This is a genomic window from Vibrio sp. 1727, assembly GCF_033344415.1.
In the GTDB taxonomy this organism is placed as follows: Bacteria; Pseudomonadota; Gammaproteobacteria; order Enterobacterales; family Vibrionaceae; genus Vibrio; species Vibrio alginolyticus.
Genome location: NZ_JAWPOT010000012.1, coordinates 1 through 57,671, shown reverse-complemented (window position 1 = coordinate 57,671; position 57,671 = coordinate 1). Strand labels below are relative to the sequence as shown.

General features: G+C 47.4%; 43 protein-coding genes and 1 pseudogene (1 of these 44 running past the window's edge). 25 read left to right on the top strand and 19 right to left on the bottom strand.

Annotated elements, in window-relative coordinates:
• Positions 1–995: the 5' portion of a maltoporin gene (locus R8O10_RS12825; protein ID WP_005374784.1), read on the bottom strand. Its footprint begins 277 nt before the window's first position; only the first 995 of its 1,272 coding nucleotides appear in the window; it begins with the start codon at positions 993–995; its stop codon lies beyond the left edge, outside the window.
• 446 nt (positions 996–1,441) lie between these two features.
• Here R8O10_RS12825 and glgX point away from each other — a divergent pair, with 446 nt between their 5' ends.
• A complete protein-coding gene (glgX, locus tag R8O10_RS12820; protein WP_318191455.1) occupies positions 1,442–3,433 on the top strand; it encodes a glycogen debranching protein GlgX in 1,992 nt (663 codons plus the stop codon).
• 77 nt (positions 3,434–3,510) lie between these two features.
• On the opposite strand, the gene R8O10_RS12815 is transcribed toward glgX, so the two are convergent.
• Entirely contained in the window at positions 3,511–4,881 is a 1,371-nt protein-coding gene (locus tag R8O10_RS12815) for an L-serine ammonia-lyase (RefSeq protein WP_041056177.1), read from the bottom strand.
• 11 nt (positions 4,882–4,892) lie between these two features.
• Positions 4,893–6,434: a sodium:solute symporter gene (locus R8O10_RS12810; RefSeq protein WP_039840591.1), complete on the bottom strand. Its 1,542-nt coding sequence runs from the start codon at positions 6,432–6,434 to the stop codon at positions 4,893–4,895.
• A 338-nt stretch (positions 6,435–6,772) separates the two neighbouring features.
• On the opposite strand from R8O10_RS12810, the gene R8O10_RS12805 reads away from it, so the two are divergent.
• From R8O10_RS12805 to R8O10_RS12795, 3 genes are all read left to right on the top strand, one after another.
• Entirely contained in the window at positions 6,773–8,068 is a 1,296-nt protein-coding gene (locus R8O10_RS12805; protein ID WP_039840592.1) for an MFS transporter, read from the top strand.
• Between the two features lie 101 nt (positions 8,069–8,169).
• Positions 8,170–9,186: a nuclear transport factor 2 family protein gene (locus R8O10_RS12800; RefSeq protein WP_005374772.1), complete on the top strand. Its 1,017-nt coding sequence runs from the start codon at positions 8,170–8,172 to the stop codon at positions 9,184–9,186.
• A gap of 178 nt (positions 9,187–9,364) precedes the next feature.
• Positions 9,365–10,450 carry a porin gene (locus tag R8O10_RS12795; RefSeq protein ID WP_318191469.1) on the top strand — a complete coding sequence of 362 codons (1,086 nt, stop codon included), beginning with the start codon at positions 9,365–9,367 and terminating at the stop codon, positions 10,448–10,450.
• Between the two features lie 69 nt (positions 10,451–10,519).
• Here the strand turns inward: R8O10_RS12795 and R8O10_RS12790 are convergent, their stop codons facing one another.
• The 4 genes from R8O10_RS12790 to hisD form a co-directional block, all read right to left on the bottom strand.
• The gene (locus R8O10_RS12790; RefSeq protein WP_205391332.1) at positions 10,520–11,233 is read right to left on the bottom strand and encodes an alpha/beta fold hydrolase; all 714 of its coding nucleotides are present in this window, start codon (positions 11,231–11,233) and stop codon (positions 10,520–10,522) included.
• 1 nt (position 11,234) lies between these two features.
• A complete protein-coding gene (locus R8O10_RS12785; protein ID WP_205391331.1) occupies positions 11,235–12,239 on the bottom strand; it encodes a cupin domain-containing protein in 1,005 nt (334 codons plus the stop codon).
• Between the two features lie 65 nt (positions 12,240–12,304).
• A complete protein-coding gene (locus R8O10_RS12780; RefSeq protein ID WP_047102420.1) occupies positions 12,305–13,039 on the bottom strand; it encodes an SDR family NAD(P)-dependent oxidoreductase in 735 nt (244 codons plus the stop codon).
• 1 nt (position 13,040) lies between these two features.
• Positions 13,041–14,333, bottom strand: coding sequence for a histidinol dehydrogenase (gene hisD, locus R8O10_RS12775; RefSeq protein ID WP_005374756.1), 1,293 nt, complete (start codon positions 14,331–14,333; stop codon positions 13,041–13,043).
• 289 nt (positions 14,334–14,622) lie between these two features.
• Here hisD and R8O10_RS12770 point away from each other — a divergent pair, with 289 nt between their 5' ends.
• The 12 genes from R8O10_RS12770 to R8O10_RS12715 all read left to right on the top strand — a co-directional run bounded on the left by R8O10_RS12770 (position 14,623) and on the right by R8O10_RS12715 (position 27,829).
• Positions 14,623–15,372: an HpcH/HpaI aldolase family protein gene (locus tag R8O10_RS12770; RefSeq protein WP_025768660.1), complete on the top strand. Its 750-nt coding sequence runs from the start codon at positions 14,623–14,625 to the stop codon at positions 15,370–15,372.
• Between the two features lie 150 nt (positions 15,373–15,522).
• On the top strand, positions 15,523–16,479 hold the full coding sequence (locus R8O10_RS12765) for a LacI family DNA-binding transcriptional regulator (protein ID WP_025768661.1): 957 nt from the start codon (positions 15,523–15,525) through the stop codon (positions 16,477–16,479).
• Positions 16,480–16,746: 267 nt separating this feature from the next.
• Complete coding sequence (locus R8O10_RS12760; protein ID WP_213867924.1) at positions 16,747–17,742, top strand: TRAP transporter substrate-binding protein; 996 nt, start codon at positions 16,747–16,749, stop codon at positions 17,740–17,742.
• Positions 17,743–17,800: 58 nt separating this feature from the next.
• Positions 17,801–18,364 carry a TRAP transporter small permease gene (locus R8O10_RS12755; RefSeq protein ID WP_025768663.1) on the top strand — a complete coding sequence of 188 codons (564 nt, stop codon included), beginning with the start codon at positions 17,801–17,803 and terminating at the stop codon, positions 18,362–18,364.
• Complete coding sequence (locus R8O10_RS12750; protein ID WP_318191454.1) at positions 18,361–19,641, top strand: TRAP transporter large permease; 1,281 nt, start codon at positions 18,361–18,363, stop codon at positions 19,639–19,641. Before R8O10_RS12755 ends, R8O10_RS12750 begins: the two co-directional genes overlap by 4 nt.
• Positions 19,642–20,165: 524 nt before the next feature.
• Positions 20,166–21,140 carry an ester cyclase gene (locus R8O10_RS12745; RefSeq protein WP_053307979.1) on the top strand — a complete coding sequence of 325 codons (975 nt, stop codon included), beginning with the start codon at positions 20,166–20,168 and terminating at the stop codon, positions 21,138–21,140.
• Between the two features lie 49 nt (positions 21,141–21,189).
• The gene (locus R8O10_RS12740; protein ID WP_206970576.1) at positions 21,190–22,185 is read left to right on the top strand and encodes an ester cyclase; all 996 of its coding nucleotides are present in this window, start codon (positions 21,190–21,192) and stop codon (positions 22,183–22,185) included.
• Complete coding sequence (locus tag R8O10_RS12735; protein ID WP_085569427.1) at positions 22,178–23,911, top strand: sodium:solute symporter family transporter; 1,734 nt, start codon at positions 22,178–22,180, stop codon at positions 23,909–23,911. The genes R8O10_RS12740 and R8O10_RS12735 overlap by 8 nt, the downstream gene beginning before the upstream one ends.
• Positions 23,912–24,128: 217 nt before the next feature.
• Positions 24,129–25,136: a LacI family DNA-binding transcriptional regulator gene (locus tag R8O10_RS12730; RefSeq protein ID WP_005374731.1), complete on the top strand. Its 1,008-nt coding sequence runs from the start codon at positions 24,129–24,131 to the stop codon at positions 25,134–25,136.
• A 145-nt stretch (positions 25,137–25,281) separates the two neighbouring features.
• The gene (locus tag R8O10_RS12725; RefSeq protein WP_053350170.1) at positions 25,282–25,926 is read left to right on the top strand and encodes a recombinase family protein; all 645 of its coding nucleotides are present in this window, start codon (positions 25,282–25,284) and stop codon (positions 25,924–25,926) included.
• The gene (locus R8O10_RS12720) at positions 25,923–27,107 is read left to right on the top strand and encodes a multidrug effflux MFS transporter (RefSeq protein WP_318191453.1); all 1,185 of its coding nucleotides are present in this window, start codon (positions 25,923–25,925) and stop codon (positions 27,105–27,107) included. Before R8O10_RS12725 ends, R8O10_RS12720 begins: the two co-directional genes overlap by 4 nt.
• A 77-nt stretch (positions 27,108–27,184) precedes the next feature.
• The gene (locus R8O10_RS12715; protein ID WP_318191452.1) at positions 27,185–27,829 is read left to right on the top strand and encodes an START domain-containing protein; all 645 of its coding nucleotides are present in this window, start codon (positions 27,185–27,187) and stop codon (positions 27,827–27,829) included.
• An 83-nt stretch (positions 27,830–27,912) separates the two neighbouring features.
• Here the strand turns inward: R8O10_RS12715 and R8O10_RS12710 are convergent, their stop codons facing one another.
• On the bottom strand, positions 27,913–29,667 hold the full coding sequence (locus tag R8O10_RS12710) for a hypothetical protein (RefSeq protein ID WP_213895979.1): 1,755 nt from the start codon (positions 29,665–29,667) through the stop codon (positions 27,913–27,915).
• A 427-nt stretch (positions 29,668–30,094) separates the two neighbouring features.
• On the opposite strand from R8O10_RS12710, the gene R8O10_RS12705 reads away from it, so the two are divergent.
• Positions 30,095–31,048: a M23 family metallopeptidase gene (locus tag R8O10_RS12705; protein ID WP_053307982.1), complete on the top strand. Its 954-nt coding sequence runs from the start codon at positions 30,095–30,097 to the stop codon at positions 31,046–31,048.
• Positions 30,952–31,404 carry a bactofilin family protein gene (locus R8O10_RS12700; protein ID WP_213895980.1) on the top strand — a complete coding sequence of 151 codons (453 nt, stop codon included), beginning with the start codon at positions 30,952–30,954 and terminating at the stop codon, positions 31,402–31,404. Before R8O10_RS12705 ends, R8O10_RS12700 begins: the two co-directional genes overlap by 97 nt.
• Before the next feature lie 88 nt (positions 31,405–31,492).
• On the opposite strand, the gene R8O10_RS12695 is transcribed toward R8O10_RS12700, so the two are convergent.
• Positions 31,493–34,243, bottom strand: a complete 2,751-nt coding sequence (locus R8O10_RS12695; RefSeq protein ID WP_213895981.1) for a M16 family metallopeptidase — start codon at positions 34,241–34,243, stop codon at positions 31,493–31,495.
• Positions 34,244–34,607: 364 nt separating this feature from the next.
• Here R8O10_RS12695 and R8O10_RS12690 point away from each other — a divergent pair, with 364 nt between their 5' ends.
• Positions 34,608–36,494 (top strand): methyl-accepting chemotaxis protein, encoded by a 1,887-nt coding sequence (locus R8O10_RS12690; protein ID WP_213895982.1) that lies wholly within the window; start codon positions 34,608–34,610, stop codon positions 36,492–36,494.
• 117 nt (positions 36,495–36,611) lie between these two features.
• Here R8O10_RS12690 and fecE read toward each other — a convergent pair whose 3' ends face one another.
• The 6 genes from fecE to R8O10_RS12660 form a co-directional block, all read right to left on the bottom strand.
• Positions 36,612–37,376: a Fe(3+) dicitrate ABC transporter ATP-binding protein FecE gene (gene fecE / locus R8O10_RS12685; protein ID WP_005383457.1), complete on the bottom strand. Its 765-nt coding sequence runs from the start codon at positions 37,374–37,376 to the stop codon at positions 36,612–36,614.
• Between the two features lie 2 nt (positions 37,377–37,378).
• Positions 37,379–38,350 carry a FecCD family ABC transporter permease gene (locus tag R8O10_RS12680; protein WP_213895983.1) on the bottom strand — a complete coding sequence of 324 codons (972 nt, stop codon included), beginning with the start codon at positions 38,348–38,350 and terminating at the stop codon, positions 37,379–37,381.
• On the bottom strand, positions 38,347–39,306 hold the full coding sequence (locus R8O10_RS12675) for a FecCD family ABC transporter permease (protein WP_257976837.1): 960 nt from the start codon (positions 39,304–39,306) through the stop codon (positions 38,347–38,349). The genes R8O10_RS12680 and R8O10_RS12675 overlap by 4 nt, the downstream gene beginning before the upstream one ends.
• A gap of 74 nt (positions 39,307–39,380) precedes the next feature.
• The gene (locus R8O10_RS12670; RefSeq protein WP_318191451.1) at positions 39,381–40,304 is read right to left on the bottom strand and encodes a Fe(3+) dicitrate ABC transporter substrate-binding protein FecB; all 924 of its coding nucleotides are present in this window, start codon (positions 40,302–40,304) and stop codon (positions 39,381–39,383) included.
• Positions 40,305–40,405: 101 nt separating this feature from the next.
• A complete protein-coding gene (gene pvuA, locus R8O10_RS12665; protein WP_053303931.1) occupies positions 40,406–42,544 on the bottom strand; it encodes a TonB-dependent siderophore vibrioferrin receptor PvuA in 2,139 nt (712 codons plus the stop codon).
• A 120-nt stretch (positions 42,545–42,664) separates the two neighbouring features.
• Entirely contained in the window at positions 42,665–44,701 is a 2,037-nt protein-coding gene (locus tag R8O10_RS12660; RefSeq protein ID WP_005383467.1) for a TonB-dependent receptor, read from the bottom strand.
• Between the two features lie 250 nt (positions 44,702–44,951).
• On the opposite strand from R8O10_RS12660, the gene R8O10_RS12655 reads away from it, so the two are divergent.
• Genes R8O10_RS12655 through R8O10_RS12635 form a run of 5 tightly spaced genes read left to right on the top strand, consistent with a single transcriptional unit; the run spans position 44,952 to position 52,199 of the window.
• Positions 44,952–46,163 carry an ATP-grasp domain-containing protein gene (locus tag R8O10_RS12655; RefSeq protein WP_104980230.1) on the top strand — a complete coding sequence of 404 codons (1,212 nt, stop codon included), beginning with the start codon at positions 44,952–44,954 and terminating at the stop codon, positions 46,161–46,163.
• A complete protein-coding gene (locus tag R8O10_RS12650) occupies positions 46,160–47,992 on the top strand; it encodes an IucA/IucC family protein (RefSeq protein ID WP_213895985.1) in 1,833 nt (610 codons plus the stop codon). Before R8O10_RS12655 ends, R8O10_RS12650 begins: the two co-directional genes overlap by 4 nt.
• A 5-nt stretch (positions 47,993–47,997) precedes the next feature.
• Positions 47,998–49,203, top strand: coding sequence for an MFS transporter (locus R8O10_RS12645; RefSeq protein WP_213895986.1), 1,206 nt, complete (start codon positions 47,998–48,000; stop codon positions 49,201–49,203).
• Positions 49,175–51,004, top strand: a complete 1,830-nt coding sequence (locus R8O10_RS12640) for an IucA/IucC family protein (RefSeq protein ID WP_213895987.1) — start codon at positions 49,175–49,177, stop codon at positions 51,002–51,004. The genes R8O10_RS12645 and R8O10_RS12640 overlap by 29 nt, the downstream gene beginning before the upstream one ends.
• Positions 50,997–52,199, top strand: a complete 1,203-nt coding sequence (locus R8O10_RS12635) for a type III PLP-dependent enzyme (RefSeq protein ID WP_318191450.1) — start codon at positions 50,997–50,999, stop codon at positions 52,197–52,199. The genes R8O10_RS12640 and R8O10_RS12635 overlap by 8 nt, the downstream gene beginning before the upstream one ends.
• 73 nt (positions 52,200–52,272) lie before the next feature.
• Here the strand turns inward: R8O10_RS12635 and R8O10_RS12630 are convergent, their stop codons facing one another.
• Genes R8O10_RS12630 through R8O10_RS12620 form a run of 3 tightly spaced genes read right to left on the bottom strand, consistent with a single transcriptional unit; the run spans position 52,273 to position 55,647 of the window.
• Complete coding sequence (locus R8O10_RS12630) at positions 52,273–53,517, bottom strand: ABC transporter substrate-binding protein (protein ID WP_318191449.1); 1,245 nt, start codon at positions 53,515–53,517, stop codon at positions 52,273–52,275.
• Between the two features lie 2 nt (positions 53,518–53,519).
• Complete coding sequence (locus R8O10_RS12625) at positions 53,520–54,950, bottom strand: ATP-binding protein (RefSeq protein ID WP_318191448.1); 1,431 nt, start codon at positions 54,948–54,950, stop codon at positions 53,520–53,522.
• A complete protein-coding gene (locus R8O10_RS12620; RefSeq protein WP_140152553.1) occupies positions 54,940–55,647 on the bottom strand; it encodes a response regulator in 708 nt (235 codons plus the stop codon). Before R8O10_RS12620 ends, R8O10_RS12625 begins: the two co-directional genes overlap by 11 nt.
• A 253-nt stretch (positions 55,648–55,900) precedes the next feature.
• Between R8O10_RS12620 and ptsG the strand changes: the two genes are divergently transcribed.
• On the top strand, positions 55,901–57,343 hold the full coding sequence (gene ptsG, locus R8O10_RS12615) for a glucose-specific PTS transporter subunit IIBC (RefSeq protein ID WP_080955967.1): 1,443 nt from the start codon (positions 55,901–55,903) through the stop codon (positions 57,341–57,343).
• 95 nt (positions 57,344–57,438) lie between these two features.
• Here the strand turns inward: ptsG and R8O10_RS12610 are convergent.
• A pseudogene (locus tag R8O10_RS12610) lies at positions 57,439–57,600 on the bottom strand (DUF302 domain-containing protein); the annotation flags it as partial.
• Positions 57,601–57,671 lie beyond the last annotated feature (71 nt).

The window sequence follows — 57,671 nt, the reverse complement described above, 5'->3', positions numbered from 1 at the left end:
GACATTGTTTCCCACTTGTCTTGGCCAGCCCACATGTCTTCACCAACACCGTACACTAGCTGGTGACCCATTTCCCAGCTGTCGCCCATGCCGATTACACCCCAGTTGATTAGGCGGTAACCAGATGCACCGTTGTCAGCTTCTGCGCCGTACCAGCTACCGTCGCCGTAGAATGCCATTGTTTTTGAGTAACCTTCAGTACCGTACTGAAGCACTGTTTTGTTGAAACCAGCGTCTAGACCTTGAGTCAATTCTGCTGTGAACATTACGCCGTTTTTCGCATCTTTAGTGCCGTTTGGCGCAGCGTCAGTTTCGTTAAGAATTGCGTAGTTCAAGCCCATTTCTAGAGAGCCGTTGTCCCATAGAGGAAGACCTGCGTAACGTACGTCTAGAGTGTTTACGTTTGTTGCGCCGCCATCGTTGCCTGGGTCTGCGATATCGCCGCGGTCGTTACGAACCCAAGCGAAAGAAACTTTACCAGGACCAGCTTCGATACCTTCAACACCAGCGCCCGCGCCAGAGATGTTCCAGTAGTAGAAGTCAGAGATATGAATGTCGTGACGTTGGTAGTAGCGTTTACCTGCCCAAAGCGTTGCTTCAGGAGCAAAGTTTAGTAGGCCTTTAGCTTGAACGTTGAACTGACGTAGTGCGAATTGTGCATCGTCTACACATTTCACTTCGCCGTTATCCAAACCACAGTTAGCAGAAGTGCTTTCCCAGTCGTTTGAACCGTTAGAAGTCATTGCAACCATAGAGTCTACGTAGAACGTTTTGCCGTTGTTGTTGTAAACTTCTTTACCTAGTTGAATCTCGCCGTAGATATCGCTTTCATTACCTAGACGACCGATCTTGTTCTTTTCGAATGTTAATTGTTGACCACCGTCAGCGTTCACGCCAACGCCAGCACGCATGTAACCGTGGAAATCCACTGCGAATGCAGAACCAGCAGCTAAAGTTGCAGCTACAGCAGCAGCAATTGCACTTACTTTTTTCATTCTTAACTCCATTAAGGGTATTTATAATTCTGTCTTCCCTGCTCACTCTTTTAGGTGAATATAGGCAGTAAAAACACACCTAAAGAAAGAGAGGTAAGATGGGAACGAATCCCCGTTTGTTTCAACAGTTGTGAGATTACCCGAGGCGTACAAGGATGACTTCCTCCGCCCTAAACTAATTTAAGGGGGATGAGAAGGGAGTAGAAAATTTACCGAATGGTGTTTTTTCGAGTCAGATCACCAATCTAGGGAGGAATTAGTAAGTTTGTTCGGTTTTGAGCCGCTACAAAGTGATAGCCATTTCATATTTTTGACTCTAAGCCGTCACATAAAGTAATTAAATTACACGAATATTTTTATATTTAGGGTGGTTGACCTTAGTAAGACAAAGTTTTTAACTTATAGTTTCCTAAAGGTAGCAATAAATATTAAATAAAGTATCTCCGATGACACGACTTCTCTCTCGCCCCTACCCCCTGGGCGCAACATTGAATAAAGAAGGCTGTAACTTCTCTATTCATGCTCCGGGCGTAAAAGACATTCAACTGGCATTGTTTGCAGACGATGGCAGCTACGAGCTTCACGGTTTACCGAATGAATACGCTGGCATACGTCATACTTTTATTCCAGATATTAAGCCAGGGCAAAAATACGGTTATCTTGTCTCCCACAAGGACGAGCCACTGTTAATTTCTGATCCGTACGCAAAATCAATAGATAAAGCCCTCCACTATCATCCTCCCTACTCTCCAGCCAAAAGTTTCGATATGCCGAAGTGCGTCGTTATCGAAGATGATTTTGACTGGCAAAACACGGATCACCCGCGTATACCCAGAGAAGAGATGGTGTTGTTTGAGACGCACGTCAAAGGGCTTACCCAACGCCACCCTGAGGTTGAGGACAAGCTGAAGGGGCGCTATTTAGGTCTTGCATCACCTGAAATGCTGGCCTTTTACAAACAGCAAAACATCAACACGCTGCAATTGCTACCTGTCGCAGCATGCATGCATGAGCCTCACCTACTAGAGATAGAAAAGGTCAATTATTGGGGATACAACCCTTATCTCTTTATGGTGCCCGATCCGCGCTACGCAGAACAAGACGCCGTTACGGAATTAAAAACAACAATTCGCGAATTGCATAAAAACGGCATCGAAGTGATTCTCGACGTGGTTTACAACCACACTGCTGAAGGTGGTGAAGGGCCTACAATTTTCAACCTGAAAGCCCTCGACTCCTGTTTTTACATCAAACATGGCAACCACTTCGCCAATTACACTGGCTGCGGAAATACAGTGGATCTCACCTACCAACCAGCCTTAAACCTTGTGATGGATACATTGCGCTACTGGGTTAGCGAATTTAAAGTCGATGGCTTCCGTTTTGACTTGGCTGCAACGTTAGGTCGACAGGGCGATGATTACAACCCAGAAGCAGCTTTCTTTAAAGCCGTTGCGCAAGACCCAATTTTGCGTGAAACCAAATTGATTGCCGAGCCTTGGGATATTGGTCCAAATGGCTACCAAGTGGGTAACTTTCCATTTGGTTGGAACGAATGTAATGACAAACTGCGTGATATTTCCCGCAGTTTTTGGCGCGGTGATCAAGGCTATTTAAAAGAGTTTGCCACTCGATTAATGGGCTCTCGTGACATTTATAGTGCAGCGAACTGGCCATACAAACTCACCGTAAATTACATCACGTATCACGATGGCTTCACACTGCAAGATTTAGTGTCTTACAAGCACAAACATAACGAAGCCAATGGCGAAGAAAATCGCGACGGTCACGGTGACAATCGTTCAGAAAACTACGGTGTTGAAGGCGAGACGGAAAATCTGATGATTATCGCCACGCGTGAAAAGCAAAAACGCAACCTTATTGCTAGCTTGCTGTTTGCCTTCGGTATCCCACACATTCTCACTGCTGATGTTCTGTCTCACACCCAAGGCGGTAACAATAATGCCTATTGCCAAGATAACGAAACCAGTTGGCTGAACTGGGAAGAGACAGAACGTAAGCAACATTTCAAAGCATGGATGTCACAAATGGTCGCCAACCGAAATCAATACATGGTGCCATTTATCCGAGCTTTCAGTGGCGAAAACCGCAATAACAACCGTATTTTCTGGCGCCGTACAGACGGTCGCTTAATGGAGCACGATGATTGGAACCGTTTAAGCTCTGTCGCACTTCACCTTGGTATCGGTAAAGAAGGGCAAGAGCTGGTCTACCTCATCAACCAAACTAACGCCACAGCGCGCTTTAAACTCCCCAATGAGCGAAAGCAAGAATGGGTGACGATCTGTGATACAAACGTACGTAACCTCAACCCAGGACATGCTGAAGGCGAAGTCTTGCTGTCACCCACCTCAATGGTGATTTTGCACTATCAACCAAACCAAAGCACACCAAAAGGTGAGCAAACGCATAGCTAAGTTATAAACGCTCCAAAAAAGGAAAGCCGATGCATCTCAGTGCTTCGGCTTTTTGTTGGTTAGATTTGCCTAACTCATTATTCGCAAGGCGGCGCTAGGTGGATCAAAGCCAATCCACCCAGTGACGTCTCGCGGTATTTCTTGTTCATGTCTTTGCCCGTTTGATACATGGTTTCAATCACCTTATCCAACGAGATCAAACATTTACTATTACGCTTTAATGCCATGCGAGATGCATTGATCGCTTTCATTGCCCCCATTGCATTACGCTCAATACACGGTACTTGCACTAAGCCACCAATTGGGTCACAAGTCATGCCTAGTGAGTGCTCCATGGCAATCTCAGCAGCAATGCAAATTTGTTCATTGCTGCCACCACGTAGCGCGGTCAAGCCAGCTGCCGCCATAGAAGAAGAAACACCGACTTCGCCCTGACAACCCACTTCGGCACCCGAGATAGACGCATTAGTTTTGTACAAAATGCCAATCGCACCGGATACAGCAAGGAAGTCTTTAAGCTGTTTAGTATCGAGCTCTTTGATGAAGCGATGGTAGTACATCAATACCGCTGGAATCACACCCGCCGCACCATTAGTTGGCGACGTTACGACTTGTCCACCAGCGGCGTTTTCTTCACTCACAGCAAAAGCAAACAGGTTAATCCAATCCATGATTTCCATTGGATCGTTTTCAATCGCTGCATTTGCTTCAAGCTTCTTCAGCAAGTTAGGCGCACGGCGGGTCACATTCAAACCGCCGTCCAAGATACCTTCTGTCTCGAAACCACGCTCCATGCAACGCGTCATCACACGCCAGATCTGTTCTGCGCGTTGATTAATAGCTTCCATATCCTGAAACGCTTGTTCGTTTTTCAGAATCATGCCGCCGAGGCTCATGCCGTTCTTCTCAGCCTGTGCCAACATTTCGTCTGCACTGGAGAATGGGAACTCAACTTCTACGGGTGTAGTCGCACTGCCATTTTGCAATTCATCCGCCGTTGCGATGAAACCACCACCGATAGAGTAGTAAGTTTCAAACCCAACCTGATTGCCATGCGCATCTAGCGCAGTAATCGTCATGCCATTTTCATGCAGAGGAAGGTTCTCTTCATGGAACAACATGTCCGTTTTGTAGTTGAATTCGATTTCATGACGGCCATCGACAGACATCATGCCCTCTTCAATCGCCTTGCGCATCGCTTTGTTCGCAGAAGCGATTTTGATGGTATCTGGTTTGTTACCCAACAGACCCAAAATCGTTGCACGGTCAGTATGGTGACCAATCCCCGTTAACGAGAGTGAACCGTATAAATCGACTTGAATACGAACCACTTTTGCCAAGTTCGATTCAATCAAACGAGTGAAGTGGTAACCCGCGATCATTGGACCATTGGTGTGAGAGCTAGAAGGGCCCACACCAATCTTGTAAATATCAAAGATGGACAGCATAAACTTACCTATTACGACAATGCAGCATAAAGCCAATCAGGGAGAACCATACAAGCGGCGATGGTCGCCACAGCGAACACCAACAGCCCGTAATGGCTTGCGGTTGGCTTTGCAAAAAGATGTTTTTGATTATTGATAAAGATTTGTTGCTCGGCAGTCACAGCGCCCCAACGACGGCTCACTAACACACCAAACAAAAGGAAGACGAACGTACCAATTGGCGCGAACCACGGCCAAGCCACGTCGAGATACATGGCAGTAAACACCGCAATCACACTCATGATACTGCCAACGATCACGCCTTTCTCATTGGCTTTCGCCCAGAATAAACCAAGCACGAATGAACCCAAACGGATACCAACAAAGATAGAAGTCAGACTAGCGATGGTTTTGAGTACCGATTCATTCGATACCGCCAGAAGAGCTGGCACTACCACCATGGCCGCAGCGAGCAAACTCATCTTTCTTGCGACTTTTTCGTAGTGCTCATCATCGGCACTTTTGCGAACGAAACGCTTGTAGATATCGAACGTCGCGACAGTCGCCATTGAGTTGTAGGTCGAGTCCAAGGTCGACATTGCGGCCGCCGCCAATGCGGAAATGATCAAACCAACGACTATTGGGTTAGTGTGGTTGAAGACGAAATCCAAAATCACTTCGTTGCTGTTTTCAAATGATTGATCTTGATAGAAAACACTCAAAAGAACACCGAGTACCGCGAAGAACAAGTACACGAAAAACGCACCGTAACCACACAACAGCATCGACTTCTGTGCCGTCTTTTCACATCTCGTCGCTAACGTGCGTTGGATGATCAATTGGTTGGTGCCGTACACACTCAAATGCAAAAAGCTCACGGCAACCACGCCAGCCCAGAGTGTGGTATCTACGCCTAGATCAAAGTCTAAATTGATGATATTCAGGTGATCACGAGAAAGGTAATCTGCCGCATTAATCTCTGTCATTAGAATGGCAAAGATAGCGATGCTGCCCGCAACCAATACTGCAGATTGCAACATATCGGTCCAGATAACCGTGGAAATCCCACCCGCATAGGTATAGCAAGCGGTGAAAATACTGATGTAGATAATGGCTTCAGAAATACTGATAGGCAGAACTTGCACTAAGATCAGCGCCACGGCATACAAAATCACACCCGCAGAGATACATTGAACCACAATAAACACAATCGAGTTGATGGTTCTTGCATACACCCCAAAGCGGTGCTCAAGGTATTCATAAATCGAAGTCAGGCCCAGCTTATAGAAGACAGGCACAAAGAAAATGACGGTGAAAAAGATAACGATGGGATAGTTAAGGTGAATACTCATCGCTTCCATGCCAGAGCTATAAACCCAACCAGGCATCCCTACAAACGTCATCGCACTAATGTAAGTCGCAAGTATCGAAACACCTGCCGTAAACCAGCCAAATTGCTTTCCACCCGTGGAAAAGTCGCCACCATTGCTGTAGCGCTTATTCACTAAATAGCTGATTAGTATGGTAATTGCTACATATAACGCAATTACCACAAAACTTGAGTACGTAACCATTTTAAGGTTTTCCTAATTCTGGGTAGCTAATTATTATGCCCAGATATTACTGTAAAAAGGCATTTTTAAACGACAATCCCACTGTAAGTGTGATTATTATCACCAATATAGGCGAAAATGTATTCAAAATCGCCAAAAACGCCGATTAGTGAGATCCTTGTCACTAAAACCCACAAAATGGGTACGCATTCATTTTAAAATTGATTTTGATCACGGATCTAATAACCTTAAAAAAACTATGATTCACCCCGACACGAAATCGAAGATGATCCAAATAAGATCGTGTTCATTAAGTTTGAATAGCAACAAATCCTAAGTGAAATAGAGGTTTATCGGTCATGAATGCCAAAAGACACATGAGCGAAGTTCCTATGATTCAAAGGGTAGCTGCCTATCTAGCGATACTGGTTGGTTACTTTTTCTATTGTTATAACTTTGTAATTATTGACTACGTACGCCCATACATCGTTGAAGCGTATGATGGTATTAGCCTGTCAGACACTGCCCAGTTCTATACATGGCAGTCGGTTGGTGCACTTATCGGTGCATTGAGCTGTGCTTGGTTCGCAACAAAATTTGGTAAGAAATCCACTCTTATTACCATCACAGCCCTAAACGGTGGCGCAACGATCATCAATATGATGTTCACCGACTACACAACATGGGCAGCAATGCGTTTCATCATTGGTTTGTCACTGGGTGGTTACTTCACCGTGGCAGTAAGCCTAATGATCGGCCTATTTACGCCAACGGTACGTGGTAAGTTGACGGCATTCGCGTCTTCTATGTTCTCTGTAGCACTGATGGTAATGGGTGCGTATGCAGCATTTATTGCAAGCATTGATGCACCATGGGAAAGCCTAATGCTTGTAGGTGGTATCCCACCATTGGCAGCCGCTGTGGTCATGATCTTTGTACTACCTAGCGACAGCAAAGTGATCGCTTACGGTGAAGAAGAGCAAGCAAAAGTAGAAGAATCAAATGCACCAGCGAAAAAAGGCTCTTGGGGCGAAATGCTAAGCAAGCCTTACCGTAAGATCACACTAACGTGTCTATTACTGGCTGGCCTTAACTTCTACGGTTTCCAATTCTTTGGTGGCTTCGTAACCACATACCTACGTGATGTACGTATGTTCGACGGTGCAACCATCGGTCTCATCTTCTCTATCTCAGCATTTGGTTCACTGTTTGGTGCGTGGTTCTGGGGTTGGGTAGCTGACAAATTCGGTCGTAAGGTGAACGCGTTTGGCTTCATCCTAGCGGGCATCATGGTTTCAATCTTCTTTGTTGCACCCGGCGACATGGTGATTGGCGGCCTAAACATGCTGGCTCTACTTGGTTTGATTTACAACTTCGGCCTGTCTTCTTCAGCGGTATGGGGTGGTTACTTCTCAGAACTGTTCCCAGCACACCTACGTAGCTACGGCGCGGCGCTATTCCACGGCGGTCGTATCCTCGGTATGTGGGCACCAATGGTACTTATCTTCATCCAAGAGCGTACCGACCTACAAACCGCAATGTGGGGTTCACCAATCGTATGGATCCTTGCTGGTCTTCTATGGCTATCACTGCCAGAGACACTAAAAGGCGGCGTGTTCGATAAGAGCAAAAAAGCCGAAGCAGCAAAAGCGTAACTGAATTTCAAAAACTCCGGCTGGCTCCCCGGCCGGATGAAAAAACTTAATTTCGAGTCCTGTTCCCAAAGCCGACTCGACAGCAAATAAGAGAGTTTATTATGTCTAAATATCAAGAAGCGAAACGCGTTGTACGTGAATACTTCAGCGCAATGGAAAACGCAACTCACGAGAACGTGGCAGAAGTACTAAAGGCACACACTTCAGAAGATTACCTATGGCGTGGTGTTTACCCATTCCGTGAGCAACAAGGCGCTCAAGCAGCGGCTGACGTTTTCTGGGCTCCTTTGATGAAATCAATGACTCGCATGCAGCGTCGTCAAGACATCTTCATCGGTGGTGAGAACGAAGTAACATCAGGTGAAATCTGGGTAATGAGCATGGGTCACTTCATGGGTCTATTCGACGCTGAATACCTAGGCATGCGCCCAACTGGCAAAATCATGAACATCCGCTACGCAGAATTTAACTGTGTTGAAAACGGCAAGATCACTAAGACTGGCCTATTCCTAGACCTTCTAGGCGCGATGGACCAAGCGGGTTGTTACCCACTACCACCATCAACAGGTAAGCACTTCGTATACCCTGGTCCTCGTAACCACGACGGTCTACTGTTCGAAGACGCAGCACCAGAAGAAGGCGTAGCAACACTAGCACTAGTGAACAAGATGGTTGATGACCTATCTGCACTGAACGACAGCGGCGCTATGGGTTGCCCACCAGAAGTTCTTGAGAAGAGCTGGTCTAAAGACATGATCTGGTACGGTCCATGTGGTATCGGTGCGTCTTACACAATTCCTCGTTACCAACAGCAGCACCAATTGCCGTTCCGTAATAACCTGAAAGACAAGAAGTTTAACGGCCACGTATGTCGTTTCGCAGAAGGTAACTTCTCTTGTTTCTTCGGCTGGCCAAACCTATCTAACACGCCAATCGGTGGTTTCCTAGGTATGACAGGCGGTGAAGTACGTGCAGACATGCAAGTGGTTGACGTTTACTACCGTGACGGCGACAAGCTATCTGAGAACTGGGTACTGATCGACCTTCCTTACTGGCTAAAACAGCAAGGTCTAGACGTGTTCGAGCGTACTCAACAGATCCTAAACCCTTCTCTATAAGAAGTCCTAGGGGCGGATTTGTCAACCCGCCTTTATGTTGCCTGAATCCCCTCTCGGTTCAGGCGACATGCTCCCAACTCGTGCCTCAAGGATGGGGCACAACCTCAAGATAGAACCCTTATTCAAAACGGGCATGAACGCACGGTGGCTTTCTGCGCCCTGAATAATGAGATTGATGATGAAAAAGTCGACCCTTTCTGCAGTGATTTTAGCAGCGCTTACTTCTAGCTCAGCCTTTGCTGCACACACTTTTGTTAATGACGCTGGCGACAGCCTAACCATCGATGGCCGTTTCGATCTTCGCTACCAAGACCGTGGCGGTGATGACAACGGCGAATGGAACAGCGGCAGCTCACGTTTCGGTTTGAAAGGCCAAATGGGTCTGGATAACGGCTGGACTGGTTTCGGTCACGCGGAATGGGGCTACAACTCTGGCGCGAACGGCGACAACATTTACGACCGCTTGCTATACGCAGGTGTTGATCACGAAAAATACGGCAAGATTGCTGCAGGTACTAAGCAGTGGTCTACCTTCTACGACGTAGCATGGTACACCGATTTAGGTCGTGTATTCGGTACTCGTGGCTCAGGTGTTTACAACCTAGCTGACTGGGGTATCGCATCCGGTGCTGGTCGTGCAGAAAACTCAATTACGTACCGTAATTCAATCAATGAAAAAATGAGCTACGGCTTTACTTACCAAACCACGCGTGAAGATGTTGCTCTAGCAGGCAATGCGACAGCCTCACTGAAAAACGGCATGGGTGCGTCGATCACTTACAAACCGGTTGATGGCGTAACACTTGGTGCGGCTTACCATCAGAATGAAGTTGCGGATCTAGACGCAAGCGTGGTTGGCGTAGAAAACGGCGACAACATGCGCATCATGCTATTGGGCGCAAACTACAGCAACGGTGGCTTCTACGCGGGTGCGACTTTCCACGTTGGCGAAAACTGGGAAGCAGTGAGCCAAGGCGGTACGGACGTAATGTTCGATACCCTAGGTGGCGAAATCTACACTTACTACCACTTCGATAACGGCCTACGCCCAACGTTGAACTACAACTACATGAAAGATCGCGGTGACGAGACACAAGGTTACGAGCGTAACTTGCTGATCCCTGGTCTTGAATACCACTTCCAGAAGAACAAATTCCTAGTTTGGACTGAATACCAGTTCGACCTAGGTAAAGATCAGTACGATGGCAGCAAATTCGAAAACCGTGATGATCAATTCGCGGCAGGTATTCGCTACTACTTCTGATAATACTCATCGCTCACCACCTATACCCAAGTAGCCTTAAGGTGGTGAGTGATGAAGTTCTTATCAACACTAAGCAAAGTTATCTTGAAGCCAAGTAGTCATCACTTCACTAATAATTAAAGGCTGCTCAAGCGTAGATAGATGCCCACACTCAGGGATAACATGAAGCGTGACGTTTGGGATGCATCTCTCCATGAGCAGATGATTGTCTAGCGGACAAAGCTTATCTTCTTTACCTGTTATCACCAACGTAGGAGCTTGAATGTCCGCCAATAAAGGTCGAGCATCCGGGCGAGTTGCTAACGCTTTAGCATGTGCTTCAAATGCCTCCAAACCTACATTGACCGCCATGCCTTCTATACGCTCACTTAACGCTTTGTCTTGCAAACGGCTTGGATGAATCAGCACAGGCATCAGAGTGTCAGGCGTAATGCGTTCAAACTCACCACTTAACGCACGGCTAACCAGTGCATCACGCTTTTGTGTCACCTCTGGCTTTTCATCTGCTGCATTGGTATCCATGAGGATCAAGCCTTTGACTCTGTTTGGCGCTTGACGGTACACCTCAAAGGCAAGAATCCCACCCATTGATAAGCCACCCAAGACAAACTCCTGCGGTGCGTCTTGCAACACTTTCTGCGCCAGCTGTTCCATTGACGGCAATGAGGCCAGCGTCGGGCATGAAGGCTCAACCCAACTTGGCAACGCTCGGTTGACTTCCTCAAACAATGTGCCATCACAAAGTAGTCCGGGTAGCCAAACTAACGAGGTGGGTTGCGTCATTTTATTCTCCTGCAAGCGGCTTTGGTTGATCAGACCCAAGAATGCAATACGTCAAACTATTACCACGCAAGTTCGTCAGTGAATAAGACGCACCTTCTGGAACATTCAGCACATCACCGCGCGTTAAAACAACACTCGCTTGTTCGCCTTGATGCGTGAGGACGACTTCAGTATCGCCATCAAAGTTGATAAGCACTTGTTTTTCTTCTCGGCAGTGTTGAGGAATCGAGCCACCTTCAGAAAGCTCATAAGCCATGATGCTCACTTCATCGTCACTCTTTACTTGGAAGTCATAACTCGCCAAAGGATGACCCGTTAAGGCGTATTGTTTCACGTTGCTTCCGCCGAAATCGCCTTTGATTTCACGATAATCTTTTTGCAGAGCGACAAATGGCATCATCTCTTCTGCGGTGTAGGTATCGAAGGTCGCGAGTTCTTCTTCGGTAAGCAGCGGCATCAATTCTGATTCTTGTGGCACCGGGTCGCCATTAATAGTGTCCACAAGTGTGCCATCGGCTTTGAGGTATAAACCATAACCTTGACTGTCTTTGATAACGTTTGGATGCCAAATAACGCCGCCACCTGAATCGTCGCCGCCAAGTACCGAGAACATAAAGCCGTAATCGCGGCCAACCACTTCAAATCCACGGAAGAGATTGGTTGGAATCGAGATGACGTCACCGTGAGACAACACCGCCTCGTGTTCACCATCGTTCCCCCAATAAAAGCGGAACTGACCTTTGAACACCAAGAAAAGCTCAGCGGTGCGATGAGAATGTAACGAATTTTTGATGCCCGGCGGTTGGCCTGCGGCACCAATATTAAAGCCCGCCGTATCGCGAATATGAACATGCTGACGACTGCTCTCTGCCACCCCTGCACCGATAATACAAAAGTTATCTTTGAGATCACTGCCTGGCGTGCGCGCATCAATAAACGCACTCGTACCCGGAATCAGCTCCATGTAGCGGACCAGATTATTATTCATTTTAGATTGTAGAGTCATTGTAAATCCTTGTTGTCCTTGTTTGGACCTAGCCTTTGAATTGTTAGTTACAAGCCTAAAGTTAGTTACAGACCTAAAGGTCGCCCACCATCAACCGCGATGGTATTGCCTGTCGAGAAGGTCAAAACTTCTGCTGCGGCGTACACGGCTTGAGCGACTTCTTCATCATTGGCTAAACGCTTAAGCGGTGTGGATTGTTCTTGTTGATTACGCCATGCGTCATCCAAGCCTTTGACAAACTCAGTGTCGACAAGCCCTGGAGCAACAGCCAGAACTCGAACCTCGGGAGACAGAGCGCGAGCTAAAGAACGGGTCATGTTCTCCGCGGCAGATTTACTTGCACAGTAAGCAATGTTGCTCCCCATCGCAGTCTGTGCCGCGATAGAAGTAATGTTCACCACACAACCATTGGCTTGCTTAAGCCAAGGCTCAAACGCTCGAACCATGGCAAAAGGCGCACGGACGTTCACTTGGAAAATTTGGTCAAACAGCTGGTCATCTAAACTTTGCAAATCAGAGTGCGCGACGAATTTCGTCATCCCCGCACAGTTGACCAACAAATCCAGCTTGTCGCTTATTTCACTGACTTGATGTTTAAGCTGTTCAATCGCACTAGAATCTGCCACGTTCAATTTGAATGCTAGATGCTCGTTACGTGGCAGCGAGGAAAGCACATCCTCGGCCGCTTTCTGATTACTGTTGTAAGTCAGAATTACGCGATATCCCGATTCAGCTAGCTTGCGACAAATGGCGGCACCCAGTCCGCCACTGCCGCCTGTGACTAAGGCAAGTTTCGACATATTACGCCTCTTCCACTTTGCCTTTGTAACGGCGCACACGAATATCCGCTTGCTCTTTGTGGCCAGCAAAACCTTCGAGTGCACACAAGCGAGAGCAGTACTCACCGACTTTTAGCGACGCAGCTTCCGTTACACGCTGGTAAGTACAGGTCTTGATAAATTTACCTACCCAAAGACCACCGGTGTATCGCGCCGCTTTCTTCGTTGGCAGTGTATGGTTGGTACCAATACATTTGTCGCCGTAAGAAACGTTGGTTTCACGACCTAGGAACAAGGCACCGTAGTTGGTCATGTTATCTAGGAAGTATTTAGGATCTTCCGTCATCACTTGCACGTGTTCAGAAGCGATATCGTCTGCCACTTCCACCATTTCTTCGTAGCTATCACACACAATCACTTGTCCGTAATCTGCCCACGCTTTACCCGCAACTTCAGCCGTTGGGAGAATGGTTAACTGACGTTCGATCTCTTTGATGGTTTCTTGCGCAAATGTTTCGCTATTGGTCAACAATACAGCGGGAGAGTTGTAACCATGCTCAGCCTGACCAAGCAAGTCTGCCGCTGCCAATTCCGGGTCACAGCCTTTCTCATCGGCAATGACTAGGGTTTCCGTTGGGCCTGCAAACAAATCGATACCGACGCGACCAAACAACTGACGTTTTGCCTCTGCTACAAATGCGTTACCCGGCCCTACAATCATATCGACCGGTGCAATAGTCTCCGTCCCCAGAGCCATTGCACCTACCGCCTGAACACCACCGAAGCAATAGATTTCATCCGCACCCGCCATTGCCATCGCAGCGACAATCGCCACATTCGGCTGGCCATTAAACGGTGGCGCACAAGCAATAACACGTTTTACGCCCGCGACTTTCGCCGTCAGTACACTCATGTGAGCGGATGCAACCAATGGGTATTTACCGCCAGGGATGTAACAACCCACGCTGTTGACTGGAATATTTTTATGCCCCAGTACCACACCAGGCATGGTTTCTACTTCGACGTCTTTCATTGAGTCACGTTGAATTTGAGCAAAGTTTCGAACTTGTTGCTGAGCGAACTCGATATCATGACGAGTCGATTCATCAAGCGCATCCACACAGGCTTGGATTTGCTCTTCTGACAGGCGGAATTGCTCCGGCGACCAGTTATCAAACTTTTCAGACAACTCACGTACAGCGCTATCACCTTTCGATTCAATATCAGCAAGAATGTTTTCAACAATCTGACGCACTTTTGCGTCGTTTGATGCTGATGCTTCTTCAGTGATTCCGTTTTTTAAAATGCGTGCCATTGGGTTTCTCCTTGAACATTGAGGCTGACGAACGGTTATTTTTATTCTTTTGGATACGAATGCAAAATCAGATTAAACACTTAATTAACATTTGACAAGTTAAGTCAACAAACCAAAAAAACCACCCTTAAGCCTTTGTATTGATTAATTTAAACAAATAAAAGTAAGTAATAAGGACCTTGATTGAGTTTAATTTTTAATCAAAAATGAGTTTTAGATCACATCATTTTTACTCATCATTTACATTTCACCGTGTTAGTTTTTGCATACCTTTGCAAAGGAGAGAATTATGAGCAATTTTAAGCAACGTCTGACTAAAGAAACGCTATTAGGTACATTTGTTAAAACCCCTCATCCTCACATTATCGAGGTATTGGCACTGGCAGAGTTGCCTTTTGTGGTACTGGATGCAGAGCACGCACCTTTCGATCGTTCCTCGCTTGATCTGTGCATCATGGCGGCCAGAGCGAATGACCTCGCGTGCGTGGTACGAGTACAAGACAGCGCTCCTTCAACCATTTTGAACGCGCTTGACTGTGGCGCGGCGGGTGTACAAATTCCCCATGTTTGTACTGCTGAGCAAGCGACGCAACTGGCGAAAATCTGCCATTACGGCGAAGGTGGCCGAGGGTATGCTGGTTCCAGTCGAGCAGCGCAATACGCCACTAAGCCCATGGTTGAACACTTAAAAGACAGCCGTGCGAATACGATTGTCATTGCACAAATTGAAGACCCTCAAGGGGTTGAAAATGTTGAAGCGATTGCCAATGTTGAAGGAATTGATGCGCTCTTCATTGGCCAAGTTGATCTCACTGTCGCTTATGGTGCTGATAGCGTTCATGATGAGAAAGTCGCACAAGCAAGTATGCGAGTAATCGAAGCGGCCAGAGCCGCCAATAAACCTGTTGGCATGTTTGTCTCGACGGCTCAACAAGCTCGGGAATGGCGTGAACTCGGCGTTAGCTTCTTTTGTGTTGGGTCTGAACACAAAATGATCATTGATGGCTTCAAGCAAGAGAGAAATGTGATGAATTCTTGAGTTTTCTCTGATATTTACGCCTTATCAATGTAATGCTCTAGACACAGAAATCCCCTAGCCCATACACTCAGCACGTATGAGAAGGTTCAATGGCCTTAAATAAGGAGTATCACCATTAAAGCGAAAGTAACTTCGATCGACGTCGCGAAGATGCTCGGCGTCTCTCAATCGACGGTATCTAGAGCATTCAGCCCGACTGCGAGTATTAGCGAGAAGAAACGCAAAATGGTGATGGATGCCGCAGCTAAGCTCGGATACACACCGAATGCCATCGCCCGAGGTCTGATTTCGAATCGTTCAGGCTTAGTGGCGATTGCGTTAGATAGCGAATCAAACCCAATGTACGACATGCAATCTCGTGCTTTGGCTGTCGAAATTCAAAAGCGAGGCGGACAAGTTGTGCTTTGCCCTATCGACAAGGACGACCTCGATCTCGCCATTTCACGCGCCATTGAATACCAAGTGGACGGACTCGTTATCGCCACCAGCCGTTTAACCTCACGCGCGTTTGCCCAATGCGAAAAGTTTGGCGTTCATTTAAGCTTGATTAACCGCTACGCCGAGGGTATTAATGCCAATAGCTCTGGTATTGATAACCGATTGGCGGGCCAACAAGCAGCCGAGTATTTAACGCAGAAAGGCGCAAAACAGTGTGCTTATATCAGTGGCGATGCTGGCTCCATGACCAGTGAAGAGCGTTGGCTGGGTTTCTCTTCAAAATTGCAAGAACTCGGCTCCCCGTCACCAACCTTTATCCAAGCCAAGTACAGCTTTGAAGCAGGCTTAGAAGCGGCGAAAGCGATCTTGTCGCACACTAGCAAACCCGATGCAATTTTTTGTGCAAACGACATCCTCGCCATGGGTGTGATGGATGGCTTGCGACAAGCCGGAGCAAAGATCCCCCAAGACTTCTCTGTGATGGGTGTAGATAACATTCCGATGTCTGCATGGCCGAGCTATGATTTGACCACCATTGCTCAACCAGTCGACAAAATTGTTAAACGAGCGGTTGAAGATTTGATGAATCGAATCAACGGCAACCTGGATGCAACTGGCGAATACCTTTTCGAGCAAGGCACCTTGATCGAACGTAGTAGCACCATTTAATAAATCCATTTTTATTCATTCTTCATAAACAAAATGCCTTGCTTTCGAGTAAGGCATTTTCTGTGATCACGATTAAATTTTCACCAATCGTTATTTAATTCCTCATCAATTCATCAATCTTGTTATTGACTTGTTACTTTAATGTTTTATTTTGGATTCGTATGCAAAATGGATATGAATTGCTCAACTAATTTATAAAAACATAAAAAGTTGTGTGACTTGCCGACGAATACCAATGGCAGGTCATACCAGAAACAAGGAAGAACGATGAAGAAAGTAATCCTTACTTCACTTACCGCACTGGGGCTTGCATTTAGCAGTATGAATACGTTTGCAACCAGTGTTATTCGTCTTGCTCATGACAGTCAAGAAACCTCTCCCGTACACAAAGCAATGCTCTATTTCGAACAAGAAGTGGAAGCTCGCTCAAACGGTGAGATAGAAGTTGAAATCTATCCGGCGAGACAACTAGGCGATGTGCGTGAGACGACTGAACTCGTACAGCAAGGCAACTTACAAATGACGTTTGGTGCGTCAGTTTTACTCTCTCCCTACGTCCCAGAGTTTAACGTGCTCGACGTGTTCTACCTTTTTGATAGCGAAGAGCAAGCACACAAAGCGCTCGACAGTGAGAAGATCGGACAACCATTGTTGAATGCTATGGAATCAAAAGGCTTTCATGGACTTGGCTTTATGGAGGTCGGCTTTCGTAGCGTGACCAACAACAAACAGCCAATTGATAGTATTGAGGACCTGAAAGGGCTAAAGATTCGCTCGGCATCTAACCCCACTCAAATAAGCGCGTGGAAATCTATTGGTACTGCGCCAACACCTCTGTCTTGGGGAGAAATTTTCACCTCGTTACAACAAGGCCTGATTAACGCTCAAGAAAGTGCTATCTACTCTATTTATGCCGAACGTTTTTACGAGGCACAAAAGTACCTCTCTTTAACTAACCATATATACACCAACTACGTGTTGTTCATGAACAAATCGTTTTGGGATTCACTGCCGGCCGCACAACAAGCGCTGATCAGTGAAGTAAGCAAAGAAACCATCGCAAAACAGCGTGAGCTCGCCGCTAAGCAAAACCAAGAAGTAATCAAAGAGCTCGAAGCAAAAGGCATGACGGTTAACATCGTCCCAGACGAGGTACGCAGCATCATGAAAGAAAAAATGAATGCAGCCGTGTACCAAGATCTGCGTAGCAAGACAGGTGAAGACTTGTTTGACAACGTGATTGCCGAGATAGAACGCCTATAACTCCCACTCTTTTGCACGATCTGGCAACAGGTCGTGCTTTCTCGTTTTGGAGGTGAACATGAAGTGGTTTCGCTTACTAGACAAATACCTAGAACCTACCCTTATCGTTATCGCGATCTCGACGATGACAACTTTACTGTGCTTGCAAATCGCACTACGCCTATTTGACGCAACGATCGCGTGGGCTGAAGAGCTGGCACGTTATTTATTCGTATGGGCGATGTACCTGAGCATCAGCTATTGTATCCGAGATGATCGACACATCCGCATTCGTGTGTTCATCGATAAACTTCCGGGCAATTGGACGCAATTCAGTTTGATTGTCTCTGATCTTATCTACCTTGCCTTTAGTGCCACTGTCGCCTGGTTTGGATTTAAGGTTATAAACCGCAGCCTGCAACTCGGTCAGATTGCACCCGCAATGGAAATTCCTATTGCGTGTTTGTATGCCTCTGTTTTAGTTTGCGCACTATTAAGCTGCGCGCGCCTAGTGACAAGCATTTATCAACGTGTGAACGCGTGCTCCACCAGCAATGAACGAGTTCGCTTTTCTCGCCAACGCTATCGCCATATCAAAGCAAAGTATCGTACTTCTAACCGACTATTGGAGTTTAACGCATGACGTCTGCACTTTTGTTTGGCAGCTTTGGTCTGCTTCTGCTCATTGGCGTTCCGGTCGGTATTGCTCTGGCGGCAGCCAGTATGGTCGCGATATTAAGCCTGCCATTCCTTAACATCGAGTTTTTAGTACAAGGCTTGGTGACAGGGCTCGACTCCTTCCCTCTCCTCGCCGTCGTTCTTTTTACCTTAGCAGGTAACCTTATGAGCCAAGGAGGGATCTCAAAACGATTATTGCATGTGGCGGAGGTCTTCTTTGGCCACTTTACTGGCGGGCTTGGTATCGTGGCCATTGTGGCGTGTATGTTCTTCGCATCCATCTCTGGAACAGGGTCTGCCACTGTTGCCGCTATCGGCCTGACGATGATTCCTTCGATGGTGAAGAAAGGCTACGACCGCAGCTTTGCAGGTGCTTTAATCGCTTCCTCCGGCGGAATTGGCGTCATTATTCCACCCTCTGTGGTGATGATCGTCTACGCGATCACTGCTGAAGTCTCCGTCACTAAGATGTTCATGGCGGGCATCATTCCTGGCTTGGTCGTCGGTATGGTTTTGATCGGCTATTGTCTGATTGTCTCAAAAATGCGGGGCTACACAGGTAACGAACGCAAAGCCACTTGGTCAGAGCGTCTTGCTGCGCTAAAAGAAGCCAGCTGGGCAATGCTACTCCCCGTGATCATTCTCGGTGGTATCTATTCTGGTATCTTCACGCCTACCGAATCAGCCGCCATCGGAGTTCTCTATGGCTTATTCTTTGGCATGTTTGTTTATAAAGAACTCAAACCAACGCAAGTGGTGAAAATCATTCTAGAATCGTCACTGTTAGTTGGCGCTGTGCTCGTCATTGTGGGTGCGTCCGTGACGTTTGGCCGCATATTGACCCTAGAGCGTCTGCCGACTGAGATCGCTCAGTTCATTCTATCGATTACCGAAAACAAACTTCTGATACTGCTTTGCATCAATGTCCTGTTGTTGCTCGTCGGTACCTTTATGGAAACGCTGGCAGCGATTGTTATTCTCACACCAATTCTGTTACCCATTACGTCAGCACTCGGCATGGACCCCGTTCATTTTGGTATCGTGATGATCGTGAACTTAGCCATTGGCTTTGTTACGCCTCCTCTGGGTGCCAACCTGTTTATGGCAAGTCAGGTAGGCAAAGTACCGATAGAGTCGCTCTCTAAAGCCATCATGGGCTGGATTGGAGCAATGATAGTGGCCTTGATGTTGATTACCTTCATCCCTGCCATCTCGCTATCATTACCTGCGCTTTTATCCTGATCGTTGCACTCATAGAGCGCTTATGACTGTTATAGCCACTAGATAAATACCTTTCTAGTGGCTTATTCGTTATCTACTTCCGATTTAATAAAAAAGCCTTTAAGCATTCGTATGCAAAAGGAGAATTTGAAAGATATAAGGATAATTGACACCAAAATAGCTGAATATTAGCGATAAAGTCTATTTGGGTGCCTTGATCTGCATGATTATCAGTTTTGGCTTAATCATTTGTTTCCATTCAAACAGATCAAAATAAATTAAGCGATTAAAAAACAATAAGATATTAGAAAATTCATACAAAAAACTTTGACTTCCTTTCTTATTAACACGTCTCGATAAGAGATAGCTTCCATCTCTCCTGTACTTTTTTAGTTTGTTTTCCGCTCAATTGTTAAAAATCTGATCATCAGCACGCTATTTAAACAATCGAAAAACAATCGAAAAACAATCCGTTGACAAAATGGCAACATGATATATTTTGAATACGCAATCAAAACATAATTATTCAATTACGGAGGTGATTTATGGCCATGGTTGGCTTCGATGAAAAGTGGCGTGATTTTCCCGACTACATTCTTGGTATCACAAAAGAGATTTGGGAAGACCGAGGTTTAAACACCTTAGAACACTACTACTCTCCCGACATTGTTGTGCGTACTCCACTCTCTATCGTTCAAGGAAACGAAGGGGTGATCAGTGCAACAATGGCGACACTGGCCGAGTTTCCCGATCGCACGCTATATGGCGAAGACGTCATTTGGTCAGGCACCCCGGAACAAGGCATGCTTTCTTCTCATCGAATCATCTCTACTGCAACACACAGTGGCAACGGCTTCTACGGGCAAGCCTCGAACCGCAAAATTCGTTTCCGTATTATCGCAGATTGCCACGCTATCAATAACCAAATCAATGACGAATGGTTGGTTCGCGATCAAGCCGATATCGCGAAACAACTGGGTATGACGTCAGAAGAGTTTGCACGCCAACAAATCGAATTTGAAGGTGGCGTGGAATCAAGCCCATTTCCGTTCACACCTGAAGTCGACATTCCTGGACCTTATTTGGGCGTAGGCAACGACAACGAATATGGTCAGCGATACGAAGCAATTCTCAGAAGCCTTATGAATGCCGAGTTCTCTATAGTACCGAAAGAGTACGACCGCGCTTGCATCGGCGAATACAGTGGCGGTCAAACTGCCCTATCACACTCGGAAGTCGATCATTTTTGGATGGCACTTCGTGCGTCTTTCCCAAATGCTCAATTTACCGTTCACCATCGTATTGGCCGAGATGACGACATGATGTCACCACGCGCGGCAATTCGATGGTCTTTGCACGGTAAGCATGAGGGATACGGGATGTTTGGTAAGCCTTCAGGAAAAGAGGTTTACATCATGGGGATCAGCCACGCTGAGTTTGGCCCTTGGGGTCTTCGTCGCGAATTCACTTTGTTTGACGAGACCGCAATCTGGAAGCAAATCCTGCTACAACAAGGCTAACGGCTGACTAAACACTATTTATTAAAATCACAGACAGTAAGGAAGCAACATGTCACTCAACATCATCGAACAGTTCTACCAGAACTACTTCAAAGCCGCAGACATCGAGCAAAAACAGGCCGCTCTGCAAACTTTGAACCCTGACGTAAAATGGTGCGTGGCGCACCCTGTGAACGATCTTAATGGCCCAGATGCAACCCACGAATCTTTCCTCTCACCACTTGTGAATGCTTTGCCTGACGCCGAGCGCCGACCAATAATTGTGATGCACGGCGAATACGAAGGCCGCACTTGGTACAACTCTACCGGCTACTTTATCGGTACATTTGAACAACCACTATTTGGCATCCCAGCAACAGGGAAAACACTCTACTTGCGTTACACCGAAATGGTGTGTGTGGAGAACGACCAAATCACCGAATCTTACATGATCCCAGACTTCATCGACGCGATGAATCAAGCAGGCTGCAACCCTCTTCGTAAAAGCTTAGGTCACGATGGCTTGGTTCCTTCTCCTGCGACTTCTGACGGTATTCAACAATCTGTTGTGTCTTTGGGAGAAAGTGAAAAGAGCGCCCAGCTGGTTGAAGATATGCTGTCTTGCTTGGGTCGTTTTGATGGTCAAGATCTTTTCTCGATGGATTTAGAAAACTACTGGCACAATGACTTCATGTGGTACGGCCCTGCAGGTATTGGTACTACGCGCGGTATCAAAGGTTTCCGTAACCACCACCAAGCACCATTCGTGTTCGCCTTCCCTGATCGAAGTGTCGATATTGAGGTCAATTTTTTGGCCAAAAATGACTACGTATCCACAGGTGGTTGGCCACATATGCATGGTACTCACACTGGTCACAGTGGCTGGCTCGGTCTCGCCCCGACAGGAAAACACATCGAACTTCGCGTTATGGACATTTGGCGACGCGAAGGCGATTTACTGAAGGAAAACTGGGTGGCGATCGACATCGTTCATATCCTGCTGCAGCTTGGCTATGACGTGTTTGCACAAATGAAAGAACAGTTAGAAGGACCTAATTATGCATGAGTTTGGCGCACTTAACTGGAGCATCCTTGGGGGATACATCGCCCTAACGCTAGTACTGGGTGCAGTAATCGGAAAGCGAGTCACTTCAGCTAGTCAATTCGCCTTGGGTGATAAGAGCATCCCTTGGTGGGCGATCGGTATTTCTGTCGTTTGTACTTACGTGAGTGCCATGTCTTTCCTTGGTGGGCCAGCTTGGTCTTACAAAGAAGGCCTGTCGGTTATCGCGATTCACCTCAATTATCCGCTGGTGATCTTCTTCATCGTGGCTGTGTTTATGCCGTTTTTCTACAACAACGGTTTAACCTCCATCTACGAGTATCAAGAACGACGCTTCGGTAAGGCTTCACGACTGACTTTGTCGTTTATCTTCCTTATCAAACAAGCATTGAGCTCGGCAGCCGTACTCTACGCGACAGCAATGATTTTAGAGTTCATTACTGGTATCGACGTGATGTACTGCATCATGATCGTCACTGCAATTGCCCTTATCTACACTGTAATGGGCGGTATCGCGGCTGTCATTTGGACCGATGTGATTCAAGCAGTAATCTTATTTATTGGCGCATTCATCATCATTGAAGCCGTTTGGAATGGCATGCCTGCTCCAATGACGGAGGTCATGGCAGAACTCAAAGCAAAAGGAATGACCGATGCCCTACAGACAAGTTTTAACCTAAGCCAAGTAACGACGGTATGGGCTGGCGTTATCGCAATGACGATGTTCCACACCACCGTGTATGGCGGTAACCAGATGATGGTACAACGTTGTATGGCCGCTAAAAGCATGGGCGATGCGAAAAAGGCAATGTTGATGATGGGCTACGTGGCCTTCTTTATTTACTTTGTCTTTATCTTGCTTGGCGTACTGTTCAACGCTTATTACGACGGTAAAGAGTTTGAAAACGGCAACACCATCATTCTTCATTATGCGAGTGAATATGGAATGCCAGGCTTGATGGGCATCATTGCCGCTGCGATTCTGGCGGCAAGTATGTCGAGTCTCGATTCCGCCTTTAACTCAATGGCGACCGTTTCTGTGGCTGACTTTTACAAACGCTTCTACAAGCAAAACGAGTCGGAAGAGCACTACTTAAAGGTATCGCGTTTCTTCACGGTGGCGTGGGCGATTTTGGTCATCATTCCAGCGATCATGTTTGCCACCAGCACAGGCTCGGTACTGGAAGTGCTGAGTAAGGCAGGCTCTTACTTTGTCGGTGCGAGCTTCTGTATGTTCGTCCTTGGTTTCTACTCAAAACACATTACGGAAAAAGGCTTGTTAATTGGCGTTGCTGCTAGCTTCTTGGTGATTTGGTATGTAGCCGTTGCGACCGATATTGCGTGGCCTTGGTATTGCGTGATTGGCGTCCTTGTGAATGCCGTTGTCGCTTACATTGCTAGCCTTCTCCTGACGGGTAAACAAGATGAAATGCATCTTTACACAGTGAAAGGCCAGCAAGCGGAATATGCTCGTCTAAATAAACCAATCAAGGAAGATGGTTGGTATGTCGTTCCCGGCAAAATCGATGCTCCATGTTATGGCTTACTAGTGATGTTTGTATTCTCTCTCGTGATGCTTTGGGGGATCAACGCGTTTACCGACAACGCTCCTATGCTGATTAACTTTATGCGTGGCTGCTCTATTCTTGTCGCTACCGCTTGCATCGGATACATGGGGTATTCACTCCTCTCCCCAAAACGTAAAGTTGCAGTCAAACAAGCAAATTAATGTTCTTTACGTAGATACTGTACGTCCAACAAACGGACAGTATCTACGCTCTAGATCTAGTGCTAGCTCAAAGCAAACCAAATGGGTTAACCCACATTTTACTTTTTAACACTCCAAAGCCATTATTCTACTTAGGATACCCTGTCAGAACATTTATGAATACGTACCTATTTATGCTAGTCTTATGACCTCAATTACTGGCAACTAAGTTTTATTCATGAAATCAATTAAACACGTAGTCACATCAAAAGATGTGGCAAAGATGGCAGGCGTCTCTCAATCTACTGTATCGCGCGTGTTTGTTCCGGGTAGCTCAGTATCCGAAAAGACCAAGCAAAAAGTCTTTGAAGCGGCTAAAGCCCTTAACTACCGCCCTAACGCCTTTGCACGTAGCCTGACCACAAACGAATCGAAATTGATAGGTTTGGTGTTTCCTGATGCGGATTACCCTATCCATATGAAAACACTGCAATTAATTTCCAGTGAGTTACAGAAAAAAGGTTATTCTGCCGTATTGATTCCATGGCAAGTGGATGAAGAAGAGGGTCACTCAATCCCAAATATCTTCCAGTATCGCGTCGATGGTGTCATTGCCGCTTCCGCAACCTTCAATAAGTCCCTTTATGAAGAATGTGAAGAGTTTAATATCCCAATTGTTCAATACGCACGAGTTGTTGAAGGTACTAGGAGTAGCTACGTTATCAGTGACAACTACGAAGCAGGCCAACAAGCCGCGCAACTTCTGCACAAAAGTGGCGTGAAGAACGCGGTTTATTTGACGGGAGAAGTGCCAACCTTTACGAATGACGAACGCCAAAGCGGCTTCTGCTCTGAATTTGAAGACCTAACCGGCAAGACGCCACGCATCATTGAAGCCAGTTATGACTACGCGAGCTCACTTGATAAAGTCCGTGCCATACTGGCAGACAAAAATCGGCCTGAAGCGGTGTTCTGTGCAACCGATAACCTTGCGATGGCGGTCATGGATATCGCTCGTATAGAATGCGGGTTGAGCATTCCTCAGGACTTACAAGTCATTGGCTTTGATAATATTCCTCAGACAGAATGGTTAAGCTATCAATTAACCACATTCCGCCAGGATTTCCGTCGCCTCGCTCGCGAATGCGTGAAGATCATTGTTGATCAAATTAATACGAAAAACGGAAGCCTAGTAAAAATGATGGTGCCAGTGAAGTTAATCGAGCGACAGACAACAAAAGCTTAAATAGCTATAGCCAGCCATTCGGTTGGCTTTTTTATGTGCCTCTGACTCCCAAACGGCTCATTTAGTGTTGTCAGTATTAATGAACCCATGTATATTTGTGAGCCATTACACTATATGAACCAAACAAAAAAGGCTCATAATCCTTATGACCACGTATCTTTACACTCGCTATTCGCCAAAAAATCGAGCTTACCAAGAGCACCTTAATACTCTAAAAGCTTTTGCGCCCGAAGCTCAGCATTTTGAGGATAAGGTTCGTGGTTGCATGCCTCCAACCGAGAGAGAGGCATTCTTACGACTGCTCGATTCCGTCAGAGCTGGGGATACGATTGTGCTCTGGTGGCTGACCGCATTTGGTCGCGACTTTAGTCAAGCATTGAACACGATAAAAATGCTACTCGATAAAGGGGTAACATTGAAAACCGTATGTGAATCACTAACTTTTGAGCCAGGTTCTGTTCAAACTCAAACACTACTCACAGTGTTATCTGGATATGGGAAAGTGCAGACTGAACATCGCCTGTTTGCCGCAGAGCAAGGGCGACAGGCCATTAAAGAGCAGCCAGAATTATGGAAACAGAAGTTTCGCGGCCGCCCCGCAAACAAAACCAAACACCAACAGATCGCAACGTTACTGCTAGAAGGCTACACATTGCAAAACGTAGCAGAGAAATGCGAAGTCAGTCTATCGACTGTGAAGCGGGTCAAAGCAAAGCTAAATGAAGTGGATGACGAAGGCGGCTTAAGATCACGACGCCAAAAAGGTTGTTTGAATGGAGACCAGTCATGAGTCGCCCAATCAACTTTCATACTATACTACTCGCCTGTCTTATTATTAGCGTTGGCCAGTTGAGCATGGGGCTAGTCATGCCCTCTTTGCCATGGATAGCAAAAGACTTTTCCATCTCCCTCGACCAAGCTCAACTACTTGTGAGTATTTATTTGCTCGGCTTTGGCCCCTCTCAATTTATCTACGGGCCAGTGTCAGATGCTTTAGGACGAAAAAGAGTATTACTTACCGGTTTACTCATCGCGATGTCTGGTCTGCTGATGATTATTTTCTTCAGTGACACATTTACAGGGATGGTGATGGGGCGCTTTTTACAAGGGTTAGGTACAGGATGCTGCGCGGTACTCGCGAGGGCGTCGACTCGAGATAGGTTTAGCGGGGATGCACTCCCAGTGGCAATGTCTTACATCGCCATGGCGGCTTCAATCACGCCACTTATTGCACCTGTGATTGGCGGCTTTATCAACTTCCACTTCGGTTGGAGTATGGTGTTTATTTCTCTGTTGGGCTATGTCTCGCTGGCCTGGGTAATCATCGTCTTTAAGTTCACAGAAACCATCGCAAAACGTTCTGTCATTCCGTCACCCCGAAAAATGTTGCTCCAATACAAGAGCTTACTTACGTCTCGTTACTTTATGAGTTTCGCCAGTATCAGTTGGTTAAACTTCAGCTTAATGATTACGACAGTCTCTGTGATGCCATTTATCATGCAAGATCAAATTGGCATGACCTCCGCTCAATACGCGATGTGGGCGCTCATTCCCGCTTTGGGTATGTTATGTGGTACCACGATTTGTAACCGAGTAAGGCCAATTATTGGCAATAAAAAAATGCTGCTTTGCACCCCATTTCTTCACCTCGCTGCCGCAATATGGTTATTTTTCTGCCCTGTTGAGCCTCTATTTCTGATGCTAGGACAGCTATTAATGATCTTGGGTAATGGTATTGCCCTACCTTGTGCACAAGCGATGGTAATGCAACCTTATAAAAAGCAAGCAGGTGCCGCAGCGGCAATGTCTGGTGGTGGACAAATGGTCGTCTCCTCATTGGTCAGCTTAACTCTGGTGCAGCTTGGATTGAGTCAAGCATGGCATCTAGCGATCGTTATCGTAATATTTGCATCGCTTACCTTCACCAACATTCAACGTGGCTTCAGTGCAGAGCAACCTTCAGAACAATAACAAAAAACATACTATTGTCCTTATAGTTACAACAAATCGTATAAACTTAAATTTAGGAAAAGTTGGCGGATACTAACATGATGTTGCATTTAATAATTGGCGCCTTAACACTCGCCACATTGATATCCGCTGGTACTGATGCGAGCGCCAACGAGAACTGGCAGTTCGAGAGTGACAAGAATGGAATCACAATTTACTCCCGAGAACATAGTGACGGTTTAGTTGAGATCCGTGCCCGGATGTTCACACCCACCAGCTATGGTGCATTTTTAACGCTACTGGAAGACAGTGACAATATCCCGAACTGGATTGACAATGCCAGTCATAGCCGGGTTTTAAATCAAATATCGGCCACCGAGAACATCGTTTACACCCAGTTTAAAGCACCATGGCCTGCCAAAAATCGGGATATGGTCATCTACTCAAAGTACTGGGTCGATGAGCTGGGATTCACGATAGAAATCAAAAGCGCACCTGACTCATATCTTGCTGAACAAAATGGTTATGTTCGAATTCGCTCGGTTGATGCGACTTGGGAGTTACAAAAACTCACAAACGATACAACACTCGTGGAATACAAGGCGTTTGCTGACCCCGGAGGTCTATTGCCAAACTGGCTGATCAACAAACTTTCAAAAGAAAGTGCATGGGCGACATTTAGTAACTTAAGAAAAGAGTTACCTGAATATCAGCAATACTCTCATCCTCAAATAGATGAGTAAGCGTCGTTCTTCCCACTCGCTTTTTAATACGGTACATAATAATAACAAAAGGCGGCATTGCGCCGCCTTTTCTACTCAATGTGCTACTGCTGTGCAACCGTTACAGGTTTAGTTGCACCACGGTAATCAAACTCAAAACCAATACCTTGGTCTGTCACGTCCATCGTCATACCACCAACAAGCTCGCCTTGTAAGCTTTTGACAACATCATCCGGAACCGGCTCCCCTGTGATTGACGACGCACTCTCTAACACTTCCAAAATACGCTCTGAATCAAAATCAAAGCTGAACAAGCCATTTGGAGAAAGTGATTGCGCCATCACTTCTTTGCTTGCTTCCGCAGCACTATCACCACTGTAAAGGGTGAAATGGTTTTCGTTTAGACGAGCAAACACGTCCACCTTCATGCCAGTATGCATTTCTAATAGGTCACTGACATTAACAGGTTGGTTATCCGGTTGAATTTGCAATTGAGCAAGTTCAGGAACGAACATTTGCGCAGTTTGAATAAGCATCATTGGATCATTGGCAGAAAGAGACAACATACCATCTAGCTGGCTAAATACTTCACCATGCTGAGCATTAGTATCTACTTTGATATCAAAAATTTGCAGGCTTAACCCTTTGAGGCCGTTAACCATGCCTGACCCCATGCTTACAGCGGCTGCTGGATTCTGGCCGCCCATCTCTTGCTGCATTTGCGTCAATAAAGAGCATTGGTATTGAGGCTGAGTCAAGTCAGCCCAAATCTGACCAATCGATGGCGCTAGCGTATTAATGTCTAAACCAAGCGCCATACTAAAGAAACTCTTATCACTTTTAGACTCTGCCAATACACCACGAATCGACTTGAGCGCATCTAGAATCACTTTATTGTTGGACTCAACAACAAAAGAACCTTTAATGAACGCCTGATCGCCTTTCATCTTGTATTCTGCAAACGCGACGGACTGAGGCCAGTTTTCTGCAACTTGAGTGAGCTCAGTATGGCAGGCTGGTGAACGCATTTCCTCAATAGTTGGTTCAAGATCTATTGCATCCAACGTGCTGATTTGACGAGCAAACATATTGCCATCTTTCGTCGTCAAACCTTTAATCACTTCGCGATGATCAAAGTAACCAAAAGAGTTGTTGTTTTCACCGTATTTGGCTTGCAACGCCTCAAGGCGTCCACTGTCAGCAATATTTTGACTTGGTGCTTCAAGCCCTAATGCCATTTTAATCGGGTTTTGAACGCCCAGTTGCGGAACATCAACCGTTAACGTAAGCACGTTATCAACCACGGCTACAACCAAGCCAATACCGTCCTGCGGGTCAATTGAATCAGTCATCTCGTAACGACGATACTCGACGTCACCAAGCTTAACCAACTCATGCTTAGCGCCGCTCATCTGCTCTTCATGATCCAGTGTTTTCCATAACGCGGCAGGGTCTTCAATATCCACTTTGTACACCGGTACCATACCAATTGTGTACAACACAGGATTAATGTTTTCCCCGGTGCCCAAATAAGCTTTTAATGTTTCTGGCGACGCAGCACTCTCTAGGTACCCATCGAATAAGTTAACTGCAAACTGCTGTTGTGGAGACAGTGGTTCATCGGCAAAAAGTTCTGCAATCGAGCCTTGATTCGCCGTACCGAATGCGTTCATGTATTTATAATGGTTAAAAGGTTCTGTCTGATACGTCACCATAAGTGAATCTGCAGGAACTTGCGTTAACAGTGAGCCTGCATCACTTGTGGTAGTATTGTTTTGGTACAGGTAGCCAGCGCCCCCTGCAGCTGCGACCACTGCTGTAGCCAATAGTAGTTTTTTCACGACCAACTCCGTTGTCATAGTTATGTGTTCCTAAACGAAATGTAACGCTTAGGTTTAAAGCCAATGAATAGTGCTTTATATCAACCGCTATCATAAACAAGTTATCGATGTAATGAATGTCGGTTTGATAAATTATCCAACATTTATAAGGCAAACCGTGAAGTAAGTTGAATTGCGTGCGGATGCTATTGGCAATATTCACAATCCAATTTCTCGGATAACCGCCTTAAAAATCATAATATTCAGTTAAATGAAGCGATTTGGAGTAATTACGACCAAAATCAGCAGAATATTAAATCTTTATTGAGTCTTTTATCTAATATCTGAAAACGCCTCACGACCTGACACTTCTTTCCAATTTGCCTCTGGCAGTCCCTACTCGTTTTCCTTACATTCCTACTAACTCAGTGACGAGACGTATACCAAATACGAGCAATAGAAGACGATGAAAGACCAGTTGACGATCTCTATATCAACTATCAATGGCTCAAGACATTGGTACTTCAGTAAAAGGATGCAACGCAACATAAAAACGTTTTTCGTTTTTTTTGTTGTTGCTCTGGCCGCGACCGTAATCTTAATTCATCACTTGTACACTCGCGTTGATAATGCAGCGTTAAAACAAGCTGAATTGACAGAGCATTCACGCACCATGGGTGAAGAACTCAGCACACTGAAAACACTTAAATCAGAGCTAGAAAATGACCTTTCAGAACGTGAAGAACGGGTACAACTTGTTTCGGAACGTTTGGGGGAATTAGAGAAAGTGCTTGGGGTTGGAGAACATACCTCGACAAATAACTTGGATGCTAGGCTCGATGCGGCGGCGATAACCTCAAACGTTCGCATGGTGTTATTAAACCAAATACCAAGTGGCTCTCCAGTCGGCAAGGTACGGCTATCTTCCGGATTCGGTAAGCGTATCCATCCGGTGACAAAAGTTGCCAAGATGCATCGTGGGCTCGATTTTGCCGTAAATATCGGCACCAAAATTTATGCCCCCGCCGATGGGGTAGTGGAAGTCACCCGCCGCAGTAATAAAGGCTCTGGTAACTTCCTCAGGCTGCAACATTCTTTCGGTTTTTCGAGTTCTTATTCGCACTTGAAAGCGTTCAAAGTAAAAAGTGGTCAGTTCGTCAAAAAAGGGCAGCTGATTGCAATTTCCGGCAACAGTGGGCTCTCTTCTGGCCCTCACCTGCATTACGAGGTGCGATTTGTTGGGCGAGCACTGAATCCGAAACCATTTGTCGATTGGAGCCTTAATGATTTCGAAGACATTTTTACTAAGGAGCGAAGAATACGATGGGAATCTTTAATCAAAACAGTGGAACAACGAGTAGCTCAGCAGCTTCAACTCTCATCGCCAAAGGCTGTTCTCTTAGCGGAGAACTCAAAGTAGAAAACGATGTCCAGATTGATGGCATCGTCGATGGTCAAGTTAACGTGGAAGGCACTCTCGTTGTCGCAGAAAGCGGGCGAGTAAACGGTGAAATCTACGCTAAACAGCTGATCATTAATGGCATGATGGACGGAAACTGTCACGCAGAACACATTCAAGTACTTGCCAAGGGACGCGTAAGCGGTAGGATCTGGAGCAATAACCTCAGCATTGAACCTGGTGGCAAATTCTTTGGTGAAGCAGCCGAATTACCTGAAAAGGAAGTGGTAACGTTAAAGGGTAAGGCTCAAGACAGTGCGATCACAAAAGAAAACAACACCAACAATGAAAAGCGACTTGCGCGTAAATCAGCATAAAACGCTCTGATTAAAGTGCTTAAAAAAGACGGCTTTCACGCCGTCTTTTTTATTACTATTGCCACGATTTTCGTCAGAAACTACGTGATTATTCGGCCGGATTTAAAACCATCACCGAGCGTTTTGCTTGTGGACCAAAAGCTGATTTTGCATGCGCTTTCACTTCATCTAACGTCACACTCTTAGCCACTTTCTCAACGTCAAGCAACACATCGACGCCGTAATCATGCACCAAATAACGAGTATATGCCCATGATCTCTGTGCTGGGTTGTCATCCAATCCTTGCATCGCGACTGCCAGTTGTTTCGCGGCCGTATCCACTTCTTTTTGGGTAATATTTGACGCTAAACCATCAAACACTTTGCCCAGTTTACTCTCTAAAAGTGCCACGTCTTCGGGCTCAACTTGAGACTCCAAGAGCCAATCAGAGATGGGTTCGCGATCTTGTGTCATGGTGTAAATGCTCGGGCTGTAATCAAGGCTAGACTCTTCTCGCACAATATCCAAAACACGTGCATTACTAATACGTTGCAAAATATCTTCGATAACCGTGTCTCTTGCCGTACGTTGGTAATCGCTCGTATTAGTCAAACGCATTACATACAACGATGAAGGTTCATGCCCATCCGCAACCACAGTTCGCTCCGGCACTTCCGGGTTAAACGCAACGTGATAATCAATCGAACGACTCGGTTTCATTTCGATAGAGGCCACATACTTACGCAAAAGTGGTGTAATTTCTTCCGGCTCTACGTTTGCAACAATAACCATCTTAAAACCATCATTGGTTTTGAAAAGTTGCTCATGCACCGCTAGTATCTGCTCGGAAGTCACTTGTTCAACATCATCACTGGACACTATACGATGACGACTCCCCGGCAAATAAGAATTGCCGTTTGCTTTTTGAATCAGTTTTCCCATCGGTGATTCAAAAAAAGCGCCGCTCTGCTGTTTAAACTCTTGCTTCGCTGCCGCCATCTGGCGCTCGTCGACTTTAATCTCCGTCGCTAGGTTGTATAGTCCATTCAAAGCATCGGTTAGGTGCGTATTTGGCGCCGTAATTTGCGCTCCGTGACTGGTCGCATCAAGCATCGCGCCAAGCGCAATGTTGTTTTTGCGTAAGTAGCTATCTAGCTCTGAACCAGAAAATGCCCCTAACCCACTGCGTATTGCCGTTGTTGCTGCGATTTCATAAGCGGCATACAACGTCGGATCAACAGCGGCTTTACCACCTTGGCTCGCATAGTAAATATACGCTCGACCACCCGCTTTAGTATCTTTTTGGAACCACACTTCGACACCGTTTGATAGCGTATAGACTTGAAAACCACCCGCTTCCTGACGCATGCTCGTGATGCTGCCTTCCTGGGTAGGCTTTAAGAATCCATCCACTTTGTCATACATCTCTAACGGTTTTTCGCCAGTTTGAAGATAGGCACTGTTTAGAGCGGCAAATACACCATTGAACTGTTCTGACGTTTCGCTTTTCCCCAAACCAATAAAAAAGCTTGGCTGCTGAGATAACAAGGCATCCAATTGTGTGTTAATGCTCTCTAAATTCTCGTTGTTGATGAATTCTGCCAAACTCTGGGCATAATTCTCTTTTGATTGGCTGACACTGTCTTGTCCAATTTGAAAAACACGTGCTTCTGCGTAACTGTTTGGCTTACGCTGACTCCAATCTGAATCAATATTTGCAAGTTCACCTTGCCAATTTGACATAACGCTATCTAACTCGGATTGAGTCGCACCATAATCTCTCAACGACGCCAAGGTACGAATGAAAGTCTGGTGCATTTGTTCGCGGCGATCTGGTGCAAACGAAATCCCTGCCGACATCATACGCTGATAGTTAGAGTAATAGGGCTCTGCATAAGCGTATTGAAAAGGTTCAGCGGCATCATTGAGTACACGGATCAAACGCTGTTGAATGAGTTGTGTTGCGACTTCATCACGCCACACTTCATGTTGTTGCTCAATCGTCGTGCCGCCACTTAGACCACGCTCAATCACTAAATGAAGACTTGGTGATTCCATCGTGTTACTTGGCAAGATTCTGTTTTCGTTGTTCACTCGAATATCACGGCGCTTCTCTATTACCGTATCCGAGGTACTTTCCCAGTTCGAGAACTTGCTTTTGATAATCTTGGACAGTGAATCTACGTCGATATTACCAGTCACAATCAACTCGGCATTTTGTGGCTGGTACCATTTGTCGTAAAACGCCTTTAACTTACTTGAGGAAGCATTTTGAATCGCTTCGCGAGTACCAATTGGGTCATGCTCACCATACATAGTGCCTTCAATCGAGGCTTGGTAAGCATGCATAGAAAAGGACTTATCATCCGGATTAGCACGTCGCCATTCCCCGAGAATCACCCCTTTTTCTTTCTCTACTTGCTCAGGAGCAAACTCAAGTCCGTTACCGATATCTCTCATCCACTTCAGGGCATCTTCTAGCTTCGTATTATTCGCGAGGTCAAGTTGGTAAGACGTTTGCTGATAACTGGTAAAAGCGTTGATATCAGCGCCAAAGCTACCACCAGATTGCTCGAAAAGTTTGACAACGTCGTTACCGGTAAAATGCTCACTACCATTAAACGCCATATGCTCAACAAAGTGAGCGTAACCCTTTTGAGAAGATGTTTCTTGGAATGAGCCGATATTCATCACCAAACGGACCGAGACTTCTTGGTCTTCTGTTGGATAAAGATGGTATTTCATACCGTTCGATAACTGGTCCACGTGCCAGTTGGCGTCAGGTTGAATCGGCGTCGACTGTTGTATCAGAGCACACCCTGACACTAATAACGCGGGGACTAACAATATACTGCGCATAACGATTGCCCATAACAATGATTAAGCTAATCAATATATATCCGGTGCTATAACCTTCACATTTTTAATGGATTATCAGACACGCAAATGTGATAAAGATCACCATTTATTGAAATCAATTCTCATTTACAAAAATCGACAAATCCTTACTTTACAAATACATAAATAATATCGTTCCAAATCCTTTTGCTTATTTGATGTAAAACTCAAATTCGCGACATGGAGTCAGTATTTATTTTGAGCAATAAAATATAATTATTGAACAGATTCGAATCTGACTTTCTGCTGCATATTCAACAGCGCAGAGAGCACTGATGAGAATAAAAACACAACAACTATTATTCAAAGATCTATTATTCGCTTTATGTTCAAAAATCTATCATTAAAAAACAAACTGGCAATCTCTGCCAGTGCCGCCATCATTCTCGGGGGAGTGCTGGTAGAGGGGCTGTCTTTTCGAGATTCATTAAACAGGCTCGATGTCGAAGTCGCACAGCGACTAGAAAGCACTAGCGCATCTTACAATCAATACGTAAAGGACTGGCTACTCTCTAAAGAGCGCGCACTGACTTCACTCTCTTCTGATTCAGAGAAACGTTCTCTGGTTACGCATTTGAAACAAGTCCGAGACTCTGGCGCGTTCGATAACGTTTTCCTCGCTTACCCGGACGGGTCACAAGACAACGCTAATGGGGTGGTTTTGCCACCAGGTAATAACGATCCTCGTAAGTGGGGTTGGTATACCAATGCAATCGCCAACCCATCGAAAGTCTTTATGGATAACCCGACCGTTGCTGCTGCAACTGGTGCGAATGTGGTGTCGCTCGGTAAAGCCCTGCAATTGCATGGTCAAACCGTCGTTCTGGGTGCTGACGTAGAGATCGGTGATATCCTGAACAGTCTGAACCAAGTGATCCTACCGGGTGAAGGTTATATGTTTATTGCCAATGAACAGGGCAATATTTTCACTCATAACAACGGTAAACTGCTGAATCAACCGGTTAGCAAGCTAGGCCTCAACAACAACGACATTACGTCAGCCGCACGTTCAGGTACAGAACGTCGCGTCTCTATTAACGGCATCGAATATGTGATTTACGCGCGCCACATAGAGGGTACCAAGCTCACAACAGTGACGGTGTTAGATCAAAACTCGTTGGTTGCCCCACTCTACGATGCTGTTTGGGATCAGATCATCGCAACCACCATCGTCGTCGTTATCTGCGTAGCTTTGTTTAATCTGCTATGTAACATCTTGTTCCGTCCGCTCTACAACGTTTCGAATGCGCTTGCACAAATCGCAAACGGTAGCGGCGACCTAACTCAACGCATCAAAGTAGAAAACCGTGACGAAGTTGGTGAGCTGGCTGAAAACTTCAACCAGTTCGTTGAAAGTTTGCAGCAACTTATTGGTCACATTCGTCACCAAGCGGAAGAACTGAGCCAACAATCGGAGCTGAGCACGAATCGCGCGAATCAATCGGTTTCCGATCTGAACCATCAGCAACAAGAAATCACTATGGTAGCGACCGCTGTGACTGAAATGGCATCGGCAACGCAAGAGATTGCAGCACATGCAGAGCAGACGGCTAAAGCCGCTCAAGACTCTTCAGCAAGCACACAAAACGGTCATGAGTTGGTGATCAACTCCAAATCGTCCATCAATAATTTGTCTTCTGAAGTCAACCAAGCGAGCGTTGTCATCGGTGAGCTCAACCAGCACGCGCAAGACATCTCAACCGTGCTATCAACGATTCGAGACATCGCAGAGCAAACCAACTTACTGGCTCTGAATGCGGCGATTGAAGCGGCGCGTGCAGGTGAACAAGGTCGCGGTTTTGCCGTTGTTGCAGACGAGGTTCGCGTGCTATCACAACGCACACACACCTCAACCGAAGAGATTCGCTCGACGATCGAGACCTTGCAGCAAACCACACAACGCGCAGTGGCCATCATGGATACAAGCTCTCAGCTTGCGCAAGGTTCGGTGGCAGATGCTGATCGCGCAGCGCTGGCTCTGGATGAAATCAACGCGGCCGTTGCGCTGATCAGCGATATGGCAACGCAAATTGCGACAGCCGCCGAAGAGCAAACGCACGTAACCAATGAAATCACGCAAAACGTCACGTCCATTAAAGATGTGACCGATCACTTGGTAGTTGGTGCCGAAGAATCGATGAATCAATCTGCTGAGCTGAAATCGCAAGCTGAGGATCTCAACTCGAAAGTGGCAACGTTTAAACTGGCTTAAACGCCACATTAAGGACGCTCTTAAAAACAACAAACCCCGCTAGCGACTTTGTTACTAGCGGGGTTTGTTTTTATGGATCGACGTTTTTATTGCAGATAGCTTTCGAAAGACGTAAACCTACACCGCCACACACATCGGCGTGCCTGAGATTGGGTCGTTAAATACTCTCGCTTGTAAATCAAACACCGATGCCAACATACCTTCTGTCAGTACCTCTTGCGGTGTTCCCTGCGTGACTAACTGACCTTTTTCCAACACCACCAAATGATCGCAGTAACGGCACGCTTGGTTTAGATCGTGCAGCACTACGACCACTGTTTTGCCTTTGTCGTTCATCTGCCTCATGAGTTTCATCAGCTCAACTTGGTGAGAGAGATCCAAGTAAGTGGTTGGCTCATCAAGCATCACTACGTCGGTATCTTGCGCCATTACCATCGCAATCCACGCCCTTTGCCTTTGACCGCCAGACAGCGATTCAACTGGCTTGTCAGCAAACTCAATCACGCCAGTATCTTGCATTGCTTGCTCGACTAAGGTCTTGTCTTGTTGACTTAACCGGCCCCAATGAGAGAGATAAGGCGAGCGGCCATATTCGACCAGTTTTCTGACGGTAATACCTTCAGGACTGACAAGAATCTGCGGCAGCAAAGACAACGAACGCGCCAAGCGTTTATCACCGTAGTTGCTTAGAGGTTTGTCGTCATACAATACTTGGCCAGAAGCGGGTTTATTGATGCGTACCAAGGTTTTTAATAGTGTCGATTTACCGCAACCATTTGGGCCAACAAGCGCGGTAATTTTACCTTGAGGAATCGACAAAGAGAGATCTGGAATGATGGTCTGTTTGCCGTACGCGACGGATAAGTTCTGCGTTCGTAACATGCTTACCAACCTCTATAACGATACAAAAGAAAAATGAAATATGGTGCGCCAATAACAGATGTCAGCACTCCCGCTGGTAGCTCAATTGGTGGCTGTAAGCCTCTCGCTAAACCATCGGCGCAAATCACCAACAAAGCGCCAAGGGTTGCAGCGGCTGGAATTAACAACTTGTGGTTGTGGCCAAACAGCAAACGCGCAAGATGCGGCGCAAGCAGGCCAACAAAGCTGATCGTGCCTGCCACAGACACACTGATGCTCGCCAATAACACGGCAGCAACCAGCGCAAGAATTTGGGTCTGTCTTGGTTTCATGCCAAGCGTAGTAGCGCTTTCTTCTCCCAGTCCCATAACATCTAGCCGCCAAGCCAGCCAAAACGCCAATGGCAGTAGCAGCAATAGAGCACTCCAAATAAACGGCACTTGTTGCCAATTTCGTCCCCACAAACTGCCGGTTAGCCATACCATCGCCGTGTTGATTTCGATAGGGTGCACAATCAGAAGAAAATCGATACCGCTGGCTAAAAATGCGCTGACAGCAACACCAATCAGCGCCAAACGTGCTGGTGTTGGTTTCGACCAGTAAGCCAGCACAGCAATAAAGCCAGCAGCAAGCAAGCCTCCCGCCATAGCGACCATCGGCAACATTGCCACTGGCGCATTCGGATACAGCACCAAACAAGCGGTAGCCGCCAGTCCTGCTCCGGCGCTTATCCCCATTAAATCTGGTGAGGCAAGTGGGTTACGGATGACGCCTTGAACTAAAACGCCTGAAAGCCCCAACCCAGCGCCCACGCCAATGGCGAGCAACATTCTCGGTAATCGATATTGGTGAATCACAAAGTCCGAGTCAGAGAAAGAAAACAGTAATGCAAAAACCTGTTGAGCCGACATATTCGCCGCACCAACAAACAGCGTGAGAGAAGACGCAATCAGCAACAATCCAACTAATGCAAACAGTTTGGTTTGATTCATCATGATGATTTCCTCATTGCAATCGCGATAAAGCAAGGTGTGCCCAACAGCGCGGTAATCACGCCCACTGGCGTTTCAGCCGGAAAGGCAATCGCTCGTGATAAAGCATCTGACCACGTGACCAATGCCGCGCCACACAAGGCGGAAACCGGAATGAGAATGTGATAGTTGTGACCAACAATCGGGCGTACCAAGTGCGGCACTAACAACCCGACAAAGCCAATTGGCCCAGCAATCGCTACGCTAGTTCCTGCCAACAGCACAACCGCTAAACCACTGATAAATCGCGTAAGACGAATGTTACCACCTAGCCCAACAGCAACTTCGTCCCCCAACGCGAGTAAATTTAAGTTTCGCGCTAAGCCCATGGCGAGCACCAAACCTAAAGTCGCAAAAGGCCACAGTTGCTGCCACTGCTCAGAATCTACCGCGGAGAGTGAACCCGTTAACCAATGCAACACGCTGTAAGCCATGTCATCCGCCAAAATTACCGACGCACGAGTTAACCCTATCAGCAGTGCACTGATGGCAATGCCCGCTAGCACTAAACGCAATGGGTGAGAACGCGCGGAAAAAAAACCGCCCAACAACATGACCGCACCACCACTTAGTAGCGCGCCGAGTACTGCGTTGATGATTGGGTTCAATTGACTAAAGAATGGTACGCCGATGGACGCCAAGGCCATAAAACAAGCCGCACCAGCATTAATGCCGAGAATGGATGGCGACGCCAAAGGGTTACGAGTCAATCCTTGCATCAGCACTCCGGATACCGCAAGCGAAGCGCCAATTAATAACCCAGCATAGGTACGAGGCGCACGCAGCGTCGCGAGGATTTGATGCAGCATATTGCCCTCATCAAACGCAAACCAATAGCTTGTCAGATCATTAACGCTCAAAGAAAAGTTGGACCAGCCAATCATTGAGGCTGCATAGCCTGAGAGCGTACACAACGCCATAGCACAGACAAACAAGCTCGCTTTCCAATGCGATTTGCTAACCGAAGACGCGCTTTCCGAGCTTATCGCCGCACTCATGAGCGCTCCAATAACGCTTCAAGATTGCGGGCAATTTCTTCCGCAGCCAACATGCCGCGATTTAACGACCACAGTTCAGGAGAAACCTCAACAAGTTGCTGTTTTTTCGCAGCAGTTAGCAACTTAAACAATGGATTTTTGCGCCACTCATCCACAATATTTGGTTGAGAGTAAAGTCCAACTAACAACCAATCAGGGTTGGTTTTTAGTAAAAGTTCGAAACTGGTTGGGATATACGCTTTTTGCTCAGATGGAGCCAGCGGGCTTTGGATGCCCAGCATACTCAAAACGCCCCCAGCGTAAGAAACCGGGCTATGCAACCACATCCCTTTGTCAGAAACCACACCAAACTGAATGGTTTCTTGTGTTGCAAAATGCTGTTTGAACTCCGCCATTGTCTGTTTGTGCTGCTCAATTCGTTGTGTCATTTTCGCTTGTTTGCCAATTGCCACGCCGATTTTGTGTGCGGATTCGAGATTTTCTTGATATGTCTCACCACGGCTTTTTAACAGCAAAGTTGGCGCAATTCGCTGCAAATCTTGATAAATCGCGCGATGACGTTCTGCATCAGCAATGATCAAATCCGGCTTGAGCACCGCAATCGCCTCTAAACTCGGTTGCGAGCGCATGCCGACCGATTGCCAAGAACCAACCTTGGCACGAACAGCAGGAATGACTCGTGTGGCATCGTTGTCATCGGCGACGCCTACAGGTGAGACATCGACTGCCGCTAATGCATCGACAAACGAAAATTCTAAAACCACAATACGTTGAGGTATCGCTTCTAGCTCAAAAGTGCCTTGCTCATCTTGCACGCTGCGCGCCTGAGAAAATGCGCTAAATGACATCAAAGCTGAGCTCAACAGCATCAGCAAAACGGTTGAAAAGTGTTTGATCGTAAATTGTTTTTTATTTTTCATCTTGCTTTTTTCCAGTGCTAAGAGTTTTCCATTACCTAAGATCGGCAAAGTCGCCAAGGTAAATTGGCGACTTTTCTTTTCAAACTCGGTGAACGAAACGCTTAAAACTGATAGTTCAGATCCAGTGTGTAAGAGCGTCCCGGAGCTGGGTACCGACCAACTGGGCTTGTATCAATCCCGCGGAAGTAATACTCCTCGTCAAACAAGTTGTTCACCGCAACATTCATGCGTAACTTGCCTTTGTCGTCTTTGTATAAATCCGTCCCCAAATTGAAATTCCACACCATGTAAGATGGTACTTTACCCGTTGCGCCTGTTGCATCTTCGGCACTGGTGTTGGCGTTATCGGTATACGAGTCACTGAAGTAGAAGCCCGATAGCGTGGTGTCCATGCCGTAAAATGCGTAGGTTGCATCCCAACCAAGCTGATGCTTAGAGGTGTAAGGCAGTTGATTACCTTTATTCGCGCCTTCTTCTTCAAGCGTAGCGTCTAGATAGTTGTAGCTTGCGCCTAAACTCAGTGCAGGTAGTGCTTCAGGCACGTAACGAGCAGAAAGCTCTATGCCTTGGTGAAGTGTTTTTCCGATGTTATCGAAGGTCTGCGTTGAGCTTTGCCATTGCAATTGATCCTCAAAGTCGATGCGATAAAGTGCAGCGTTAAAGCTGGTCGCATCTTGGGTGTAACGCGCGCCGACTTCGTAGTTCCAAGCCAGTTCGCTACCTTCTTCACCCAAACCTCGGATGTAGGCAATTTGTGGCGCACGAAGTGATTTTTGCGCGTTCGCATACGTCACCCACTGGTCAGTTAAGTTGTATGCCACCGTCAAACCTGGCAACCATTCCGTCACGGTGTTGTCTGCCGTTTGTTTTTTACCACGATCGGTAAACGTCATTCGAACCGACTCAACACGCAACCCAGGCGTTACCTTCAATGTATCATTGAACAAACCAATTTCGTTGCTAACGTATCCAGCAAACGCGTCCGTATCTAGATGCCAATCACGCGGAACGCTGGTTGCACCACCGGCGATTGGAGTCTGAGTGAGTTTGTAGTCAATGTCTTCATTAACATAACGGGTACCCACGATCCAGTTTTGAGTAACGGATTTACCTTCGCCAAAGTACATCGCCATTTTTGGCTCTATACCATACACGGTAAATTCACGTGGAGAGGTACGAACGTCCGTCGCTGGCAGAGCCGGATCCGCCCAATGGCCACCCGCGCTGTTAAAGCCCCACTTGAAAAGACGCTCTGACTTATGGCCAAACGTTAGCACTTCTAGCTCGGCACTGTCGGCAAATGGCAAATCGTGGATGTACTTAACACTCCAGCGCGTCGACTTACCTTCATAATCATCGTAAGGACGTTTCGATTGGTGACGATCTTGTTCGTAGTCTTGTGGCGAAAGTGCGCCCGGCATTTGCGTTTCAGCATCGTAACGTTGCAGGAACGCTTGAATCTCTTGAGTGTCACTCAGTAGCCACTGTGCTTTGGCTTGGAAGTTCTTCACGTCCGTATCGGAATGTTCACGGAAGCTTTCACCTTTTAGGAAGTTACCTTCCAACTGTAGTGCAAACGTGTCGCTTAACCAGCCGCCCGTGCGCAGGTAAAAATCATTCAGCGGCGCATCACCGCCATCAAACACGGTAAGGCGGTTACTGATTTCAGTTTGCCACGTGTGTGGAATCGGTTTGGTCACTAAGTTGATCACACCACCGACGTTGTTTGGGCCGTACTGTACTGCGGCACCACCGCGTACAATGTCAATACGATCAAGCATCGACAGTGTTGCTGGGAAGATAGACTGACCAGTGTGACCATATGGCGCAAGTGTTAGCGGTACACCATCCATCAAGAACTGAGCATGACCACTACGGCTTGCTTTCAAACCACGTACGGAAATGTTAGGCAATACGCCCGTTCCGCTTTCATCCTGAACTTTAATACCCGGCACGCGCTGTAGCGCGTTATCAATCGAGCCTGCGGCGGTTTTCTCGATTTGATCGCGGGTAATGACGGTACGAGCACCTGGGTACTCTTTGACGTCTTCAATTTCAGATTTACCAATCACGCTACCAGTGACAACGACGGTTTCCATCGCGGTAGTTTGTTCTTTTTTAGCAGGAGCGGCAACCGCGCTCATGGATGTGGCAGAAGCGATTGCAATCGCAAGCACACTGTAAGTGGTAGACAAACCAGCACGTACACGCACTTTACCATCCAAATTCTGGTAAGACATTAAGATCTCCTTTGCGAGAAATTGAGCCTCGGGCAGAATACATCCCGTAGGCTCTCGGGGCTAAACATCCTCAATATGAGGAAAAAATCGGCTAACAGGCGCTAACTACGCACAAAAAGCCTAGAACTGATATCCGTAGCTGAGCATGAACTCGGCTGGTGCGCCGTAGCCAATCTGGTTTAAGCCAGACGTGCCGTTTGTTGCGCCAAGAATGTATTTCTCATCCAAAATGTTGTAAGCGTTCGCTTGGATTTTATGACGACCAGTGGTGTACGCCGCCATCAAATCCACCGTTGTGTAATCGCCAAGTGCGACGGCTTCGTCGTTACCTGCGTAACGGTCGCCCACGTACTTCACACCACCGCCTAAACGCCAGTTGTCATCCAATTGGTAAGTGCTCCAAAGAGAGAACAAGTGGTCTGATACATCGTTCGGCTTTTTGCCTGTGGCTTTGTCTTCCGCGTCCAAGTAGCTGTAACCCACAGAGATGTCCCACTGTTTGGTGATTTGACCGCGAGCCTCTAATTCAATACCTTGGTGACGCACTTCAATTTTATCGATCACATCGCCGTCCACGTTAGTTTGTGGTTGCTCTTGATCAATCTGGAACAGTGCCGCATTCAACATTAATGCGTTATCCAAAAGGTACGCTTTCGCACCCACCTCTTTTAAGTCGGTGTGGAAGAATTCCGCCAATTTTGGATTGATGTAGATACCAGCGTACGGTAACTGCCAAGAGCGCGCTAAACTGGCGTATACGGATGTGTCGGAATTGATGCGGTATACCAAACCAGCACGGTAGCTGACTTTGTCATCATCCAATTTTTCCTTATCTGAGCCCGCTTTTTGTTGTTCTAGCTCCATCGAGTCGTAACGCACGTTACCGATCAAAGAAAGGTCACCCCACGTATAGACGTCTTGCACATACAAACCTGTCGTGGTGGTGGTATTGTCACGAAATGGCTTAAAGCCCGGATCAGGCGTTGGACCAACGACTGGGTCGTAGATATTTTGCGGAGGAAGCGTTTTGTCACTTGCCAACGTTAGGTCGATATCGATCTGGTTGAAATCTGCACCCACCATCAATTGATTGTCCCTGGTTTCCCAAACCAACTCAGATTGTAAAGTGGTCGTAGTACGTGGATCATAACCAAAGTTGTTAACGGTTTGAGACACTTCATTACCCGTCACTTTGCCCTGACGCGTGCCTTTTTGCTCAAGTTCGATATGGTTGAACGCCGCTCGGTTGTTCCATACCCATTGATCATTCAGACGCCATTCGTAATCCACCGCAATACGGAGACTGTCTGACTCCTGATAGTCGTTTGTGCCGCCAAAGTAAGTGCTTACTGGCAAATCAACTGGCTTGCCATTTTTTGATGGCACACCACGATACGGCACTAGTTCTTGATGGGCGTATTCCACGTCAATATCAATGGTGTGACCTTCCGCTGGTAACACACGAATGGTCGGTGCAATGAAGAAATCGTTTGAATCAACATGATCAACGTACGAGTCGGCTTGACGGTATTCCAAGTTAATACGCCCGTTGACCTTATCTGTAAACGCCATTGAGCTGTCGACCTGACCAACATATTGGTTGTTGCTGCCTACACTACCGTTTACGTGAGTAAAATTCTCACCGTTAGCGCGTTTCGTCACCAAGTTGATGATGCCCCCAGCCGAGCCACGGCCATACAAAGCGCCCGCAGGGCCTTTCACAATTTCAACGCGTTCAACATTCGCTAAGCTGCGGTAAGACTGCAACGTACCGTCATCTCGCAAGCCATCACGGTACATATCGTTGAGTGAATCAAAACCACGTATCATGAACTGATCGCGGCTGCCTTCGCCCAAGGTGTTATTGACCCCGGCTACCCCATCTAGCGCATCCACTAAGCGCACCGCGCCTCGGTCTTGCATTTCTGTTTTCGTTACTACGGATACCGCTTGTGGCACATCAAGCCATTCCACATCGGTTTTGGTGCCTGATTGAGGCATGTGTTCAGCATAACCTTCGTACTGATGACCGAAGACTTGAATCGTTTCAGTTGCTGATGGGGTTGAGTTCGTCTCTTCTGAAGCCACTGCGCTTGGTGCTACTAATGAAGAACCAATCGCGACCGCCAAGGGGGTCAGGGTCAATAATTTATTCATTCCATAATTCCGTTTAGTTGTTATAAAGCCAACGGATGGAAATAAGAACAAATATTATTTTTATTTGCAATATTAATTTTATGCTCTATATTTATTTACCCTAAAAACACAACTAACAACAAAAAAAACCAAATATCATAACAATAAACACTAAAACTTCTGCCCTCCGTCTCGAGAGAGGCACATTGGAAGACGACCGTGAGCGACTTTATCAACGTTAGAAGAAAATGTTAGAAAATTAGGAAAGCTCATGAAATCTACGATGATTATCGTAAGTCATGTCGTTAACGATGCAGTCACTCACGGCTTTGTGCCTGCAGCTAAAGCGATGGACCTTCACGTCGTTCTTATCACCGACCACAAGCTAAGCCATTTAGAGCTGGCGAGTCGTGATAGTCACTTTAATCCGGATACCATTCTAGAATGTGATGTCTTCAACCCATTAGAACTCATCGAAACCATCACGGAGCATGAATTAAAGCCAGACGCTATTTTCAGCAATAGTGATCACTTACAAACTTCCACCGCCATCTGCGCGCAATTTTTTGGCCTTCCATCCAAAGATTGGTCTGTCACGTTAAAGGCCAAAAACAAACACTTAACTCGACAGGTGTTAAATGAAAAATCCTTACCCAACACACAAAGCTGTTTGCTGCATCGCCATTCGAATGTGGCATTAGGCATGGCCTTCCCTGTCGTAGCAAAACCCAAAGAAGGCGTGGCAAGTTTAGATGTACAGCGCTGTGACTCCCAAAGCGAGCTCGATGCTTACTGCGAGGCGTTTTGGCAAAAGCACCCAAACGCCGCCATTCTGGTGGAGCAGTTTCTTCAAGGACCGTTGGTTACGCTCGAAACTTTAGGAGACGGTAACCAACTTATCGCCGTGGGCGGTTTTGATGTGTCGCTCTCTGAGCCGCCTTACTTTATCGAAACTGCCGCAGACTGGAACGGACCAAACGGCATTGCTCACAGAGAAGCTTGCTTGGCTCAACTGAAAGCGTTCGGCGTTGGTTTTGGAGTTTGCCACAGCGAATTTATCATCACGGAAAACGGCCCAGTTCTGGTGGAAATCAACTACCGCAGTATTGGAGATGGCCGCGAATTCTTGCTCAACAATCTCGCTCACTTTGGTTGGTTTAGCACAATTTTGGGTCTGCATTTGGGTCGAAGATTGGACGGCGATTACCAAATTCATGGGTCAGCGCACGTGCACTACGTAGTTGCGGAACACAGCGGTGTGATCGACGGAGGTTCGACGTCGTTCATCCAACACGATGACGATATCATCACTCAGCAACAGGTACTAAAAACCGCTGGAGAACACTTCCAACAGAGTTATTCCAATAAGGATTATCTCGCCCGAATTTCGATTGTCTCACCATCAGGGCGAAACCTCGACCAATCGCTGCAGAACGCGCTTAGCAATTTCGATCTAGCTCCGACTCGTGAGGTGGCAGCATGAATGACAACGCTTTGTATCTAACGCAACGATTGATCGACACTTGCTTACGCGAAGACATGTTTGGCATTTTGTCGAAGGCCAAGTTCAGTAGCGACGCGCCAAAAGGGGTAATTGTTCCTCAAGACGAGCAAGTCTGGCTGATATTTGCCAACTCTGATTTCACGTTGTATTTACCTGTTGCGCCAACGTATTACATGCAGCACTGGCGCTACGGTCACGCCAATGACGAAACACCACCAGGTTGGTGGGTGGAGAAAAATGGCCAAGTCGAGCATCAACAGCATTACAAAGAGTGGATTGCGCTACTAACGACACTGGCGCACGAGAGCTCTCACGAGTTGCTGGCGGGATACCTTCAAGAACTGGAATGTGCAGAGCAACACAAAGCGCTGTGTGACCAAGCGTTTCATCATCACGCAGACCACATTTCTCAACCAATATCCGAGCTTGGTTCTTGGCATCAAAAACTGCTGCTAGCCGATCAGATCGCTTCTTACCTTGACCACCCGTACTATCCAACTGCGCGGGCGAAGTTTGGCCTGAGCGATGAAGACCTTGCTAAGTACGCGCCCGAGTTCGCACAAAGCTTTGCTCTGCATTGGATTGCGATCGAAAAATCACTGGTGACATTAACCAGCGAACAACCTGATTGCTGGCCAACAATGGAGCAAGTGGGGCTTCCTGCTGATTTTGCACTGAGCCACGTTCTGTTCCCTGCACATCCGCTCACCCTGCGATCTTTAGAAGCCTTACCCGAAGGTATGATAGAAGCGCCTTTAACGTATCTAGACGTGACGCCGACGCTTTCCGTTCGTACTGTGGTCGTGAACGAGGCACCGCACATTCACATCAAGGTTCCGCTGATCATGCGATCGCTAGGCACAAAAAATATTCGCTTAATCAAGCCTTCAACACTGTATGACGGCCACTGGTTTGAACGCCTACTCAACCACCTTGAACAAACGGACGCCGACTTAAACAGTCGCTTGTTCCATTGCAACGAAAAACACGGTGGACACGTCGGCGAGGATAAAACCTTCGCGTACATCGTACGTGAGTACCCACTTACTCATTGCGAAGACAAAGCGTTAGTTCCGGTTGCAGCACTGGCAAGCCCAATGCCTGACGACCGCTTGTTCTTAGAACACTTGGCAGAGCAGTACTATCAACAAGATACGCTGGCGTGGTTCAAAGATTATGTCGACCTATTATGCCAAGTGCACCTCACCTTGTGGCTTCGTTATGGCATTGCATTGGAGTCCAACCAGCAAAACGCCATCGTTGCTTTTGATCAACAGGGCAAAATGACGCTCGCGATGAAAGACAACGACGCGGCGCGAATTTGGCCAGAGCGCTTCCACTTTGCAACAGAGCATGCCGCCCAAAAACACGGCGCAAAACTACTTCCAGTGGATTGCGATGAACTGCTCGATCAACGCATCAAAGTCGACAATGAATTGGCGCTCGGTCAGATGTTTACCACCATCACATTACAATTGGATATCGCAGCGATTGTAGAAGCCATGGCAGCGAAGGGCATTGCCTCTTCAGCATCGCTTTACGCCATCGTGGCCAAAAGCATTGCAGAGCAACTCAACCGATTGAAAGGCGAAGGGTTAGAGACAAAACTGGCACGCGAGTTACTGCAAGAAGCACCTGATTTGTACGCCAAGTACTTGTTGAGCTCTGGCAGTTTGCTCGCGAAAGAAGCCTCCGGCGCGAGCGACATCAATAAGTTCTATGGTTTGTCGGCCCCGAACTTCTTACTGCTTTCTAGCGAAGAAGCGCAACGCGCCTACATAGAAGCCATCAAAAAAAGCGTACGTTAACGATTATGACCAAACTCATCTACAGTGTGTTGTTGTGCCACTTTATCGCTGCGTTTGCCGCGTTAGGTATGCCGCTATTTCTACCCGTCGTGTTGCCAACGTTAGGCGCAAGCATTGATGCGGACTGGGCAGGGATATTGTTTATCCTACCTACGTTTTGTACTGCGTTGGCAGCGCGATTTTGGGGCAACTTTGCCGATCGCTACGGTCGCCGCCGCTCACTCTTGCGTGCGCAACTTGGCCTTGCAGCAGGGTTTGCGCTGTGCGGCTTGGCAGACAACCTCGCCATGTTTGTGTTTGGTCTTATTGTTCAAGGAACCTTTGGCGGCACCATGGCCGCCTCGAACAGCTACTTATCTAGTCAAATTAAAGAAGCCAAAACACTCGGCAAGTCACTCAATAAAACCCAACTATCTGCTCGCTTGGCGCTGATCGTTGCGCCTATTGGGCTCGGCTGGAGCTTGTCAGAGACCAACCCGCTCAACGCGTACCTTTGGTTATGCGTTTTGCCTTTGATTGCGATGGGCATCACGCTAACACTGCCAGCGGATAAACCCGCCGACCAAAACCTCGAAAAGCCAAACTCAGAACCTCAGCAAGAAAAACCGGTTGCACAGAAAAACGCAATGCATGCCATTCGTTGGATCTTCTTTGCTCAATTCGGGTTTGCGTTTTCTATGGTGGTGACCTTTCCTTATTTCTCGCCGTTTGTGCAGCAATATGGCATCACTAACCACGCATGGATCGGTTTTTTGTACGCACTGCCGCATGGCGTCTATCTGTTGCTGGCAGGAAAAATTCACGTGTTGTCAGATGGGTTGAATCGCCATCAACCGCTGCGCACGTTGTGGCTTGGGTTTGCATTGCTTGCCGTGAGCTCTGCCTTGCATTTGATTGCGTCCGAAACCGCACTCATTGCTGCGAGAATTATCTTCGGCATCGCGATGGTGTGTTGTTATCACGGATTGCATCAGCATCTTGCGAGCAATCTGGATCGCAAACTCAGTGGCAAAGTATTTTCTCGCTTTGATGCCATGTCCAAATGGGGTGGCGTGGCAGCGGGATTTTGCGCTTCTTTCATTTCTAGCTTGGGGCTACTTGAGGTTCCTTTCCTACTTTCTGCGATAGTCAGCGTAATCACCTTGATCGCGCTGGTTCTCCACTCAAAATTTGGAAATCAACATGTTACAAACTCAATCCTCTCAGACTAGCGAGTTGCGCGCGCATGAGGTGCAGCTCAACCGTGAGAAAGCCCAACTCAACACGATAATGGGTGTTCTTAATTGTTACTTACGTGAATTTGCGCTACCGAATCAACAAGTGGAATGGCACTACCAATCGACATCGCTACCCCAAACGTTAAAACGCAACTATCCCGCTAAACAGCGGATAGCCGTTCATCTTTCTCAACAAAATGGCGTGTTGGTTTTGCCGATTCACTACGCGAGCAAACTGGGCAAAATCAAATTGGCAGAACTGCCTTGGGCGAAAATGCCGGGATCTGGTTGGGCGAAATTGGATGCCACGCAAACTCTTACGCTTTTGCTTAACTATCTCAAGCAGGTATTGGCTATCCCGTTTAACCATGAGCTGATCGAACAACTGGAAAATAGCGTGCTGGTTACCGAGCAGTTTCTCAACGTCGCGCCCAAATCGCATCACAACGAATTTATCGCTTCGGAACAATCTCTGATTTGGGGGCATACTTTCCATCCGACCCCGAAAAGTCGTTCGGGCGTCACCATGGATGATCTCTTAGCGTTTTCTCCAGAAGTCGGCGCGCAAGTCCCGCTGTACTGGTTTGAAGTGGATACGTCCTTACTTGATGTGCTGAGTTCCGACGGAGAAGCTAACCCTGCGCAACGCATGCTACAACAGCTCGCGCCACAACACGCCACCAGCGATGGGAAGACCCTCTACCCTTGTCATCCTTGGGAAAGCTACACCATTTTGAGCAACCCAAGCGTGAAGCGTGCCATTGAACAAGGCAAGATCACGCCACTGGGTTTAGGTGGTGAAAAGATGCAGCCGACCTCTTCAGTTCGTACTCTCTACCACCCTGACATGGACTGGTTTGCGAAATTCTCCATCAACGTACGATTAACCAATTGCGTGCGCAAAAACGCGTGGTACGAACTCGACAGCGCCGTGCAACTCACGTCGATTCTCAAACCAATTAGAGAAAACGAACAGCTGCACAACCCCGTATTTAAAGTGATGACAGAGCCTTACGCCACCACGTTGAATCTAGAAAGTGTCGCTGAGCACAACTGGGACGACAACACCAAAGCACGCGAATCGTTTGGGATTTTGTATCGCGAAAATTTCTCGCTGAGCGAAGTCGACATCTTGAAACCAACCCTCGCTGGCGCTCTGTTTGCTTACGACAATAACGGCAACAGTTGCATTGCTCAACGCCTTAAAAACAAAGCGCGTACTACGCAAAATCGCTATTCCGACATCGCGACACTTTGGTTTGAACGCTATTTGCATTGCCTGATCCCGGGCGTATTTAATTACTACTTCAAACACGGGGTGGCGTTTGAGCCGCATTTGCAAAACACCCTGATTGGCTTTGAGCAAGAGATGCCGTGTTGTGTTTGGATTCGTGATTTGGAAGGCACTAAATTACTGCCGGAGTTCTGGCCAGCAGAAACATTAACTGACTTGTCTGAACGCGCACGACAATCGGTTTACTACAGTCGCGAACAAGGCTGGAATCGCATCGGATACTGCACCTTTATCAACAACATCAGCGAAGCGATTTTCTTCATCGCAGAAGGTGATGAGCCACTAGAGCAAACGCTGTGGAATGCGGTGCAAAGTGCCATTGTGCATTGGCAATCAGTGAATGGAAAACAACCGGAACTAGAAACGTTGCTAAATGGCGGTCACTTCCCAAGCAAAAATAATTTCACCACGCGTTTGATGCAAAAAGCCGATAAGGAGTCGGGCTATACCCAAGTCGCCGCGCCTTGGCAGCAACACGAAAAAGGATCGCAACATGTCTAATTCACTCTCTCTACCGACACGCGTTTGCCAACAAGTTCACACGCTCGCACAGCAGCAAAGTCAACCCTTGTGCGCGTACGTGTATGACCTAAGCGCCTTAGAAGAACACATCAAACAACTGCGTCACGTTTTGCCGAGAAATGTCGAGCTATTTTACGCAGCCAAAGCCAATCCATCGGGCCCGATTCTTAAAACGCTCGCGCCGTATGTCGATGGTTTTGAAGCGGCATCTGGCGGGGAGCTGGCACACCTCCACCAGCAACAACTCGATAAGCCATTGATCTTCGGTGGCCCAGGAAAAATGCCAAGTGAATTGCAACAAGCGATTGAGCTTGATGTTGATGCAATTCATGTCGAAAGCCTCACCGAGCTACAACGCATTGGAGCACTAACCGAGCGCCTCAACCGCCCTGCTTCGATCTTTTTGCGTATGAACATTAATATCGGCGACATCACGCTCAGCAAGTTGGCGATGGGCGGCAAGCCGACCCCTTTTGGTTTTGACGAGTCCGAGCTGAGCAATACTTTGATGTTGCTGCGCGATTTCCCGCAAGTGTCACTCAAAGGCTTCCATTTTCACTTGATGTCGCATCAGCTCGATGTTGAACGTCACTTAGCGTTAATGCAGCGCTATTTCCAAGTCGTGAAAGCGTGGCAACAAGAGTTTGAACTCGGTGAGCTGATGATCAACTTGGGTGGAGGCATGGGGATTAACTACCAAAACCCTGAGCAACACTTTCCGTGGATGGAGTTTTGCGACAAGTTGGAATTCCTCATCGCCAAAGAGCAAGTGCAAGATTGGACACTGCGTTTTGAATGCGGACGGTTCATCACGGCGGCATGCGGTTATTACGTGATGGAAGTGCTCGATATTAAGCAAAATCTTGGCGAAAACTTTGTCATCGCATGCGGGGGAACTCACCACTTCCGCACGCCAGCAGCGCAGAGTCATGACCATCCATTCGTCATCCTGAAAAGCGAGCAACACCATGAGATTTCTCACCCAATTCAGCATGCACAAGCAACTTTTGTCGGCCAGCTTTGTACGCCCAAAGATGTGCTGGCACGCAATCAACACGTCGCCCACGTCGATATTGGTGATTATGTTGTGTTTACCTTAGCGGGCGCCTATGCGTGGAACATCTCCCATCAAAACTTCTTGATGCATGAACCGCCGATCTTCCACTATTTCTAAACGGCACACTTCGCTTTACTCAAGCCCCAATCATTGGGGCTTTTTTATTCCACTCGGCACAAATTCATTGCCATTAACCGCTTTGCGAAATAGCAATAATGCGTTTTATCAGCTCGTCGGGTTCCATTTTGGGATTGCGGTAAAAACGGAAGATTTCCGAGTTTATCGCTTGCTGGGCAACCGGATTGACCGCCATCGAATCAATCATACTCGGCACAGCGAGGTTGTGTTTAACGCCGTAGTGAAAGTCTTGATATGACTGGACCTGACACGGATTAAAATCGCTGATGTCGATATCGGTACGTACCGGAATCGAGCCTTTTACCTTATTGAACTTAGCTTGAAACTCGACATCTGCCAGCGCGCTTGCGGTTTGCTGAGCCGCCTCGGCAGAAAACGACTTGCTCGACATAAACACCAAGCTGTCCATGTTGTAGAGGAATACACCATCGCTGTCCGGCGTTGGGTAACAGCCGACCTCTTGCGGAACTGAGACTTGATTGGCGAGCAGCTCACCCAAAATCCAATCTCCGCCGATTTGAAACAGTGCTTGACCGTCGGCTAGCGCTCGGGTCGCCGTATCCCACTTACTGTCGGGCAATTGGTTGTCGATCAACAAACTCAGGCGGCGAAATTGCGTCAGCGCTTGGCGCAGTGTATCGCTGTCGATGCTGTCGCGTTCTAGTTTAACCATTGCATTGGTGTAGAACTCAACGCCGCCAGTGGAGATCACTAAGTTCTCGAAAAGTTGGGCGACTTGCCACGGCTGCTCACCGACCGCGATCGGTACAATGCCATTTTGCTTCGCAAGCTCCATGGCAGCGAACATCTCTTGCCAGTTTTTCGGCGCTGACAGATTCAGTTGTTTAAGCAGTTTGTGGTTGACCCACAACCAGTTCAAACGGTGCAGCGTAAGTGGCAGGGCGATATAGCCGTTTTGTGTTTTGTTGATTTCAATAGACAGCGGGTAGAGCACTTCGTCCCAGCGCTGCTCATCGGCAACCGCGTTGACGTTGTGCAAAATACCGATGGCATCCCACGCCTTAATACTTGGCCCTTCGATTTGCGCGAAGCTCGGTGGATTGCCCGCCAGCGCGCGAGCTTGCAGTACCGTCATTGCGCTGTCGCCACCACCGCCTAGCACCGGGCTTTGCAGCAGCTCAATATCGTGCCGTTTTAGCTGAGCTTTGAGTGTTTGCAGCGCTTGCTGTTCGCCGTCAGAAGTCCACCAATGTAAAAACTCTACCCCTTGTGGCGACTCAGCGTGAGCGACGCAAGGGGCGAGCAACAGTGGGAACAGGAATGCCAGTTTGTTCATAGTCAGTCTCTCGGGAAAGTCAGTGTAGCGCAGAGGCCGCCAAACTGAGAATGGCTCAGCAACAAGTTGCCGCCATGAGCCTTTGCAATACTCTGTGAAATGGTTAACCCCAGCCCACTGCCTTCTTTATCGTTGCTAGCGCGGAAGTATGGCTGGCAGAGCTTTTCAAGTAATAAATCGTCAACGCCGTCACCGTGATCTTCAATTTCAATCTGGATGAACTCTGGGCTTTCACTCAGCGCAATGTCCGCTTGATGGCCGTATTTGAGCGCGTTATCGACCAGATTCTGAATGCAGCGCTTAATCGCTAACGGTTTACCAGCAAAGTGGGTGCGGATTTCACCGTGGATGCGAATTGTGTCCGGCGCATCGGCGATATTGGAGGAAATGTGCTGAATCAGCTGGGTGAAATTGATCGGCTCGATTTCCTCGTGGATATCGGTCTCTTTAATGCATTGCAATGCGCCTTTGACCATCAAGTCTAGGTCATTACTCAGGCGGATAAAGCGTTCTCGGTCGGCGTCGTCATCCAGCATTTCCGCCCGCAGTTTTAGGCAGGCTATTGGCGTTTTCAGATCGTGTGAAATGGCGCTGAACAGCATCTCGCGGTCTTTAATGTGGCTGTCGATGCGTCGGTTCATTTTGTTAAACGCTCGTACCGCCGCTTTCAGTTCGTTACTGCCGCGCTCAGAGACTTCGGGCACGTCTAATCGGCTCGACATCAGGGTTGCTGCTTTTGCCAGCTCTCGAATTGGTTGAATTTCTTTGCGAACGATAAACCAGGTACACAGCAACAGCATTAGCGCGGACACCAATAGCGTCAGCCATTGGCGCAGCTCAAAATAGTTAGTCTCTAGGTTGATGTAAGGCGCGGGTAGCACCGCCGCGAGATAAAACCATTCGTTCTGCGCGACTTCGACCTGCATCACCAGAATGGGTGGGTTGAGGTCACCAAACGAAAGCGAATAATGCGCCCACAATAGCGGCAGTTCGTCGATAGGTAGCTCGTTGTTGAACACTTTGAGTTTGTCGCGCTGGGTGAACTCCACCTCGATATTAGGAATGCCGCTCAACTCGCTTTCTAATACCTCGCGAACTTGGTTGATGACCAACGTTTTGCGTTCGCTTTCTGGCAGCGGGTCGACGTCAATCTGGTGGTTGTTGAGTGAGACGAAAAAGCGCGTGCCGCCCATATTGCGTAGTTGATTGAGCACCAAGTGGCGATATTCAGAAGGGAGGGTTTGAAAGAAAGCGATGGTAGAAGAAGCGCTCAGTGCTAAGCTTTTGACCGTGGTGGTCAGGCCTTCTTTATCGCGTTCGCTGGCGTGTTGATACCAGATAATTCCGGATAATACCTGCGCCAAAATGATCACCAGCAACAGGAACACACTGGTGCGAACGACCAGTGATCCCGTCCAGCGTTTAATTCTCATAATGCACGTCCGTGGTTAGCATGTAGCCTTTGTTGCGCACCGTTAGGATCAGCGAGCGGTCTTTATCTTCAAGGTGATGACGCAAGCGGCTGATCTGCACGTCAATGCCGCGTTCAAACGGGTCGGCATCGCGTCCCCAGATCTCGCGCGCAATATCATCGCGCGACAAGATCGATTGTGCGTGGTTGACGAATAAACCAAGTAGCGACAAATCCGCGCCACTCAGTTGTTTGACCTCGCGGCTAGCAACGTGGGTCAGTTGCCGAGTTACTGTATCTAACAACCAGTCGTCAAAACGCACTTTACGCGTCAGTTTGCTATTGGTGGTCGTTTGGCTGCGTCTCAGAATCGTTTTGATGCGCGCGAGCAGTTCACGCGGACTGAATGATTTGGTGATGTAGTCGTCAGCGCCCATTTCTAGCCCTGCGACTCGGTCGGCTTCTTCAGTGACGGCGGTCAGCATGATGATCGGGATATCGGAGTTTTTGCGCAGTTTCTGGCACAGGGTAAAGCCGTCTTCACCGGGCATCATAATATCGAGGATGATCAAATCAGGATGGTGATCGTTGAGCAGTTGCCACATCACGCCGCCGTTTTCTGCACAAAGCACTTCAAACCCTGCACGGCCAAGGTAATCTGACAACGCTTCGCGAAGGTCGAGGTTGTCATCGACGACCAGTATCTGCTTGTTTTCCATCCTACTTTCCCTGTGTCCGTCCCTGAGTTTGGCGCTGGCCAATATGATGCATTCTTAAACGCCCATGCACAATCGAGCCGATTGCAATTTTCACTTCTCGGTGTAAGAGATTTGTAAGCGGCCACTTACAAACTGATTGCCTTTTGTAACCTTAGGCGCCGCCTTGCTCGCTATGATCATCCTGACCTTACGTGAAACAACATGACCTGAAGGAATCAGGTCCTACAACACTGGCATTCGTCAGGAGGAAACCATGTTTGCAAGTATATTTGGACAACTACAAAAAATAGGGCGGTCGTTGATGCTGCCTGTGGCGGTGTTACCGGTGGCCGGCTTGATGCTGGGTATTGGTAACGCGGGTTTTGCGTTTATTCCAGACGCGGTCAACAAAGTGATGCTCGCCGCCGGTGAAGGCGTGTTCGGCAACATGCAGTTGATGTTTGCGGTCGGTGTAGCGCTCGGGTTATCAAAAGGCAATGACGGTGCGGCTGCGCTCGCAGGCTTAGTTGGCCTAATTATTATGAACGCATCGCTCGGTATTGTGACTGGCCTGCGCGGCTTAGAAACTGACGCCACCATCATGGGCGTTGAGACGCTGCAAACCGGGGTGTTTGGCGGCATCTTTATCGGTGCGGTCGCAGCAATCATGTACAACCGCTTCTACAACATCAAACTGCCGGAATATTTGGGCTTCTTCGCGGGTAAGCGATTTGTGCCCATTGTCACCGGTCTATCGGCGATCATTGTTGGTGCGATTCTCGCGTTTGCATGGCCACCTGTCGGACAACTTCTTGATGCATTCTCTCATTGGGCAGCGTACCAAAACCCTGTACTCGCGTGGGCGGTTTACGGCGCGGGCGAACGTTCTTTACTCCCTGTTGGTTTGCACCACATCTGGAATGCGCCGTTCTTCTTTGAAGTCGGCAGCTATGTAGACCCAGAAACCGGCAAAGAGTTTACCGGTGAGCTCACTCGCTTCTTCGCGGGCGATAAAACCGCAGGTTATCTGTCTGGTGGCTTTATGTACTCCATGTGGGCGCTACCAGCAGCGGCATTGGCGATTTACCACTGCGCGTCTCCAGAGCGTAAGAAAATCGTCGGCGGTTTGATGATGTCTGCGGCGTTGACCTCTTGGTTAACTGGTATCACAGAGCCAATCGAATTTACCTTCCTATTCGTCGCGCCAGTGCTGTACGTGATCCATATTTTCCTAACTGGTATTGCGTTTGCGATCACCGCATTTTTGGAAATCAAACACAGTACTGACTTTGCGCACGGCGCGATCCAGTTCTTCCTTTACTACCCAATGTCGACCAACGCGTGGATGTTCATCATCATCGGTCCAATCTGGGCGACGCTGTACTACGGCTTGTTCCGATTCCTAATTGTGAAGTTGGATCTAAAAACGCCGGGCCGTGAAACCGACATTGCAGAAGTGAAGATTGCCGGACAACCTGATGAAATCGCGGTAGATGTAGTGGCTGCATTGGGCGGCAAAGCCAATATTAAGTCAGTCGATGCGTGTATTACTCGTCTGCGTGTCTCGGTGAAAGACATTGCCAACGTTGATGTTGCTAAGCTAAAAGCGCTCGGCGCGCGAGATGTGTTAGTGATTGGCGACAGTTTACAAGCGATTTTCGGCACGCAGTCTGACTCAATTAAGTCAGAAGTGCACAGCGTACTCGCCACCTCCTGATCTTACCTCCCCCAATATAGGTAAGATTTGCCAACCTCCTTGTGAGGTTGGCTTTTTCGTTTTCGGAGTTAAAAAAGCGAAGCCAATAACCAACCCTACTTCGCCGCCGCGTTGGTTAAATTGCCCAGCACGCCGCTGATTTTGTTCAATACCTCGTCGCAGCCTTCAATATGATGGCGCTGTTTTAAATACATCGGATCGTTGTAAGCTAACCACGTTTTGCCTTCAGCATCTTCATACACCAACACTTTTTGGGGTGTGCGACGTGAAGTCGTATGAAGCGCTGTTCACCGCTTAACGAGTGAACCATCTGTATCACCAGATGAAC

Bases quoted from the DNA above. Each gene is read 5' to 3' on its own strand.
- glgX (WP_318191455.1), top strand. From the start codon at position 1,442: ATGACACGACTTCTCTCTCGCCCCTACCCCCTGGGCGCAACATTGAAT.
- R8O10_RS12815 (WP_041056177.1), bottom strand. From the start codon at position 4,881: ATGCTGTCCATCTTTGATATTTACAAGATTGGTGTGGGCCCTTCTAGC.
- R8O10_RS12810 (WP_039840591.1), bottom strand. From the start codon at position 6,434: ATGGTTACGTACTCAAGTTTTGTGGTAATTGCGTTATATGTAGCAATT.
- R8O10_RS12805 (WP_039840592.1), top strand. From the start codon at position 6,773: ATGAATGCCAAAAGACACATGAGCGAAGTTCCTATGATTCAAAGGGTA.
- R8O10_RS12800 (WP_005374772.1), top strand. From the start codon at position 8,170: ATGTCTAAATATCAAGAAGCGAAACGCGTTGTACGTGAATACTTCAGC.
- R8O10_RS12795 (WP_318191469.1), top strand. From the start codon at position 9,365: ATGAAAAAGTCGACCCTTTCTGCAGTGATTTTAGCAGCGCTTACTTCT.
- R8O10_RS12790 (WP_205391332.1), bottom strand. From the start codon at position 11,233: ATGACGCAACCCACCTCGTTAGTTTGGCTACCCGGACTACTTTGTGAT.
- R8O10_RS12785 (WP_205391331.1), bottom strand. From the start codon at position 12,239: ATGACTCTACAATCTAAAATGAATAATAATCTGGTCCGCTACATGGAG.
- R8O10_RS12780 (WP_047102420.1), bottom strand. From the start codon at position 13,039: ATGTCGAAACTTGCCTTAGTCACAGGCGGCAGTGGCGGACTGGGTGCC.
- hisD (WP_005374756.1), bottom strand. From the start codon at position 14,333: ATGGCACGCATTTTAAAAAACGGAATCACTGAAGAAGCATCAGCATCA.
- R8O10_RS12770 (WP_025768660.1), top strand. From the start codon at position 14,623: ATGAGCAATTTTAAGCAACGTCTGACTAAAGAAACGCTATTAGGTACA.
- R8O10_RS12765 (WP_025768661.1), top strand. From the start codon at position 15,523: ATGCTCGGCGTCTCTCAATCGACGGTATCTAGAGCATTCAGCCCGACT.
- R8O10_RS12760 (WP_213867924.1), top strand. From the start codon at position 16,747: ATGAAGAAAGTAATCCTTACTTCACTTACCGCACTGGGGCTTGCATTT.
- R8O10_RS12755 (WP_025768663.1), top strand. From the start codon at position 17,801: ATGAAGTGGTTTCGCTTACTAGACAAATACCTAGAACCTACCCTTATC.
- R8O10_RS12750 (WP_318191454.1), top strand. From the start codon at position 18,361: ATGACGTCTGCACTTTTGTTTGGCAGCTTTGGTCTGCTTCTGCTCATT.
- R8O10_RS12745 (WP_053307979.1), top strand. From the start codon at position 20,166: ATGGCCATGGTTGGCTTCGATGAAAAGTGGCGTGATTTTCCCGACTAC.
- R8O10_RS12740 (WP_206970576.1), top strand. From the start codon at position 21,190: ATGTCACTCAACATCATCGAACAGTTCTACCAGAACTACTTCAAAGCC.
- R8O10_RS12735 (WP_085569427.1), top strand. From the start codon at position 22,178: ATGCATGAGTTTGGCGCACTTAACTGGAGCATCCTTGGGGGATACATC.
- R8O10_RS12730 (WP_005374731.1), top strand. From the start codon at position 24,129: ATGAAATCAATTAAACACGTAGTCACATCAAAAGATGTGGCAAAGATG.
- R8O10_RS12725 (WP_053350170.1), top strand. From the start codon at position 25,282: ATGACCACGTATCTTTACACTCGCTATTCGCCAAAAAATCGAGCTTAC.
- R8O10_RS12720 (WP_318191453.1), top strand. From the start codon at position 25,923: ATGAGTCGCCCAATCAACTTTCATACTATACTACTCGCCTGTCTTATT.
- R8O10_RS12715 (WP_318191452.1), top strand. From the start codon at position 27,185: ATGATGTTGCATTTAATAATTGGCGCCTTAACACTCGCCACATTGATA.
- R8O10_RS12710 (WP_213895979.1), bottom strand. From the start codon at position 29,667: ATGACAACGGAGTTGGTCGTGAAAAAACTACTATTGGCTACAGCAGTG.
- R8O10_RS12705 (WP_053307982.1), top strand. From the start codon at position 30,095: ATGAAAGACCAGTTGACGATCTCTATATCAACTATCAATGGCTCAAGA.
- R8O10_RS12700 (WP_213895980.1), top strand. From the start codon at position 30,952: ATGGGAATCTTTAATCAAAACAGTGGAACAACGAGTAGCTCAGCAGCT.
- R8O10_RS12695 (WP_213895981.1), bottom strand. From the start codon at position 34,243: ATGCGCAGTATATTGTTAGTCCCCGCGTTATTAGTGTCAGGGTGTGCT.
- R8O10_RS12690 (WP_213895982.1), top strand. From the start codon at position 34,608: ATGTTCAAAAATCTATCATTAAAAAACAAACTGGCAATCTCTGCCAGT.
- fecE (WP_005383457.1), bottom strand. From the start codon at position 37,376: ATGTTACGAACGCAGAACTTATCCGTCGCGTACGGCAAACAGACCATC.
- R8O10_RS12680 (WP_213895983.1), bottom strand. From the start codon at position 38,350: ATGATGAATCAAACCAAACTGTTTGCATTAGTTGGATTGTTGCTGATT.
- R8O10_RS12675 (WP_257976837.1), bottom strand. From the start codon at position 39,306: ATGGCGTTGTGTACGCTCTCAGGCTATGCAGCCTCAATGATTGGCTGG.
- R8O10_RS12670 (WP_318191451.1), bottom strand. From the start codon at position 40,304: ATGAAAAATAAAAAACAATTTACGATCAAACACTTTTCAACCGTTTTG.
- pvuA (WP_053303931.1), bottom strand. From the start codon at position 42,544: ATGTCTTACCAGAATTTGGATGGTAAAGTGCGTGTACGTGCTGGTTTG.
- R8O10_RS12660 (WP_005383467.1), bottom strand. From the start codon at position 44,701: ATGAATAAATTATTGACCCTGACCCCCTTGGCGGTCGCGATTGGTTCT.
- R8O10_RS12655 (WP_104980230.1), top strand. From the start codon at position 44,952: ATGAAATCTACGATGATTATCGTAAGTCATGTCGTTAACGATGCAGTC.
- R8O10_RS12650 (WP_213895985.1), top strand. From the start codon at position 46,160: ATGAATGACAACGCTTTGTATCTAACGCAACGATTGATCGACACTTGC.
- R8O10_RS12645 (WP_213895986.1), top strand. From the start codon at position 47,998: ATGACCAAACTCATCTACAGTGTGTTGTTGTGCCACTTTATCGCTGCG.
- R8O10_RS12640 (WP_213895987.1), top strand. From the start codon at position 49,175: ATGTTACAAACTCAATCCTCTCAGACTAGCGAGTTGCGCGCGCATGAG.
- R8O10_RS12635 (WP_318191450.1), top strand. From the start codon at position 50,997: ATGTCTAATTCACTCTCTCTACCGACACGCGTTTGCCAACAAGTTCAC.
- R8O10_RS12630 (WP_318191449.1), bottom strand. From the start codon at position 53,517: ATGAACAAACTGGCATTCCTGTTCCCACTGTTGCTCGCCCCTTGCGTC.
- R8O10_RS12625 (WP_318191448.1), bottom strand. From the start codon at position 54,950: ATGAGAATTAAACGCTGGACGGGATCACTGGTCGTTCGCACCAGTGTG.
- R8O10_RS12620 (WP_140152553.1), bottom strand. From the start codon at position 55,647: ATGGAAAACAAGCAGATACTGGTCGTCGATGACAACCTCGACCTTCGC.
- ptsG (WP_080955967.1), top strand. From the start codon at position 55,901: ATGTTTGCAAGTATATTTGGACAACTACAAAAAATAGGGCGGTCGTTG.